Annotated in this window: 56 protein-coding genes and 2 pseudogenes (1 of these 58 only partly in view); 21 read left to right on the top strand and 37 right to left on the bottom strand. The window is 64.3% G+C overall.

Annotation, left to right across the window (positions count from 1 at the left end):
* The 4 genes in view from FJ548_RS20695 to FJ548_RS20680 are tightly spaced (at most 48 nt apart) and all read right to left on the bottom strand, a layout consistent with a single transcriptional unit that may run on beyond the window.
* Window positions 1-474, bottom strand: partial view of an ABC transporter permease gene (locus tag FJ548_RS20695; RefSeq protein WP_140697207.1) — the 5' end (the start) only. 474 nt of this gene lie to the left of the window's left edge; the window shows 474 of its 948 coding nt (coding positions 1-474); the start codon lies at window positions 472-474; the stop codon falls past the left edge of the window.
* Window positions 475-477: 3 nt separating this feature from the next.
* Entirely contained in the window at window positions 478-1,458 is a 981-nt protein-coding gene (locus FJ548_RS20690; protein ID WP_140778823.1) for an ABC transporter permease, read from the bottom strand.
* Window position 1,459: 1 nt separating this feature from the next.
* The gene (locus tag FJ548_RS20685; RefSeq protein ID WP_140778822.1) at window positions 1,460-2,977 is read right to left on the bottom strand and encodes a sugar ABC transporter ATP-binding protein; all 1,518 of its coding nucleotides are present in this window, start codon (window positions 2,975-2,977) and stop codon (window positions 1,460-1,462) included.
* 48 nt (window positions 2,978-3,025) lie between these two features.
* Complete coding sequence (locus FJ548_RS20680; protein ID WP_140612521.1) at window positions 3,026-4,039, bottom strand: ABC transporter substrate-binding protein; 1,014 nt, start codon at window positions 4,037-4,039, stop codon at window positions 3,026-3,028.
* 202 nt (window positions 4,040-4,241) lie between these two features.
* Here FJ548_RS20680 and FJ548_RS20675 point away from each other — a divergent pair, with 202 nt between their 5' ends.
* The 7 genes from FJ548_RS20675 (at window position 4,242) to FJ548_RS20645 (ending at window position 13,232) form a co-directional block, all read left to right on the top strand.
* On the top strand, window positions 4,242-6,647 hold the full coding sequence (locus FJ548_RS20675) for a glucan 1,4-alpha-glucosidase (protein WP_140778821.1): 2,406 nt from the start codon (window positions 4,242-4,244) through the stop codon (window positions 6,645-6,647).
* Between the two features lie 51 nt (window positions 6,648-6,698).
* The gene (gnd, locus tag FJ548_RS20670) at window positions 6,699-7,712 is read left to right on the top strand and encodes a phosphogluconate dehydrogenase (NAD(+)-dependent, decarboxylating) (protein ID WP_140697215.1); all 1,014 of its coding nucleotides are present in this window, start codon (window positions 6,699-6,701) and stop codon (window positions 7,710-7,712) included.
* Between the two features lie 22 nt (window positions 7,713-7,734).
* Complete coding sequence (gene zwf, locus FJ548_RS20665) at window positions 7,735-9,111, top strand: glucose-6-phosphate dehydrogenase (RefSeq protein WP_140612515.1); 1,377 nt, start codon at window positions 7,735-7,737, stop codon at window positions 9,109-9,111.
* Window positions 9,112-9,126: 15 nt separating this feature from the next.
* Window positions 9,127-9,831 carry an ROK family protein gene (locus FJ548_RS20660; RefSeq protein ID WP_140778820.1) on the top strand — a complete coding sequence of 235 codons (705 nt, stop codon included), beginning with the start codon at window positions 9,127-9,129 and terminating at the stop codon, window positions 9,829-9,831.
* Window positions 9,832-10,042: 211 nt separating this feature from the next.
* Window positions 10,043-10,507: a MucR family transcriptional regulator gene (locus FJ548_RS20655; protein ID WP_140697220.1), complete on the top strand. Its 465-nt coding sequence runs from the start codon at window positions 10,043-10,045 to the stop codon at window positions 10,505-10,507.
* Between the two features lie 122 nt (window positions 10,508-10,629).
* A complete protein-coding gene (locus tag FJ548_RS20650) occupies window positions 10,630-11,730 on the top strand; it encodes a pyridoxal phosphate-dependent aminotransferase (protein ID WP_140778819.1) in 1,101 nt (366 codons plus the stop codon).
* Between the two features lie 263 nt (window positions 11,731-11,993).
* A complete protein-coding gene (locus FJ548_RS20645) occupies window positions 11,994-13,232 on the top strand; it encodes an MFS transporter (protein WP_140612509.1) in 1,239 nt (412 codons plus the stop codon).
* 17 nt (window positions 13,233-13,249) lie between these two features.
* Here the strand turns inward: FJ548_RS20645 and FJ548_RS20640 are convergent, their stop codons facing one another.
* From FJ548_RS20640 to hemC, 6 genes are all read right to left on the bottom strand, one after another.
* A complete protein-coding gene (locus FJ548_RS20640) occupies window positions 13,250-13,966 on the bottom strand; it encodes a glutamine amidotransferase (protein WP_140612507.1) in 717 nt (238 codons plus the stop codon).
* An 18-nt stretch (window positions 13,967-13,984) separates the two neighbouring features.
* Window positions 13,985-14,464 (bottom strand): TerB family tellurite resistance protein, encoded by a 480-nt coding sequence (locus FJ548_RS20635; RefSeq protein WP_140612505.1) that lies wholly within the window; start codon window positions 14,462-14,464, stop codon window positions 13,985-13,987.
* Between the two features lie 36 nt (window positions 14,465-14,500).
* Complete coding sequence (locus FJ548_RS20630) at window positions 14,501-16,102, bottom strand: heme biosynthesis protein HemY (protein ID WP_140697228.1); 1,602 nt, start codon at window positions 16,100-16,102, stop codon at window positions 14,501-14,503.
* Window positions 16,103-16,112: 10 nt separating this feature from the next.
* Window positions 16,113-17,579, bottom strand: a complete 1,467-nt coding sequence (locus FJ548_RS20625; RefSeq protein ID WP_140697231.1) for a COG4223 family protein — start codon at window positions 17,577-17,579, stop codon at window positions 16,113-16,115.
* A 109-nt stretch (window positions 17,580-17,688) separates the two neighbouring features.
* Entirely contained in the window at window positions 17,689-18,405 is a 717-nt protein-coding gene (locus FJ548_RS20620; RefSeq protein WP_140612499.1) for a uroporphyrinogen-III synthase, read from the bottom strand.
* A gap of 2 nt (window positions 18,406-18,407) precedes the next feature.
* A complete protein-coding gene (gene hemC / locus FJ548_RS20615; protein WP_140612497.1) occupies window positions 18,408-19,334 on the bottom strand; it encodes a hydroxymethylbilane synthase in 927 nt (308 codons plus the stop codon).
* Between the two features lie 101 nt (window positions 19,335-19,435).
* Between hemC and tsaD the strand changes: the two genes are divergently transcribed.
* The 7 genes from tsaD (at window position 19,436) to FJ548_RS20580 (ending at window position 24,280) form a co-directional block, all read left to right on the top strand.
* Window positions 19,436-20,521, top strand: coding sequence for a tRNA (adenosine(37)-N6)-threonylcarbamoyltransferase complex transferase subunit TsaD (gene tsaD, locus FJ548_RS20610; protein ID WP_181165728.1), 1,086 nt, complete (start codon window positions 19,436-19,438; stop codon window positions 20,519-20,521).
* 26 nt (window positions 20,522-20,547) lie between these two features.
* The gene (locus FJ548_RS20605) at window positions 20,548-21,564 is read left to right on the top strand and encodes an NAD(P)H-dependent glycerol-3-phosphate dehydrogenase (protein WP_140697329.1); all 1,017 of its coding nucleotides are present in this window, start codon (window positions 20,548-20,550) and stop codon (window positions 21,562-21,564) included.
* Window positions 21,565-21,584: 20 nt separating this feature from the next.
* On the top strand, window positions 21,585-21,881 hold the full coding sequence (locus FJ548_RS20600) for a YciI-like protein (protein WP_140697236.1): 297 nt from the start codon (window positions 21,585-21,587) through the stop codon (window positions 21,879-21,881).
* 88 nt (window positions 21,882-21,969) lie between these two features.
* Entirely contained in the window at window positions 21,970-22,395 is a 426-nt protein-coding gene (locus FJ548_RS20595; RefSeq protein WP_140697238.1) for an EVE domain-containing protein, read from the top strand.
* On the top strand, window positions 22,350-23,048 hold the full coding sequence (locus tag FJ548_RS20590) for a methyltransferase (protein WP_181168859.1): 699 nt from the start codon (window positions 22,350-22,352) through the stop codon (window positions 23,046-23,048). Before FJ548_RS20595 ends, FJ548_RS20590 begins: the two co-directional genes overlap by 46 nt.
* A gap of 50 nt (window positions 23,049-23,098) precedes the next feature.
* Entirely contained in the window at window positions 23,099-23,515 is a 417-nt protein-coding gene (locus FJ548_RS20585; protein ID WP_140612487.1) for a DUF1761 domain-containing protein, read from the top strand.
* Window positions 23,516-23,536: 21 nt separating this feature from the next.
* Window positions 23,537-24,280: a glycosyltransferase family 25 protein gene (locus FJ548_RS20580; protein WP_140778817.1), complete on the top strand. Its 744-nt coding sequence runs from the start codon at window positions 23,537-23,539 to the stop codon at window positions 24,278-24,280.
* Window positions 24,281-24,301: 21 nt separating this feature from the next.
* Here the strand turns inward: FJ548_RS20580 and gcvA are convergent, their stop codons facing one another.
* Entirely contained in the window at window positions 24,302-25,234 is a 933-nt protein-coding gene (gene gcvA / locus FJ548_RS20575; RefSeq protein WP_140697246.1) for a transcriptional regulator GcvA, read from the bottom strand.
* Window positions 25,235-25,401: 167 nt separating this feature from the next.
* On the opposite strand from gcvA, the gene FJ548_RS20570 reads away from it, so the two are divergent.
* Window positions 25,402-25,641, top strand: coding sequence for a hypothetical protein (locus FJ548_RS20570; RefSeq protein WP_140697248.1), 240 nt, complete (start codon window positions 25,402-25,404; stop codon window positions 25,639-25,641).
* A 117-nt stretch (window positions 25,642-25,758) separates the two neighbouring features.
* Here FJ548_RS20570 and FJ548_RS20565 read toward each other — a convergent pair whose 3' ends face one another.
* Window positions 25,759-26,295 carry a L,D-transpeptidase gene (locus FJ548_RS20565; protein WP_181168863.1) on the bottom strand — a complete coding sequence of 179 codons (537 nt, stop codon included), beginning with the start codon at window positions 26,293-26,295 and terminating at the stop codon, window positions 25,759-25,761.
* A 143-nt stretch (window positions 26,296-26,438) separates the two neighbouring features.
* On the opposite strand from FJ548_RS20565, the gene FJ548_RS20560 reads away from it, so the two are divergent.
* Window positions 26,439-27,122, top strand: coding sequence for a response regulator transcription factor (locus tag FJ548_RS20560; protein ID WP_140612477.1), 684 nt, complete (start codon window positions 26,439-26,441; stop codon window positions 27,120-27,122).
* Between the two features lie 121 nt (window positions 27,123-27,243).
* Window positions 27,244-27,705: a cyclic nucleotide-binding domain-containing protein gene (locus FJ548_RS20555; RefSeq protein ID WP_140697253.1), complete on the top strand. Its 462-nt coding sequence runs from the start codon at window positions 27,244-27,246 to the stop codon at window positions 27,703-27,705.
* A gap of 72 nt (window positions 27,706-27,777) precedes the next feature.
* Here FJ548_RS20555 and FJ548_RS20550 read toward each other — a convergent pair whose 3' ends face one another.
* The 7 genes from FJ548_RS20550 to tesB form a co-directional block, all read right to left on the bottom strand.
* Window positions 27,778-28,584, bottom strand: a complete 807-nt coding sequence (locus FJ548_RS20550) for an exodeoxyribonuclease III (RefSeq protein ID WP_140612473.1) — start codon at window positions 28,582-28,584, stop codon at window positions 27,778-27,780.
* Window positions 28,585-28,850: 266 nt separating this feature from the next.
* Entirely contained in the window at window positions 28,851-29,531 is a 681-nt protein-coding gene (locus FJ548_RS20545; protein WP_140697334.1) for an outer membrane lipoprotein carrier protein LolA, read from the bottom strand.
* A 134-nt stretch (window positions 29,532-29,665) separates the two neighbouring features.
* Complete coding sequence (locus tag FJ548_RS20540) at window positions 29,666-32,326, bottom strand: DNA translocase FtsK (protein WP_140778815.1); 2,661 nt, start codon at window positions 32,324-32,326, stop codon at window positions 29,666-29,668.
* Window positions 32,327-32,534: 208 nt separating this feature from the next.
* Window positions 32,535-32,816: a hypothetical protein gene (locus FJ548_RS20535; RefSeq protein WP_140697262.1), complete on the bottom strand. Its 282-nt coding sequence runs from the start codon at window positions 32,814-32,816 to the stop codon at window positions 32,535-32,537.
* A gap of 325 nt (window positions 32,817-33,141) precedes the next feature.
* On the bottom strand, window positions 33,142-34,323 hold the full coding sequence (locus tag FJ548_RS20530) for an ammonium transporter (protein ID WP_246673449.1): 1,182 nt from the start codon (window positions 34,321-34,323) through the stop codon (window positions 33,142-33,144).
* A gap of 205 nt (window positions 34,324-34,528) precedes the next feature.
* The gene (locus FJ548_RS20525; protein ID WP_140612463.1) at window positions 34,529-34,867 is read right to left on the bottom strand and encodes a P-II family nitrogen regulator; all 339 of its coding nucleotides are present in this window, start codon (window positions 34,865-34,867) and stop codon (window positions 34,529-34,531) included.
* Window positions 34,868-35,103: 236 nt separating this feature from the next.
* Window positions 35,104-35,964 (bottom strand): acyl-CoA thioesterase II, encoded by an 861-nt coding sequence (gene tesB / locus FJ548_RS20520; protein WP_140778813.1) that lies wholly within the window; start codon window positions 35,962-35,964, stop codon window positions 35,104-35,106.
* A 99-nt stretch (window positions 35,965-36,063) separates the two neighbouring features.
* On the opposite strand from tesB, the gene FJ548_RS20515 reads away from it, so the two are divergent.
* Window positions 36,064-37,323 carry a ubiquinone biosynthesis hydroxylase gene (locus tag FJ548_RS20515; protein ID WP_140778812.1) on the top strand — a complete coding sequence of 420 codons (1,260 nt, stop codon included), beginning with the start codon at window positions 36,064-36,066 and terminating at the stop codon, window positions 37,321-37,323.
* 226 nt (window positions 37,324-37,549) lie between these two features.
* Here the strand turns inward: FJ548_RS20515 and FJ548_RS20510 are convergent, their stop codons facing one another.
* From FJ548_RS20510 to FJ548_RS20500, 3 genes are all read right to left on the bottom strand, one after another.
* Window positions 37,550-38,080: a hypothetical protein gene (locus tag FJ548_RS20510; protein WP_140778811.1), complete on the bottom strand. Its 531-nt coding sequence runs from the start codon at window positions 38,078-38,080 to the stop codon at window positions 37,550-37,552.
* A gap of 194 nt (window positions 38,081-38,274) precedes the next feature.
* Window positions 38,275-38,631 carry a YciI family protein gene (locus tag FJ548_RS20505; RefSeq protein ID WP_140612455.1) on the bottom strand — a complete coding sequence of 119 codons (357 nt, stop codon included), beginning with the start codon at window positions 38,629-38,631 and terminating at the stop codon, window positions 38,275-38,277.
* Window positions 38,628-38,855, bottom strand: coding sequence for a hypothetical protein (locus tag FJ548_RS20500; RefSeq protein WP_140612453.1), 228 nt, complete (start codon window positions 38,853-38,855; stop codon window positions 38,628-38,630). Before FJ548_RS20500 ends, FJ548_RS20505 begins: the two co-directional genes overlap by 4 nt.
* 221 nt (window positions 38,856-39,076) lie before the next feature.
* On the opposite strand from FJ548_RS20500, the gene FJ548_RS20495 reads away from it, so the two are divergent.
* Window positions 39,077-39,502: an OsmC family protein gene (locus FJ548_RS20495; protein WP_140778810.1), complete on the top strand. Its 426-nt coding sequence runs from the start codon at window positions 39,077-39,079 to the stop codon at window positions 39,500-39,502.
* A gap of 206 nt (window positions 39,503-39,708) precedes the next feature.
* Here FJ548_RS20495 and FJ548_RS20490 read toward each other — a convergent pair.
* The 7 genes and pseudogenes from FJ548_RS20490 to FJ548_RS30850 form a co-directional block, all read right to left on the bottom strand.
* Window positions 39,709-40,331: pseudogene (locus FJ548_RS20490) on the bottom strand (DUF480 domain-containing protein).
* A 236-nt stretch (window positions 40,332-40,567) separates the two neighbouring features.
* On the bottom strand, window positions 40,568-41,347 hold the full coding sequence (locus FJ548_RS20485; protein ID WP_140612875.1) for a succinate dehydrogenase iron-sulfur subunit: 780 nt from the start codon (window positions 41,345-41,347) through the stop codon (window positions 40,568-40,570).
* Window positions 41,348-41,785: a DUF3052 family protein gene (locus FJ548_RS20480; RefSeq protein WP_140697337.1), complete on the bottom strand. Its 438-nt coding sequence runs from the start codon at window positions 41,783-41,785 to the stop codon at window positions 41,348-41,350.
* A gap of 2 nt (window positions 41,786-41,787) precedes the next feature.
* Entirely contained in the window at window positions 41,788-43,623 is a 1,836-nt protein-coding gene (gene sdhA / locus FJ548_RS20475; RefSeq protein WP_140612876.1) for a succinate dehydrogenase flavoprotein subunit, read from the bottom strand.
* A gap of 1 nt (window position 43,624) precedes the next feature.
* Window positions 43,625-44,020, bottom strand: a complete 396-nt coding sequence (gene sdhD, locus FJ548_RS20470) for a succinate dehydrogenase, hydrophobic membrane anchor protein (RefSeq protein WP_140612877.1) — start codon at window positions 44,018-44,020, stop codon at window positions 43,625-43,627.
* A 2-nt stretch (window positions 44,021-44,022) separates the two neighbouring features.
* Entirely contained in the window at window positions 44,023-44,442 is a 420-nt protein-coding gene (sdhC, locus tag FJ548_RS20465) for a succinate dehydrogenase, cytochrome b556 subunit (protein WP_140612878.1), read from the bottom strand.
* Window positions 44,443-44,681: 239 nt separating this feature from the next.
* Window positions 44,682-44,873, bottom strand: coding sequence for a hypothetical protein (locus tag FJ548_RS30850; protein ID WP_348640945.1), 192 nt, complete (start codon window positions 44,871-44,873; stop codon window positions 44,682-44,684).
* 593 nt (window positions 44,874-45,466) lie between these two features.
* Between FJ548_RS30850 and FJ548_RS20455 the strand changes: the two genes are divergently transcribed.
* Entirely contained in the window at window positions 45,467-45,820 is a 354-nt protein-coding gene (locus tag FJ548_RS20455; RefSeq protein ID WP_140612879.1) for a hypothetical protein, read from the top strand.
* A gap of 50 nt (window positions 45,821-45,870) precedes the next feature.
* Here FJ548_RS20455 and FJ548_RS20450 read toward each other — a convergent pair whose 3' ends face one another.
* Both FJ548_RS20450 and FJ548_RS20445 read right to left on the bottom strand, forming a co-directional pair.
* Window positions 45,871-47,076: a GGDEF domain-containing protein gene (locus FJ548_RS20450; RefSeq protein ID WP_140612880.1), complete on the bottom strand. Its 1,206-nt coding sequence runs from the start codon at window positions 47,074-47,076 to the stop codon at window positions 45,871-45,873.
* Between the two features lie 76 nt (window positions 47,077-47,152).
* Entirely contained in the window at window positions 47,153-48,349 is a 1,197-nt protein-coding gene (locus FJ548_RS20445; protein WP_140612881.1) for a GGDEF domain-containing protein, read from the bottom strand.
* A 149-nt stretch (window positions 48,350-48,498) separates the two neighbouring features.
* Here FJ548_RS20445 and FJ548_RS20440 point away from each other — a divergent pair, with 149 nt between their 5' ends.
* Window positions 48,499-48,816, top strand: a complete 318-nt coding sequence (locus tag FJ548_RS20440; RefSeq protein ID WP_140612882.1) for a hypothetical protein — start codon at window positions 48,499-48,501, stop codon at window positions 48,814-48,816.
* 36 nt (window positions 48,817-48,852) lie between these two features.
* Here FJ548_RS20440 and leuC read toward each other — a convergent pair whose 3' ends face one another.
* The 6 genes and pseudogenes from leuC to FJ548_RS20395 form a co-directional block, all read right to left on the bottom strand.
* Window positions 48,853-50,262: a 3-isopropylmalate dehydratase large subunit gene (gene leuC / locus FJ548_RS20435; RefSeq protein ID WP_140697305.1), complete on the bottom strand. Its 1,410-nt coding sequence runs from the start codon at window positions 50,260-50,262 to the stop codon at window positions 48,853-48,855.
* A 492-nt stretch (window positions 50,263-50,754) separates the two neighbouring features.
* Window positions 50,755-51,389: pseudogene (locus FJ548_RS20420) on the bottom strand (class I SAM-dependent methyltransferase).
* A 100-nt stretch (window positions 51,390-51,489) separates the two neighbouring features.
* On the bottom strand, window positions 51,490-52,296 hold the full coding sequence (locus FJ548_RS20415; RefSeq protein WP_140697311.1) for an amino acid ABC transporter permease: 807 nt from the start codon (window positions 52,294-52,296) through the stop codon (window positions 51,490-51,492).
* 201 nt (window positions 52,297-52,497) lie between these two features.
* Window positions 52,498-53,295, bottom strand: a complete 798-nt coding sequence (locus tag FJ548_RS20405) for a transporter substrate-binding domain-containing protein (protein ID WP_140697314.1) — start codon at window positions 53,293-53,295, stop codon at window positions 52,498-52,500.
* A gap of 203 nt (window positions 53,296-53,498) precedes the next feature.
* The gene (locus FJ548_RS20400; RefSeq protein WP_140697317.1) at window positions 53,499-54,041 is read right to left on the bottom strand and encodes a MarR family winged helix-turn-helix transcriptional regulator; all 543 of its coding nucleotides are present in this window, start codon (window positions 54,039-54,041) and stop codon (window positions 53,499-53,501) included.
* Window positions 54,038-54,451, bottom strand: a complete 414-nt coding sequence (locus FJ548_RS20395) for an organic hydroperoxide resistance protein (RefSeq protein ID WP_140697320.1) — start codon at window positions 54,449-54,451, stop codon at window positions 54,038-54,040. The genes FJ548_RS20400 and FJ548_RS20395 overlap by 4 nt, the downstream gene beginning before the upstream one ends.
* Window positions 54,452-54,660: the final 209 nt, after the last annotated feature.

Below are 54,660 nucleotides of genomic sequence, written 5' to 3'. Positions count from 1 at the left end.
CCAATTGGTGAAATCGGCGAAGCCTGGCGGCGGCTTGATCTGCAGCCCGCGCCCATAGCTGATGTCGACCGACTGGATGATGAAGCTGGCCGACAGCGTGGCGATGATCGGCGGGATGCGCAACGCCCAGATCAACAGGTAGTTCACCGCGCCGATTGCGGCACCGCAAGCCAGCGCGGCAATCAGCCCGACCACGATCATGGAATCGCTGCCGCCCATCACCTTCATGGCGACGGCACTGGCAAGGCCGATATTGGCCGGCAGCGACAGGTCGACATTGCCCGGCCCGAGCGTGATGACGAACATCTGGCCAATGCCGACGATGACCGTGAACACGGCAAGCGACAGGGCAGCCGTGACCATGCCGCCGGCGCCATAGCCGCCGGTGAAGGCGATCGTCGCCAGCCACACCAGCAGCGCGCCGAGAAAGGACCAGATCCACGGCTTGGCGGCCAGCGACTTCACCAATGTCATCGCTCACCTCTCCCTGCGGCTGATCAGCACCCGCGCCGCCAGCACGATGATGAGGATGGCGCCGTTTGCGGCCACTTGCCAGTCGGGTGGGATGTGCATGAAGGTGAGCAGCGGAGATGCGGCCAACGCCAGCGTCAGCGCACCGATCACGGCACCGATCGGCGAGACCCGGCCGCCGACGAATTCACCGCCGCCGAGGATGACGCCGGCGATCGAAAGCAGCGTGTAGCCATTGCCGATATTGGCGTCGGCCGACGTGGTGATGCCGATCAGCGCCATGCCGGACAGCACACCGAACGCGCCGGCGAGCGCAAACAGCACGACCTTGGTCTTGAGCAGCGACCAGCCGGCGCGCCGAAGGGCTGCCGCATTGCCGCCGGAGCCGCGCAGGATCACACCGTAGGAGGTACGCATCAGGCCGAAATGGACGATGAGCCCAATCAGCAGCGCGGCGATGATCGGGAAAGGAACGAAGGGCGGTTTGAACGACAGGATCGCCAGCAGCCAATCCGGCGCCTTTCCGCCTGGTTTGGGCAGGACCAGGATCGCCAACCCTTGCCAGACGAAGCTCATGCCCAGCGTCACCACGATCGACGGCAGATTGCGTAGATGGATCAACGCGCCGAGCAGCGCATAGATGCCGATCGACCCGAGCAGGATGGCGACACCTATCAGCGGCGCGTCCTTCAGCCATGTCGCGGTGACACAGCCGGCAAATCCGACGAAGGTGCCGATCGACAGGTCGAGTTCGTTGCCGGCGATGACGAACATCTGCGCGATCGTTGCCAGCGCGATCGGGATCGCCAGGTTCAGCATCAGGCTGAAGCCGAAATAGCTGATCGCACGCGGGTTGAGCCAGGCGATGGCGAGCAGCACAAGCACCAGCGACAGCGCTGGCAGTAGCCCGCGCAGCAGTCGGGCACGTGCCGCGCTCCCGCGCGCCGGGGATGGTTTGAGACCGGTTTCCACAGTTGCCGCCGTCATCTCAGGCTGCGTCGCCGAAGGAGGACTGGATGATCTTTTCTTCGCTCAGCTCGTCGCGCGTGAGATTGGCGACGATGCGGCCGTTCTTGAAGACGTAGATGTGGTCGCAATTGTCGAGCTCTTCGGTTTCCGTTGTGTACCAGAGGAAGGTGCGGCCGCGCCGGGCTTCCTCGCGCACCAGATCGTAGACTTCGAGCTTGGTGCCGATATCGACGCCGCGCATCGGATCGTCCATCAGCACGATCCCGGCATCGGAACCCAGTGCGCGCGCAAAAAGAGCCTTCTGCTGGTTACCGCCCGAAAGCGAAAAGATGTTGTTGTTCATATCTGGCGTGCGGATGCCGATCTTCTTCTGCCACGACGCGGCGAGTTCGGCCTCGCGTCGCGGCGAGATCAGCAGCCCGTTGCGCAGGCGGGCCAGCGAGCGGATGCCGATGTTCTGCGCGATCGACCATTGCGGGAAGATGCCGTCCGACTGGCGATCGCCGGCGACCAACGCCACTGGTGCCGTTACCTCGACGCCGGCCCTGGCGCGTGACGCGGCATTGAAGATCGCCAGCAGCAGGTCGGTCTGGCCGTGGCCAGCCAGCCCGGCAAGGCCGATGATCTCGCCGGCGCGGGCGACGAGGTCAACGCCGTCCTTCTGCACGGCGGGACGCGCCCGAACCCGCAGCGGACCGGCCCCTGGCCTGGCCCCTATTTCGGCCGCCATCTTCTGGCGTGCTTCCGCCCCGCCCATCACCGCCACCAGCCGGTCGCGGTCGAAGGCCTCCGCGGCTTCCGACGCCACCACCTTGCCGTCGCGCATCACCACGATGCGGTCGGCATTTCTCAATACCTCGCCCAGCACGTGCGAGATGAGAATGCAGCTTTTGCCGCTGGCGACGAAGCGGCGCACGAAGGCCAGAAGTTGCCCAGCGGTATGGGCGTCGAGAGACGATGTCGGCTCGTCGAGGATGACGAGGTCGAGCCGGTCATGCGTGACCGTGAAGGCGCGCGCCACCTCGACCATCTGGCGCCGGCCGATCGAAAGGTCGCCGACAATGTCGGATGCGGAGATGCCGTGGCCGGGAAAGATCTCGTCGAGCTTGCCGGCGATCAGCTCGGCCGCCCTGCCGCGCCAGCCGAAGCCGGTGAGTGAGGCGTGGTTGATGCGCGTGTTTTCGGCGACGTCGAGATTGGGGCACAGCGACAGTTCCTGGAATACGCAGCGTATGCCGAGCTGCTGTGCCCTCGACACCGAGTAGTTCTCCTCGATGCCGCCATGCACGCCGATCTTGCCGCTGTCGGGCGTCGAGGTGCCGGCCACCATGTGCATCAAGGTCGACTTGCCGGCGCCGTTGTGGCCGACAAGGCCGACGCACTCGCCTGGGCCGACATGGAAATCCACCCCGCTGAGCGCCCTGACGGCGCCGAAATGCTTTTCGACACCGTCAAGTCTTACGATGTCAATATTGGCGGCGCCGAAATATTTTTCGGCGCCGTTCAGCCTGATGATGTCAGCGTTGCCTTCAGCCATGCTCAACGATACCCGCTCGGCGATATGGACGGCAACGCTGCCGCGATTTCACTTGATGTTGGCCTTGATGGCAGCGATGGCGTCTTCCTGGCTGTATTCGTGGGTGGCGACGCCGCCCTCCTTGATCTTCGGCAGGGCTGCCTCGAAATCGTCCTGGGTGAAGGCCAGATACGGCACCAGAAGGTCATGCGGAATGTCCTTGCGGCCGTCGAGCACCTGTTGTGCCACCCAGAAGGCGAGCGACGACACGCCGGGCGCGATGGATGCCGACCAGGTTTTGTAGCCGTCCTTGTCCTTCTGCTCCTTCCACCACTTCAGCTCGTCCTGCCTGTTGCCCATGATGATGGTCGGGCGCGGCTTGCCGGCTGCGGCGAAGGCCTGTGCGGCGCCATAGCCGTCGCCGCCCTGGTCGACGATGCCGACGACGTCGGGCAGCGACGGCAGGACGGTCGCCACCGCCTTCTGGGCAGTGGTCTGGTCCCAGTCGCCGGTGACCGAACCGACGATCTTGAATTCGGGATGGGCGGCGACCCCTTCGAGGATGCCGGCGTGGATGGCATCGTCGATCGAAGTGCCGGCAAGGCCACGGATTTCAAGCAGGTTGCCGCCCTTCGGCTGGAACTTGGCCATGTGCTCGACTTCCTGCTTGCCCATGTCCTTGAAGTCGACGACGACGCGGTAGGCGCAGGGTTCGGTGACGATGCCATCGAAGGAGACGACCACGATGCCGGCATCGCAGGCCTGCTTGATGGCGCCGTTGAGCGCGTCCGGCGAGGCGGCGTTGATGACGATGGCGTCATAGCCTTGCAGGATCAGGTTCTGCACCTGCGCTGCCTGCGTCGGCACTTCCTTGTCGGCGGTGGTGAACACATCGGCGGCGGCGACGATCTTGTCGTCCACCGCTTTCTTGGTGACGATGCCATAGCTGTCGAGCATCGCCTGCCGCCACGAATTGCCGGCATAATTGTTGGAGAATGCGATTTTCTTGCCGCTGGTATCGGCCAAAGCCGTACCGGCTGCGAGCACCGCTGCGAGGGTGCCCAAGACGAACAGTTTCTTCATGTCATACTCCTCCCAAGAGTTGTTGGTCGTGGCTGATTTCGATGAGGTCGTGGCTGCGTTCCTGTTTTTTATCTATTGTCAGACAAATGTAGTTGGGCGCGCTTGTCAACTGCGATCGGTAGCTGTCTGGCGATCAACTTGCGGTGCGGCGGTTGAAAAGGCTTCGGCGGATGGCTAGTCCTGCGTGCATGAGGGTGAAACCATGACGCCGACCGTCCCCCCGGGCGCACCGGGAATCCCGGCGCGCTGGACGTCCAGCGCCAAGAGCGGTGTCGGGTCGGCGCTTTCCCGGGACAGCCAAGTGTGGTTCACCATCAGCCACGGCATCCTGAACGAGATCTACTATCCGCGCCTCGACAGCGCCTGCACGCGCGACCTTGGCCTGATCGTCACTCGCCCCGGCAACTATTTCTGTGAAGAAAAGCGCGACGCCACGCATGCCATCGAACCGTTCGAGGCCGGCGTTCCCGCCTACAGGCTGGTCAACACGGCTGACGACGGCGCCTGCCGGATCGAGAAGCGCATCCTTGCCGATCCGGCCCGCCCGGCCTTGCTGCAGGAGATCACCTTCACCCCGCTCATGGGCGCTGTCGCCGACTACCGGGTCTACGCGCTCCTGGCGCCGCATCTGGTCAATGCCGGCATGGGCAACACCGCTTGGGTCGGCGACCATGAGGGGAAGCCCGTGCTGTTCGCCACGGGACGTGGCACCAGCCTGGCGCTGGCCTCGTCGCTGTCGTGGCGAGACTGTTCGGCCGGCTATGTCGGCTTCTCCGATGGCTGGCAGCAGCTTCACAACACCGGCGCACTCGATCCGGCTTGCCAGCGCGCCGAGGACGGCAATGTCGCGCTGACCGGCGAGATCGGTTTTACCGCTGCCAGGACAAAGGCCGTGCTGGCCTTGGGATTTGGCGCAACACCCGAAGAGGCCGCCGAAAATGCCTTCGGCAGCCTGAAGCGGGGCTTTGAGCCCGCGGCGAAATCCTGCGTCAAGACGTGGCGTAAATGGCAGGCGGGACTGCTGCCGCTGGACCGGCATGGCGAGGTCAACAGCTATCGCGTCTCCACAGCTGTCTTGGCAACGCACCGCTCGATCGCCATTCCGGGTGCGGCGGTCGCCAGCCTGTCCATCCCCTGGGGCTTCAACAAGGGCGATGACGATCTTGGCGGCTACCATCTGGTCTGGCCGCGCGATCTGGTCGAAACGGCGGGCGGCTTCCTTGCCGCCGGCGACGCCGCTTCGGCGTTGCAGATCCTCGGCTATCTCCGCTCCATCCAGCAGCCCGACGGCCACTGGCCGCAAAATGCCTGGCTCGACGGGTCGGCCTATTGGCCCGGCATCCAGATGGATGAATGCGCCTTTCCGCTGCTGCTCGCCGACGCCTTGCATCGCGCCGGCCATTTGCCGCGCGCCAGGCTGAAAACCTTCCTGCCGATGATCGAATGCGCCGCCGCTTACGTCGTGCGCAACGGACCGGTCACTGGCGAGGATCGCTGGGAAGAGGACGCCGGCTACAGCCCGTTCACACTGGCCGTCGAGATCGCCGCCCTGCTTGCCGGTGCCGACCTGGTCGACGCCTGCGGCGAGAAGGCGGCCGCCGCCTATCTGCGCGAGACCGCCGATGGCTGGAACGACCAGGTCGAGCGCTGGACCTATGTCACCGCCACGGGCATCTGCAAGGCGGTCGGCGTCGAAGGCTACTACGTCCGCATCGCACCGCCCGACAGCGCCGATGCCGGTTCGCCGAAGGACGGCTATGTGCCAATCAAGAACCGGCCGCCAGGCGACACCGACAGGCCCGCCCAGGAAATCGTCAGCCCGGACGCGCTGGCGTTGGTGCGCTTTGGCCTGAGGGCCGCCGACGATCCCCGCATCGTCGATACGGTCAAGGTCATCGACGCGCGATTGCGCTGCGAGCTGCCGCAAGGGCCGCTCTGGTACCGCTACACCAGCGACGGCTATGGCGAGCACGACGATGGCGCGCCCTTCGACGGCACCGGACAGGGCCGCCCCTGGCCGCTTCTGGCCGGCGAACGCGCCCATTACGAGCTGGCGGCAGGGCGCAAGGACAAAGCGGCCGAGCTGCTGGCGGCAATGGAACGATCGGCCGGGCCAGGCGGCCTGTTGCCGGAGCAGGTCTGGGACGGCACCGACCTGCCCGAGCGCGAATTGCTGCGTGGTGGCCCCTCGGGCAGCGCCATGCCCCTGGTCTGGGCGCATTCCGAGCACATCAAGCTTCTGCGCTCGCTACGCGACGGGGCGGTCTTCGACATGCCGCCGCAAGGCGTGAAGCGCTACATCGAGGACGAGACCGTATCGCCGTTCCGGACCTGGCGCTTCAACAACAAGATCCGCGCGCTGTCCGCCGGCAAGACGCTGCGCGTCGAATTGCTGGCAGCCGCGACCGTCCGCTGGAGCACCGACAATTGGGCAACCGCCCGTGACAGCCAGACAGCGGAAAATGCTTTCGGCATCCATCTTGTCGATCTGCCCACGGCAAGCCTACCCAACGGCAGCATGCTCATCTTCACTTTTTTCTGGCCCGGGACCGGCGATTGGGAGAATGTCGATTTCTCCGTCATGTCAGGCGCTCAGGGCAGCCAATAGACCCTTCCTCGATAAATCCAGCAAATCCTCCAAGAAACAGGGACGAAGACCATGCAGATCGGAATGATGGGACTGGGCCGGATGGGCGCCAACATGGTCCGGCGCCTGATGCGCGACGGCCATGAATGCATCGTCTACGACATCAACCCGGCCAGCGTCGCCGCCCTGGTGGCCGACGGCGCCTTGGGAGCGGCATCCCTGACGGAATTCGTCGGCAAACTCGCCAAGCCGCGCTGTGTGTGGCTGATGCTGCCGGCAGCGATCACCGGCAAGATCATCGATCAGGTCGCGGCCCTGATGGAGCCCGGAGACATCGTCATCGACGGCGGCAATTCCTACTATCACGACGCCGTCGACCAGGCCGCGAAACTCGCCCCCAAGGGTATCCATCTCGTCGATGTCGGCACCAGCGGCGGCGTCTGGGGCCTGGATCGCGGCTACTGTCTGATGATCGGCGGTCCCGACGTGGCGGTGCAGCACCTCGATTCGGTCTTTGCCACGCTGGCGCCGGGCGCCGATGCCGGTTCCAATCCGCCCAAGGATGCCGGCACCGCGCCCTTCGGGTACCTGCATTGCGGGCCGAGCGGAGCCGGCCACTTCGTCAAGATGGTGCACAACGGCATCGAATATGGCGTCATGGCCGCCTATGCCGAAGGCATGAACATCCTGAAATCGGCCAACGCCGGCAAAAGGCAACGCACCGCGGACGCCGAGACCAGCCCGCTGGAAAACCCGCAATACTACCAGTTCGACATCGACCTTCCCCAAGTGGCCGAGGTCTGGCGGCATGGCAGCGTCATCGGCTCCTGGCTGCTCGACCTCACCGCCGGCGCGCTGAAGAGCGACCCGGCGCTGGCGCAGTTCGGCGGCCGGGTTTCGGATTCCGGCGAAGGCCGCTGGACACTGAAGGCGGCGATCGACACCGGCGTGCCGGCGCCGGTTCTGTCCTCGGCCCTGTTCGACCGCTTCTCCTCGCAGGGCGAATCCGAATTCGCCGACAAGCTGTTGTCGGCCATGCGCTACGCGTTCGGCGGCCACGTCGAAAAGCCGAAGGCAGGCAAGTGACGCCAAAGCGGGAGACGCACGCATGAGTCAGGAACGATCCGATACGCTGGTGCTCTTCGGGGCGACCGGCGACCTCGCCCACAAGAAGATATTTCCAGCCCTTTACCAGATGGTCGCCAAGGGTACGCTCACCGAGCCGGTGATCGGCGTTGCCTTCGACGCCTGGGACTTGAAGCAGTTGCAGGACCGCGCCCGCGACGGCATCGTCAACACGCTGGGCAAGGTCGACGAGAGGGTGTTCGCCAAGCTGGCGTCGCTGCTGCGCTATGTCAGCGGCGATTATCGCGATCCGGCGACGTTCGAGAAGCTGAAGACGGCGCTCGGCAGCGCCCAGCGGCCGCTGCACTACATGGCCGTTCCGCCGACGATGTTCGAGACTGTCGTGCAAGGGCTTGAACAATCCGGCACCGCGCATGGCGCCCGACTGATGGTGGAAAAGCCGTTCGGCCACGATCTGCAGTCGGCGCGCTGGCTGAACCGGGTGCTCCACCTTGTGTTCGACGAACAGTCGATCTTCCGCATCGACCACTATCTCGGCAAGGAAGCGATCCAGAACCTGCTCTATTTTCGCTTCGCCAATTCCCTGCTCGAGCCGATCTGGAACCGAAATTTCGTCGAGAGCGTGCAGATCACCATGGCCGAGGATTTCGGCATCGAGGGGCGGGGCCGGTTCTATGACGATGTCGGTGCCATCCGCGACGTGATCGAGAACCATCTGCTCAACATCCTGCTGCTGTTGGCCATGGAGCCGCCGGTCGGCCGCTCCGCCGACGACCTCATCGACGAGAAAGTGCAGGTGCTGCGGGCGATCCGGACCTTGACCAGGGACGATGTCGTGCGCGGCCAGTTCAAGGGCTATCTTGCCGAGCCAGGCGTCAAGCCGAACTCGCCGGTCGAAACCTTCGCGGCGGTGCGCTTCTTCGTCGACACCTGGCGCTGGCAGGACGTGCCGTTCTTCATCCGCGCCGGCAAGAACATGCCGGTGCATGTCACCGAGGTGGTGGTGCGGCTGAAGCGGCCGCCGCTCGACGTTTTCGATCCGATCAAGCCCGCCGACCAGAATTACGTGCGCTTCCGCATCGACCCGCAGGTGATGATCGCCATCGGCGCCCAGCGCAAGGCTTCCGGCGACGACATGATCGGCGAGCAGGTCGAGTTGACGGCGCTGGACGACAGCAAGGGCGACATGCCTCCCTACGAACGGCTGATCGGCGACGCCATGAACGGCAACGGCCAGCTCTTCACCCGCCAGGACGCGGCCGAGCTTGCCTGGCGCATCGTCGGTCCGGTGCTGGGCGACACCACGCCGCCGCATCTTTACGAGCCGAAGACCTGGGGGCCGGCGGACGCCATGGCCGGCTTCGGGCCGCCCAATGGCTGGATCGACCCGGTGGCGTGAGTGGAGCGGACACGGATGGCCAAGGCGGTGAAGCAACCAGCATCGGGCACGGACAAGGTCGTGCTGGCGATCGACATTGGCGGCTCGCACGTCAAGATCCTGACCAGCGCCGGTGGTGCGGAGCGCCGGGCCGATTCCGGCCCGGGCCTGACGCCACAGCAGATGATCGAAACGGTGAGAAAGCTGGCCGAGGGCCTGTCCTATGACGTGGTATCGATGGGCTATCCCGGTCCGGTCCGTCACGACAAGCCGACGCGTGATCCCATGAATCTCGGCAAGGGCTGGGCCGGCTTCGACTTCGCCGCGCAGTTCGGCAAGCCGGTCAAGGTGGTCAACGACGCGCTGATGCAGGCCATCGGCAGTTATGAGGGCGGCCGGATGCTGTTTCTCGGTCTCGGGACGGGCCTCGGTGCGGCGATGATCCTCGACAACGTCACCCAGCCGATGGAACTCGCTCATCTTCCCTACAGGAAAGGCGGCAGTTTCGAGGACTATATCGGCGAGCGCGGCCTGCAAAAGCGCGGCAAGAAGAAGTGGCGCGGCTACGTCTTCGACATCGTCGACCGGCTCCGCGCAGCCATGCAGCCCGATTATATCGTCATCGGTGGCGGCAATGTCGACAAGCTCGACCAACTGCCCGCCAACAGCAGGCGCGGCGACAACACACGGGCCTTCGAAGGCGGCTTTCGTCTATGGCGAGACAAGGCCTTGATCGTCTGATATTATTACAGTTTAGTATAGTCGTTCAAAATAACGTGTGATGCCGCGCTAAATCATTGCCTTGGGCAGATTTGCCGACTAGGAATTCCGCCGCACTGCCGGCGTGCTCCCACGGATACACCAAAGACGATTCGGCATTTTTGATTTTGTGCCTCGTCCTTTCGAAACCGATCCCGATTTTCGAGGCCGTGCGCCATAGACGGAGGAAAGATTGAACGACGATAGCAACGACGCTCGCAAGGACATCGACCTTCTCGAGCTCACCGCCCATATCGTGTCCGCTTACGTCGAGAAGAATCGCCTGCCCGCCTCCGGCCTGGCCGACCTCATCGCCAGCGTCGCCACCTCGATCGGCGGGCTCGGCAAGCCGGCCGTTCCGGTGGCCGCGCCGCTGGTTCCAGCGGTCAATCCCAAGAAGTCGGTGACGCCGGATTTCATCATCTGCCTTGAAGACGGCAAGAAGTTCAAATCGTTGAAGCGTCATCTGGGCGTGCATTTTGGGCTGACGCCGGATGCCTATCGCGCCAAATGGGGTCTGCCGGCGGACTATCCGATGGTCGCTCCCAACTACGCGGCCTCGCGCTCGCAATTGGCGAAGTCGATCGGCCTCGGTCGCAAGGCAGCCGCGCCGGCACCCGCCAAGGCCAAGGGCCGGAAGGCCAAGGTTTCGGCCTGAGCAATTCAGCGCTGAGCCGATATTTAGGAAGACTGGATCAGAAGCCTGCCGGCGAAACCGCCTTGGCAGGCTTCCTGTTTTTGTGGCTTGGATAGACCAGACAAGATGATCTGGGGGAAGCCATGAACTACACCAGGATGGTGATCGAGAAGGAAGCGCCGGAGGAGTACGGCTATGACCGTATCCGCTACAATCTCTCCGAAAGCTCGATCGCCGACCAGAAGCTCTCCGACATCGGCCTGTCGCTGCCTGACCTTACGCTCTTTTATGGCGAGCATCGCGGCGACAAGGAATTGCGCGCGCTGATCGCGGCGCAGGATGCCGGCATTTCGCCCGATGACGTGCTGGTCACCGCCGGGGCCGCCGGGGCGCTCTTCATCATCTCGACTTCGCTTTTGTCGGCGAGCGACCACCTCGTCGTCATCAGGCCCAACTATGCCACCAACATCGAAACCCCACGGGCGATCGGCTGCGCCATCAGCTTTGTCGATCTGGCCTTCGAGGACGGCTTTGCCATCGATGTCGAGGCCATCAAGGCGGCGATACGGCCGGACACCAGGCTGATCAGCGTCACCTGCCCGCACAACCCGACCGGCACGATGATGTCGCGCGCCGATCTCGACGCACTGGTGGCGCTCGCCGACGCCAGCGCCTGCCATCTGCTGGTCGACGAGACTTATCGCGATTTGTCCTATGGCACGAGGCTGCCTTCGGCGGCCTCGCTCAGCCCGCGTGCCATCAGCGTCTCGTCGCTGTCGAAGGCCTTCGGCATTCCCGGCATCCGCATCGGCTGGCTGGTCACCAGGGATGCGGCACTTCAGGAGACGTTCCTCGCCGCCAAGGAGCAGATCGGCATCTGCGGCAGCGTCATCGACGAAGCCATTGCGCGTGGCATGCTGGAGCGGCGCGATACCTTCCTGGCGACGCTGCTGCCCGAAATGGCGAAGCGGCGCGACATCGTCCAGGTCTGGATCGACCGCGAACCGCTGGTCGACTGGGTGCGGCCAGAGGGCGGCGTCGTCGGCTTCCCGCGCCTCAATGTCGAGCCCGACTTCGACCTCGACCGATTCTATGCGAAGCTGCTGGAAAGCCACGGCACCTATGTCGGATCAGGCCATTGGTTCGAGATGCCGAAGCGCTTCTTCCGCGTCGGCTTCGGCTGGCCCGCGGAGGCGGAGCTGCGAGGCGGGCTCGATGCCATTTCGGCTGCCTTGCGTGGATGAACATGACGTGCGATCCGCCGGACAGGCCGGAAAATCCTTGATCCGGGATTGATTTTAACGCACATCCCGCTGCGAACTTTGCTAAAAGTTCCATTGGTCGGACCAGCGCCCGTCGTGCAAGTGCCCCGCCGGCATCGCATCGGCGCGAAAATCTGTTCCGATTTTCGGAAAAGCACGATGCGGGAACCAACAGTGCTGGAGCGTACTTTGTGCGTTCGATTGGATGCACGTCGCTCCAGTGCCATCGCAATGGGGCTCTATTCATGACTGCCGCACAAACTTCGCCGGACCAGCGCTACGCCGCGTTTCGGCACCGTCCGTTCCTCAGCTACTGGACGGCACGCTTCCTCACCACCTTCGCGACCATGATCGTGTCGGTCGCCGTTGGCTGGCAGATTTATGACCTGACGCGCGATCCATTCGACCTCGGCATCGTCGGCATTGTCCAGTTCCTGCCGTCACTGCTTTTGGTGCTGGTCACCGGCGTCGTTGCCGACCGCTTCGGCCGTCGGCTGATCATGACGCTGTCGACGCTGATCGAGGCTGGCTGCGCATTGGCTCTGCTGTTCCTGACGCTGAACGTCCTTACCAGCCCGTTGCCGATCTTCGCCGTGCTCGTCGTGTTCGGAATTGCCCGCGCCTTCTACGGGCCGGCATCGTCGTCGCTGTTCGCCAATCTCGTGCCGCAGGAGGATTTCGCCAACGCGATCGCTTGGAATTCGTCCGCCTGGCAGACGGCGACCATCATCGGTCCGGTTGCCGGCGGCCTGCTCTATGGCGTCTCGGCCGAAGTGGCTTATGCCACAGCGGCGATCCTGATGCTCGCTGCGGCGTTGCTCATCTTCACCATCCCGAAGCCCGCCCAGCAGACGTCGACCGACAAGCCCACCATGCAGACATTGTTTGCCGGCTTCCGTTATATATGGGGCGAGAAGATCGTGCTCGGCGCCATCTCGCTCGACCTTTTTGCCGTGCTTCTGTCCGGCGCCTCGGCGCTGCTGCCGGTCTATGCCCGCGACATTCTGGAACTTGGCCCCTGGGGGCTCGGCTTGCTGCGTTCCGCGCCAGGCATTGGGGCCATTTGCGTCGCGGTGTGGCTGGCCGGGCACCCGATCCGCAACCATGCCGGCAAGATCATGCTCGGCTTCGTGGCGGCGTTCGGCGCCTTCACCGTGCTGTTTGGTCTGTCGACCCTCACATCGCTGTCGATCGTGGCGCTTGCCTTCCTCGGCGCCACCGACATGTTCAGCGTCTACATCCGGGAGACGCTGATCCAGCTATGGACCCCGGACGCGGTGCGCGGGCGCGTCAACGCCGTCAACCAGGTTTTCGTCGGCGCTTCCAACGAGCTCGGCGAATTCCGCGCCGGCACCATGGCGGCGCTGATCGGCACCGTTCCGGCAGTCGTGATCGGCGGCGTCGGCGCCATCGCGGTAGCCGGCCTGTGGGCTTACCTGTTCCCTCAGCTGCGCAAGGTTCGTCACCTCAACGGCCGCAACTGACGCGCAACGCCGTAATCCTACGGCACCGCCGGCCTGCCGAAGACCATGCGCAGGAACTCATCCAGCCAGCGCTTCAAATGCATGTCCCAGATCAGCCGGCCGCCGAGATGATCGCGGCCGGGCTGCGCGCCTGGCAGCTCGAAGCGGTGCGCGCCGCGCACCACCCAGCGCTGCATCATCACCCTTGTGAGTTCGCCGTGGAACTGGATGCCCCAGGCATTGTCGCCGTAGCGGAAGGCCTGGTTGGGATAGGTTTCCGCCGTCGCCAGCAAGGTCGCGTCCCTGGGCAGCGAAAAACCTTCGCGATGGAACTGGTAGACCATTTCGGGCCAGTGCATCAGCTTCTTGCCAGCCTCGGTGGCCGTGAGCGGATACCAGCCGATCTCGACCAGCCCTTCGCCGTGACCCTCGACCTTGCCGCCGAGATGATTGACCAGCATCTGCGCGCCAAGGCAGATGCCCAGCAGCGGCCGGTTTTCCCGGAGCGGAACTTCGAGCCAACTGGTTTCGCGGCGGACGAACTCGTCCTCGTCATTGGCGCTCATCGGCCCGCCGAACACCACGGTGCCGGCATGATGGTCCAGTGTTTCCGGCAGAACATCGCCCAGCGGCGGGCGGCGGATGTCGAGGTCAAAGCCCTCTTCGAGCAGCATATGGCCGACGCGTCCGGGGCTCGAATTCTCCTGATGCAGCACGATCAGGATTTTTGGATTCGACCTCGTTGTGCGCGGCATCGGCAGGCGAATTCCCGTCTATTCGTCGCTCGATGTCCCACGGGCGCCCGGCGCCTGCGCCGCCGCCTTGCGGCGCGTCTCGATCCGGTCGTGGCGCTCGACGCCGATCAGCTCGGCGACGCGCCAGACCGTATTGTCCTCGAGCTCGTGCAGTTCGCCATCGGCATAGACGATCTCCCACATCAGGCCGATGAACGCCTTGCGTCCCTCGGCGTCGAGATGCCGCTTGAGCACGCTGGTGAAGGCATAGAGGTCGATTGCCTCATTGTCGGCGCGTTCGCCGGCGGCGGCGAGCGCTTCGAGTTCGGCGCCGCTGATCGAATAGGTCTGCGCCAGCACCGCCTTGAAGCGCTCCCATTCGACATCCTGGCGCACGCCGTCGGCATTCATCACATGATAGAGCAGTGCCGATGCGGCGACGCGCGGATCATCCGCGCTCGGGCGGATCCCGGCGCCGGTCGGCAATTCCCTGAGAAACGACAGCACGCGCTCGAACATCAATCCATTCCCAAACGGCCAGACGACTGGCCCAGATCAAAACAGCCGGAAGCGGCGCGGTGACTTTCCCGCCTCGTCGTCCGGATCGACGCCCGGATCGTCCGGCAACCGCGTCAGCTCTTCCGCCGGCTCGACGGCCTCGGCACCGGCCGGCACCGCCGCGAACGCCGCGGCGGTGACAGGGGTGACATGGTCGTCGCGGCTTTCGGTTTCCTTGCTTGTCGCCTCGTTGGCCTGGGCGACATGATCGATGACGTCGATCGGCTTTTCCGGCACCGGTTTGGCTGGCGCCTCGATTGCCGCGACCGCTCCATCCGGCGCGTCGTCGTGGCTGTCGATCAGCTGGCCGAGGCGCTCCATCGGGGCGCGCCACTCGAAGGCGTCGAGCCGGCCGGTGATGGGCGATACCGGCGCCCAACGTTCCGAAACCACGCCATCCGCCACCCAGGCCGGGTCGCGCGGCGCCCGCACTGCCTTGGAGAGCAGCTGCCTGACCTTGCCCTGGTCACCGGTCTCGGCTTCCTCGATATCGGCGAGGAGCAGATACGCGCCCTCGCGCCGGTCCATCCGGATCGCGGCCTCGGCCTCGCGGCGGGCGGTGGCGAAATCCTGCGCATCGAGTGCCGCGCGCGCCACAGTCATCGACGATTCGGCGTGGTTCCTCTTCATCTCCTGCAGTTTCTTGGCCCGGTTGAGCCGGTCGAGCACGGCGTCACCCGGCCGCGCATGGGTGTAGAGCTCGGCGATCTCGGGATGCGGCTCGGTCCGCCAGGCCGTTTCCAGGATCTTCGATCCCTTGCGCACGTCGTTCTGCTTGAACAGCGCGGCGGCGGCGGCGACGGCGGCAGGCGCGAAATCCGGCCGCAGTCTGTTGGCCTCGATTGCCGCTGTCCTGGCGGCGGCGGGATCGCTGTCGGCAAGCGATTGCGCCTTGGCGGTCAACAGCACGGCGCGGCGGCGGCTGGCCGCGTCGCGTTCGATCTGCCGCGTCGACTTCTGCGCCTCGACCAGCTTCAGGGCGCCGTCCCAGTCGCCGCGCGCGGTCAGCTCCTCCAGCGTCGATTCGGCCGCCCAGGCCAGTTGCGGCGCCATCACCGCGGCACGGCCGGCATAGTGCCGGGCGGCGTTGCGGTCGCCCAGGCGTTCAGCTTCCAGATAAAGCCCACGCAGGCCGAGCAGCCGCATTTCGGGATCGTCGAGCATGCTCTCGAATTTCTGCCGCGCGCCTTCATGGTCGCCTTCGAGCAGCGACGCCTGTGCCTCGAGCAGATGGATCAACGGTTCCTGGTCGGAGCGGATCAGCTTGGCCGCTTCCTTGGTCTTCTTGCGGGCCAGCGCGCCGTCGCCGGCGCCGGCGGCGATCATGCCGGTCGACAGCGCCTGATAGCCACGGTCGCGGCGGCGCACGCGGAAATAGCGCGAGATGGTGTAAGGGCTGTTCCACAGCGACCTGATCAGCCACCACAGGATCATCACCGCGGCGACGACAGCGACGACGGCCACCGCCGCCACCATCAGGCTGACCTGGTACTGATAGCCGTTGAAGGTGACGACCATGTCGCCCGGCCGGTCGGCAAGCCAGGCGAAGCCCAGCCCAAGCGCGAAAACGACGATGAGGAAGGCGAGCAGGCGGATCATCGTGTTGCCCTCATGCCTTCATCGCGCCGGAGATCAGCGTGTCGACCTGGGTTTCGACCTCGATGCGCGCCTTCAGTTTGCCGGCAAAGTCGGCGCCGGCGGCCTTCGCGGCTTCCGGCAGTGCGTCGTATTCGCTGAGCGCCTTGGCATAGTCGCCCTGCTTGACCGCCACTTCCATGCGCGCCACGGTTTCCGGCGCGCCGGGACCTTGGACGGCGCCGATCGGCCGGACCTTGACCAGCGATTCGGCGCTCGACATCAGGCTCTGCAAAAAGCCGGCGTTCTGGTCGACAGGCGTCGCGGCGGCGACCATGGCATTGGCGGCGGCGTCCATCTGCGAGGCGATCTCGGTGCGGGTCGGAACCCCCTTTTCGGCATAGGGCCGCAAGGTCGCCAGTTGCGACGCATTGGGCGAAATCGCGGCCAGCGTATCGAGTTCGGTCGCGAACGGCGCGCCACGGTCGAGCGCTGCCTTCAGCGCCGAGGCGGCGATGGCGAGCGCGATCTTCGGCTGTCCCGCCTGCGCCTCGACCTTGCCGGAAAGCTGCGACACCGACTGCTCCAGCGCGGCGAGCCGGCCTTCCTGCGCCTTCGCCGCCTCGTCGGTCGACTTCACCAGCGCATCGAGACCCGCCAGCTTTTCGTTGAGCGGGCCGAGATCGACCGGCGCCGCATTGCCGGCCTTGCCTAGGGCGGCGACCGCCGTTTCGATCTGCTTGACCTTGTCGCCGAGTGCGGCAAGCCCGGCGCTGTCACCCGAGCCGCCCTGTGCGACCGTCGATTTCAACGTCGCGACATCCTTCTTGACCTGATCGAGTGCGGCCGACAGGCCGTCAACCTTGGCCGAGGCGTCGCCACCGCCCGCTTCCTTCATGCCGGCGATTTCAGACTTCAGCGAGGCGATCTGGCCGTTGACTCCGTCGCGTGAAACACCGGCGCCTGAACCCGGCGCGCCGAGCAGGCCGGCGAACTGCAGGCCGCCGGCGCCGACCAGTGCGATGACACCCCCGATGATGCCGGCAGCGATGCCGTTGACGCCGCCACGCTTCGGCTGTGCCGCCATCGATTCGCTCCTTGCCTCGGTTTTTCCGGCAGCCGCGTTGGTCTCGCCGGCCTTCGTGCTTGCGTCCTCAAAGCTGTAGTCGAAGGGCTTGGCGGGCGGCGCCTCCGAACCGGGGTAAGGCATCTCCGGTTCCGCGGCCTTGGTCGCCGCATTCGCCGGCGCATCTGCTCCAGCCTGCCCCGTGGCGTCGGCATGCTCCCAAGGTTCGAGATCGGTCTGGTCAGCATGCACCGGCTCTTCCGGAGCTTCCGGCTGCGAGGCGTTCGCGGCTTCCTCGGCCTTCGCCTCGTCGGTCTGGGCCGCGTCCTTGGCGGCATCCTCGTCGACGATGCGGGACACGGCGCCGGGCTCGAGATCGATGGTCACCGGCTCGCGGCGGCTTTTCGAGTGTCGCATCTTCGGCGTCTTGACCATGCCTGGGCTCCGCAAAATTCGCTTCGTCTCAACGCCTGGTGGCGCGTGATGGTTCAGAAGGGTCTAGCACATCACCAAGCGGTGAAAAGGGGCGGTGTGATGACGCGGGTCACGGCCGCTCCGGCAAAAGCGCCAGCATTGCCTCCTCGTCGGGTCGTGCGGCAATGCGAATTGACTTGCCGGCGCTGTCGGCGAAGGCAGCGGCGATGCGCGCGGAAAGCGCGAAAACCCTTGTTTTTTCAAAGAGCCCTTTCAATGCGGATCTTGCGGCCAGCACCTGCAACGCGACAGCCGCCTTGGCCGAATAAAGCAGCACCGCGTCGACCGGCTCGCCGGACAGCCGCGCCAGAATGGTCGCGTCCGAATACGGCACCGGGAACGTGTCGTACGTTTCGACCGCGCGAACCCGCACTCCAGCCGCCTCCAGCCGCTGTTCGAACATTGGAAACCGCACGCGTCCGCAGAGATAGACGACGGTTTTGCCGGGAAATGCCGCCACAATGCCGTCGGCAAGCGACTCGGCATCGCCGGAACCCTCAAAGACCGACAGGAGCCCCGCCTTGCGTGCGGCTTCCGCCGTCCTCGTTCCGACGGCATGGCACGGCAGAGCGGCAAGCGCAGCCATCATCTCCTTTGGGGCATGGCGCACGGCATTGGCGCTGGTCACGGCAACGGCGACAGCGTCATCTGCAACCAGCCGGGCATCGCCAGGCAAAGCCACCGTTTCGGTCAGGGGCAGGAGAACCGGCTGAAAACCTTTATCCTGAAGCCGCCGCGCCGTGCGCGATGCGCCCGGTTCCGGTCTGGTCACCAGGACGCGAAGCATTTTCAGAGCCAGCCGTCGAAGAACTTTTCGCCGGCCTTGGCCCGCACCGTCCGCGCCGCCTCTTCGCCGATGCGGACGGCATCCTGCGCTGCCCCCTGCAGCTCGACCGCGTGCGACTGGGTACCGTCGGGCGAAATGATCAGACCGGAAAAGGAGAGTTTTCCGGCCGTGATAGCCGCGTAGCCGGCGATCGGCGTGCGGCAGGAGCCGTCGAGCGCCGCCAGGAAAGAGCGTTCGCAGGCCAGCGCCTGACCGGTCGGCACGTCATGGATGGCCAGCAGCATCTTCTCGACCTCGCGGTCGCCGATGCGCGTCTCGACGCCGATCGCGCCCTGGCCGGGCGCCGGCGGAAAGATGTCGAGCGGCATCAGGTCGGTGATCACATGGTCGAGGCCGAGCCGCTTCAGCCCGGCATAGGCAAGGATGGTGCCTGCGGCGACGCCTTCATCGAGCTTGCGCAGCCGCGTCTGCACATTGCCGCGGAACATCACCACGTCTAAATCCGGCCGCATGCGGCGGATCAGCGCCTGCCGCCTGAGCGACGACGAGCCGACCGTCGCGCCGCGCGGCAGCTCTGCGATACTCCTCGCCGCCTTGCCGACAAAGGCGTCGCGCGCATCCTCGCGCGGCAGGAAGGCGGAGAGTTCCAGACCTTCGGGCAGTTGCGTCGGCATGTCCTTCGACGAATGCACGGCGATGTCGATCGCGCCGGCGAGCAGCGCCTCCTCGATCTCCTTGGTGAACAGGCCCTTGCCGCCGGCTTCCGACAGTGGCCGGTCCTGGATGCGGTCGCCGCTGGTCGAGATGACGACGACCTCGAAGGCTTCCGCCGGCAGGCCATGCGCTGCCATCAGCCGCGCCTGTGTCTCATGCGCCTGCGCCAGGGCCAGCGGGCTGCCGCGTGTTCCGATTTTCAAGATTGTTTGCATGGCGCGCGGTCCGTGATAACCCCCGGCTGGCTTTGCGTTTCCGGGCACTCTCCTAACGAGGAACGCCCGGACATACAATCTCTGGAGACAGCGACGAATTGATCCGCGTTCTGGGCATTGAGACGAGTTGCGACGAGACCGCCGCCAGCGTCGTGGCGCTGGAAGGCGACGCCGCGCCGAAAATCCTCTCCAACGTGGTGCTCAGCCAGATCGAGGAACATGCCGCCTTTGGCGGTGTCGTGCCCGAGATCGCCGCCCGCGCCCATGTCGAGGCGCTGGACGGCATCATCGAGGCAGCCCTTGCCGATTCGGCCACGGCGCTTGCCGATATCGATGCGGTCGCCGCCACCGCTGGCCCCGGCCTGGTCGGCGGCCTCATCGTCGGGCTGATGACGGCCAAGGCGATCGCCGCAGCGGCAGGCAAGCCGCTGATCGCCGTCAATCACCTCGAAGGCCATGCCTTGACGGCCCGGCTGACCGACGGGCTCGAGTTTCCCTACCTGCTGCTGCTGGTCTCCGGCGGCCACACGCAGATCCTGGCCGTGCGCGGTGTCGGCGACTACCAGCGCTGGGCCACCACCATCGACGATGCGCTCGGCGAAGCCTTCGACAAGACGGCCAAGATGCTCGGCCTGCCCTATCCCGGTGGGCCGAATGTCGAGAAGGCGGCGGTATCGGGCGACGCGACACGCTTTGCCTTCCCCCGTCCGATGAAGGGCTCGGCGCAGCCCGACTTTTCCTTCTCCGGGCTGAAAACCGCCGTGCGCCAGGCCGCGACGGCGATCGAGCCGCTCAGCGACCAGGATGTCGCCGACATCTGCGCCTCGTTCCAGGCGGCGGTCGCCGATGCGCTGGCCGACCGCGTTTCTCGCGCACTGAAGCGGTTCGGCGAAACATTTCCCGGCACCAAGCAGCCCGCATTAGTTGTTGCCGGCGGCGTCGCGGCCAACCGCACGATCAAGGCGACGCTGCAGCGGCTTTGCGCGGAGGCCGGTTTCGCCTTCGTCGCGCCGCCGCTGCAGCTGTGCACCGACAACGCGGCGATGATCGCCTGGGCCGGCATCGAGCGGCTGCGCGAAGGCCTGGCGCAGGAGAACGGCTTCGATTTCGTGCCGCGCTCGCGCTGGCCGCTGGACAGCATCTCGGCGCCGATGGTCGGCTCCGGCCGGCGCGGAGCCAAGGCATGAGCGGTGAAGCCATGTGCGGCCAGCAGATGGGCAATGAAGGCGCAGGCAATCCGGCCAAAAGTGGCTGGCGTGTCACGGTGCTCGGCGGCGGTGCTTGGGGCACTGCGCTGGCGCTGGCCATGCTGCGCGCCGGCCATTCGGTGCGCCTGTACGCGCGCGACCCGCAAACCGTCGCCGCGATCGGCCGTGGCGAGAACCCGCGCTATTTACCCGGTATAGCCATCGCGCCCGGCATCGAGGCGACGAGCGACATCGAGACGGCACTCGCCGGCGCCGATTGCGTGCTGGCGGTGACGCCGGCGCAGTCGCTGCGAGCGACGCTGGCGGCGGCGAAAGACCATATGCCGGAGGGCATCCCGCTTGTGCTCTGCGCCAAGGGCATCGAGCGCGACACCGGCGCCCTGCTGTCGGCAATTGTCGAAGAAATCCTGCCGCGAAATCCGGTCGCGGCATTGTCCGGCCCGAGCTTCGCAACCGACGTCGCCCGTGGCCTGCCGACAGCGGTGGTTGTCGCCGCCCGTGACGAGATGCTGGCCGCCGACCTTGCCGCCCGCTTTTCCGCCGAGAACCTGCGCTGCTATTCGAGCAGCGACCTGATCGGCGTCGAGATCGGCGGCGCCTTGAAGAATGTCTTCGCCATTGCCGCCGGCGCGGTGACCGGCGCCGGGCTCGGCGCCAGCGCCCAGGCCGCCATGGTGACGCGCGGCTTCGTCGAACTGCGCCGTATCGGTGCCGCCTTCGGCGCCAGGCCCGAGACCTTGATGGGACTTTCCGGCCTTGGCGACCTGCTGCTCACCTGCTCGTCGGCGCAATCGCGCAATTTCGCCTATGGGCTGGCGCTTGGGCAAGGCAAGACGCTTTCCGGATTGCCGCTGGCCGAGGGCGTGCCGACGGCGGCGATCGCCGCCCGCATCGCCGCCGAGCGTGGCATCGACGCGCCGATCATTTCCGCCGTCGCCGCCATACTGGACGGCAAGGTGACCATAGACCAAGCCGTGACGGCGCTGATGACACGGCCGCTGAAAACCGAAACCAATGACTGAACGATCCGGAGTTAGAGACCATGCTGTTTGCGTTGATTTGCAAGGACAAGCCCGACAGCCTGCAGCTGCGCGTCGATACAAGGCCGGCGCACGCGGCGTTTCTGGAAGGCCTGATCAGCGAAGGGAGGCTTGCCTTTGCGGGCCCCTTCCTCGACTTCGACGGCAAGCCGGACGGCAGCTTGGTGATGATCGAAGCGCCTGATATGGCCAGCGCGCAAGCCCTCGCGGCAGCCGACCCCTATGCCAAGGCCGGCCTGTTCGAAAGCGTCGAGATCCGTGCGTGGAACTGGGTCTTCATGAAGCCTGCGAACGAATGATCGTTCGGTCGCGCAACCGTCATCGGGCAGGGCGGGGCAGCACCGACGCTATAGTAATATACTGCGACAACGGTAAGGAACCCCTGAGATGAACTACTGGCTGTTCAAGTCCGAGCCCTCGGTTTTCTCCTTCGAGGCACTGAAGGCCAAGGGCAAGGCCGGCACGCAATGGGACGGCGTGCGCAACTACGCCGCGCGCAACAACATGAAGGCGATGCAGATCGGCGATCTCGGCTTCTTCTACCATTCCAATGAGGGGCTGAACGTGGTCGGCATCGCCGAGGTCTGCGCGCTGGCCCACCCCGACACCACATCGGACGACCCGCGCTGGGAATGCGTCGATATCCGGGCCGTCAGCGACATGCCGAACCCGCCGACGCTGGAAGAGGTCAAGGCCAATCCGAAGCTTGCCGACATGGCGCTGGTGCGGCTCGGGCGGCTTTCCGTGCAGCCGGTGACCCCGGCGGAATGGAAGGAAGTCTGCCGCATGGGCGGCCTGACACCCGCCCCGTGACGGTGCTCACCCCGCACAGCGCCAGGCAGTTCATCCTCGACAACACGGCGCTGATGGCGCCGCCGCACGTACCCGAAATCCTGCTTCATCTTGCCGATGAGGCGCACGATCTGTGGCTGCGGACCGAGGACGAGCTGGTCGAGATCGGCCTGCCGCCGCCCTTCTGGGCCTTCGCCTGGGCTGGCGGCCAAGGCCTCGCCCGCTATGCCATCGACAATCCCGGCGCGGTGCGGGGCAAGCGCGTGCTCGACTTCGCCTCGGGATCAGGCCTCGTCGCCATCGCCGCCGCCAAGGCAGGCGCGGCCGGGGTAACCGCCGCCGACATCGATCCGTTCAGCGGGACCGCGGTCCGCCTCAATGCACAGGCCAATGGCATCGAAATCGAATTCCTCGGCACCGACTGCATCGGCGCCGATATGGGTTGGGACGTCGTGCTGGCCGGCGACGTCTTCTACGACAAGCCTTTCGCCGACCGGCTGATGCCGTGGTTTTCGGCTCTCGGACGGCGCGGCGCCGAGATTCTGATCGGCGATCCTGGGCGGTCCTATCTGCCGCGATCGGGGTTAGAGCCGCTCGGTGTCTACAAAGTTCCGGTGACGCGGGCGCTCGAGGACGCCGAGATCAAGCGCACGACCGTCTGGCGACTTGCTTGACGCCGTCGCCGAACAGGCGTTTCCATAAAATCCGCATCGGAGGGGAATTCATGGATTTTTCCGCAGTGAACTGGCTGGCGGTGATTGCCGCCGCCATCCTCGCATGGCTGTTCGGCGCAGCCTGGTACATGGCTTTGAGCAAGCCCTGGCTGAAGGCCGCCAAACTCGACCCGGCGACGATGAAGAGATCGCCGCTGCCTTTCGTCATCAGCTTCATCGCCGAACTGGTCATGGCCTGCATCATGGCGCTGGTTGTCGGAGCGATGACCGGGGGCGAGCCGACATTGCTGGCCGGGCTTGTCTTCGGCTTCGTACTTTGGCTCGGTTTCGTCGCCACGACGCTTTCGGTCAACCACCGCTACGAGAATTTCGGCTGGGACCTGACCCTTATCGATGGCGGCCACTGGCTGGGCGTGCTGTTGATCATCGGCGCGGTGATCGGTTGGTTCGGCGCCGCGGCAGGCTGAACGGATGACGGTACATTGACGATGGCAGACGAGTCCGGATTTCCGCGCGACTTGGTGTTCACCCGGATCTGCCACGTCAAGCAGGGCTACGACGACCGGCGCCGCCACATCGTCCGCGAGTTCGAGCGGCGCGGCGTGCCCGTCTACTTCTATACGGACTGGGACCGGCCGGATATCACACCGGAGATTCGCGACGAGTTGATCGCCCCAACCTTTACCCACCCGGCGGCCGTCTCGCTGGCGCTGAAACATGTCGGCATCTGGCGCGATTTCCTTGAGACCGACCTGCCCTATTGCCTGGTCTTCGAGGATGACGTCTTCCTCGCTCGCGGCTTCGTCGCCAAATTCCGGCAGGGGCTGGCCGAGCTCGGCGACCCCGCGCGCAAGGCCGTCATCTATCTCGGCAATGGCAGCAACTACTACACGCCGAGCTGGAAATTGCGCAGAGGTCAAAGGCTCTATCCCGCATTGCATGCCAGATGCGCCGATTCCTACCTCATCACCCGCCCAGTCGCCGAAGCCCGTTGCGCCTGGATCGCCCGCAATAAGATATCTACCGGAATCGACCACCAGATCGAACGGATGGACGAAGAACTGGGGGTCGAAATGTTGTGGTTTGAGCGGCCTATCGCCGAACAGGGCAGCGAGAACGGCACCTTCCACACTTCCGTTGCCGGCAAACCACACCCGCTTCTGTATAAGAAATTGCAGTGGAACTGGAAAAAATACACCCGCATGATCTTCGGCCACAACGCCCGGTCGTGAGCGAAGGGTTGGCCGGCCGGCCTACCCCTTGTCCGTGGCGCGCGTCCTGGCCACCTCATCGAGGATCCATTCGCGGAAGGCGACGATGCGGGGATCGTCAGCCGCCGCTTTGGGATAGACAAGGAAGTAGGCGTATTCGGGGGCAACCTTGATGCTGAGCTCGAAGGGCCGCACCAGCCGGCCCTCGGAAAGGTCGTTTGCCACCATGGCGAAATCGGCGAGCGCGACGGCGTTGCCGTCGAGCGCTGCCTGGACCGCGTCCGTGGATGTGCCGAAGACGACGGTGCGGCTGTCGTCGAAATCGTTGATGCCGGCCGCAGCCATCCACATGCGCCAGTTCGGCCATGTCACGCCCTGACGCGTCCATTCGATATGGGCAAGCGTGTGCTGGAAGAGGTCGCGCGGCTCGCGCAGGGGCGGCCCCGACGTCAAAAGGCCCGGGCTGCACACCGGAATGATGATGTTGTCGAATAGGCGGTGCGCGCAAAGCCCGGGATATTTGCCGGCGCCGAAGCGGATGCCGACATCGACATCGTCGAGATCGAAATCGCGCAGCCCGTAGGCGATGTCGAACCTGAGCTCGATGCCTGGCCTTTGCTTGCGGAAATCCTCGACACGCCGCATCAGCCATTTCGCCGCGAACTGCGCGTCCAGCGTCACCTTCAGAAATTCCGTTCCGCGCGCCATCTTGCGCGCCCGCATGGCGGCCCTGCCGAGCAGGTCGAGCGCATCGGTCGCGGCTTCGAACAGCACCGTGCCCGCCGCCGTCAGCCGGATGGTGCGGCTGGTGCGCGTGAAAAGCACGATGCCAAGCTGATCCTCGATTTCCTTGATCTGATGGCTGACGGCGGCCGGCGTCAGGCCGAGTTCGTCGGCGGCGCGGGTGAAATTGAGGTGGCGGGCCGCCGCCTCCAGCGTCCTCAGCGCCCGCGTCCCCGGCAGCAGGGCCGCCATCAGCGCGTGAACTCCGCAAAGCGGCTCATGACGTTCCCTCGATCCTCAAAGAAAACTTGATAATCGGAAAAAAACTACTCGTTTCCTCCCAGGATTTCAATCGGGCATGATGTGAACATCGGAACACCATCAAACCGGATTTGAAGCCCGGAAGAACGGATCACATCATGTCTCACATCGCTCTCCACCCCGCTTATGCCGCCCGGCCGGGCTGGCTATTGGCGATCCGTGACTGGCTGCGTCAGGCCAGGGTGGCGGTCAGCCTTCCGCACCAGAACGTCGAGGACCTGTCCGACCGCCAGCTGCGCGATATCGGCGCTGGCCGCAAGGACATCGCCCGGGCCATGGACCGCGAGATCGGCCGGCTCGGCCTTCTCGACATCGGCTGGCAGCAGCCAAGAAGGTAAGGGAATAGGGCAGTAAGGCAATACGGCAGAAGGGAAAGTCAGGCCAGCAACGAAGACCCTTCTACTGCCCTACTGCCCTACTGCCCTACTGCCCTACTGCCCTACTGCCCTACTGCCCTACCTCACCACCCGCATCACCGTACGGTCCGACAGCAGCGGCAGCAGCCGCGCCATCGTGCGCGCGGTGACGGCGACGCAGCCTTGCGTCGGCGTGAAATCGGGGCGCGCCAGATGGAAGAAGATGGCGCTGCCGCGTCCCCTGCGGCGCGGCGCGATGTTCCAGTCGAGCACGAGGCAGGCGTCATAGAGCCGATCGTCGCGCCGCATGCGTTCATGGCTGGCGCCATAGGGAATCCTGACTGGACGGTTGTAGTTGCGGTCGTCTGGTACCTCGCACCAGCCGAGATCGGGGCCGATCGGCGCCATCGCCAGGCGGGTTTTGCGGCCGGCGGCAAACTGATCCCCCCGGAAATAGCCCGCCAGGATGCGCATCGAGCCAAGCGGCGTGGCGCCATCGCCTTCGCGCTTGTCAGCCGTGATGCCGCCGCGCCCCAATGCGCACGCAAACACCGTTTTTCCGGCCTGCAGCAGGCCCTGAGTTGGATGACCGGGCCTTGGCCGCACGGTCAGCACACGCAGCCCTTTCGGCAAAATTGCGCCAGCTGCATTGCGCGCGCGTTTTTTCTTGTATGATCGTGCCACGGAACAAATCACTGTGATCGGCTGTTGTGCCGATCAGCTTCCGCATAAATAGGCAGCGGTCAACAGAATTTCTTTTCAAAACAACGGATTGATCCATGACTTCACGCACCATCCTGATCGTCGACGACGATGACGACCTGCGCGGCACACTGGTCGAGCAATTGTCCCTCTACGAGGAATTCGACGTGCTGCAGGAATCGACTGCGGCAAAAGGCGTCACCGCGGCGCGCGGCGGCCTCGTCGACCTGCTCATCATGGATGTCGGCCTGCCTGACATGGATGGCCGCGAGGCGGTGAAGATCCTGCGCAAGGGCGGCTACAAGGCGCCGATCATCATGCTGACCGGCCACGACACCGATTCGGACACGATTCTCGGTCTCGAGGCCGGCGCCAACGACTATGTGACCAAGCCGTTCCGCTTCGCGGTGCTTCTGGCGCGCATCCGTGCGCAGCTGCGCCAGCATGAGCAGAGCGAGGATGCCACCTTCTCGGTCGGCCCCTACACATTCAAGCCCAGCCAGAAACTGCTCATCGACCCGCGCGGCGGCAAGGTGCGGCTGACGGAAAAGGAGGCATCGATCATCAAATATCTCTACCGCGCCGACCAGAAGGTGGTGACGCGCGACGTGCTGCTGGAGGAAGTGTGGGGATACAACTCCGGCGTCACCACGCACACGCTGGAAACCCATGTCTACCGCTTGCGCCAGAAGATCGAGCGCGATCCTTCCAATGCCGAAATTCTTGTGACAGAAAGCGGCGGCTACAAGCTGGTTCCTTAAACATTTCACTATCCAATAGGCGGTCTGGGCGGAGCCGCTTTCGGATACGATCCGGTTGGAGGGGGATTCTGGATCGTACCGCAAAGGAGGGACTGGACTGACCGTTCGGGGACACAGCTAGATGGCGCTGGATGACGACATCCGCATCCTGTCCGCCGTGAGGCTTTTCGAAGGCTTCACGCAGGAACAGTTGCGCCTGCTCGCCTTCGGCGCCGAAACCACTTTCTTGCAGGCCGACCACAAGCTCTATCGCGAGGACGACATGGCCGACTCGGCCTACCTCGTCGTCAGCGGTCGTATCGTGCTCTATCGCGAGCAGAACGGTGGCGAGCGCATCCCGCTAGGCACAGTCGGCCCCGGCACGATGCTCAGCGAACTGGCGTTGATCGCCGACACCAACCGGCTGACCAGCGCGTCGGCCGAAATCGACTCGGAAGTGATCCGGCTCAGCCGCAAGATGTTCCGCCGCATCCTGGAGGAATATCCGGAAGTGGCGGTGAAACTTCACCAGCGCATCCTGGAGGATTTTCAGGCCATGATCCGCCGCATCGAGCAACTGGCGCCGCGATTTACCGGCGATTGAAGGCGCGGCAAAGACAAAATCCTATCAAGCCAGCAGGACAGAGGCGCGTGGAGGGTCGCTGTCTTCGGCAAGTCAATCCAGATCGAAGCGCGCGATGACAGGCACATGGTCCGACGGCCGATCCCAGCCGCGTGCCGCCCTCAGGATCTCGTAGCCGGCGAAATCAGGCACCAGGTTTGGCGACGACCAGACATGGTCGAGCCGCCGGCCGCGATTGGAAAGCTCCCAGTCCTGCGCGCGATAACTCCACCAGGTGTAGAGCTTCTGTTCGAGCGGCACGTTGAGCCGCATGAGATCGACCCAGTTGCCGGCCAGCCGCATCGCTTCGAAGTTCTCGGTCTCGACCGGCGTATGGCTGACCACGTTGAGCAGTTGCTTGTGCGACCAGACATCGTGTTCGAGCGGCGCGATGTTGAGATCGCCGACCAGGATCGAGCCCGACACCTCGTTGTGCTCGGCGCGGATGGCGTTCATCTCGGCGACGAAATCAAGCTTGTGCCTGAATTTCTTGTTGATCTCCGGGTCTGGTTCGTCGCCGCCCGCCGGAACGTAGAAATTGTGAAGCAGGATCGCTTTGCCGCCGGCCCGCACCGTCACCGATAGATGCCGGCTGTCCTCGATCTCGCAGAAGCGGCGCTTCTCGACCACCTCGATCGGCCGCCGCGCCACCGTCGCAACACCGTGATAGCCCTTCTGGCCATGGAAGGCGATGTGCTGGTAGCCGAGCCTGCGAAAGGCCTTTTCGGGAAACAGTTCATCGGGGACTTTCGTCTCCTGCAGGCAAAGCACATCGGGCGCGTACTCATCCAGCAGGCGCTCGACGATCGGCATGCGCAGGCGAACGGAGTTGATGTTCCAGGTGGCGATGGAAAAGGGCATGCGGCGGGTCCGACAAAGATCAAACTACTGCCAGCCGCGCGTCACAAAGACAAGTACTGCAATATCAGAGGCCAGCGCGGCCTCCCTGCCGGGCATTTCTCCCCGTGAACGGCGAGCAGGAGGCTGGCCGCGACCTCGGCATCTTTCTGGCAGCGCTGGCAATTAAGCGAGACCGTCGGCGACTTCTCCTCGTTTACGGGAGAAGATGGCGGCAGCCAGATGAAGGGCAGCGCCGACGTCCAAAAGCTTTCCGCAGAGATTGCAGATTACCTGGTCTTGGTGTTGAGCTCGCGGTTCGCGGTATAGTCGATGGCGAAGGTGTCGGGGGCGAAACTGACGCCTTCCTTGGTGTTGAAGATCATCACCGTCGTGTCCTTGCCTTGCGTATCGGTAATCGTCCACTGGCGAAGGTCAAAGGTTTTCGGGTCGAACATCATGGTGATCCGCGCATTGCCGAACACCGACTTGTCGGCGAGCTGGATGGTGGTGAGATCGTCCTCTTCCTTGACGCTCTTGACGCGGTCGCCCGACAGGTCGATCCGGTCGTCGAGCAGCAGTTTCAGCGGTGTCTTCGACAGTGGATAAAGGTCTGACGTGTTCAGCTTCTTGTTGAGGATGACCACCGACTTGCCGTCCGAAATCACCCGGAAATTCGACGCTCCGTCATAGTTGAAGCGAATCTTGCCAGGCCGTTCCAGAAAGAACTTGCCGCCGGTCTGCTCGCCCTTTGGGCCGAACTGGACAAATTCGCCGCTCATCGATTTGACCGCGGAAAAATGGTCGGCGATCTTCTGCGCGGCCGCCGGCACGGCAGCCTGCGCCGAGGCCAGCAACTCGAATCCAGGCACCACATTGAGGACTGCGGCACCCGCGAACACCAGGCCAAGGCCAAGCAGCCGGCGTCGGGTCGTGGCAAGATCGCTGAGCGCTGAAAGATCATTTTTCATATCGGTCACTCTCATCTGATTCCTGATTTAGTCGCTGTCCTGGACCCCCAGTTGGGCTGAAGTTTGGCGGGCCGAACGCTGCCCAGTCGCTTGAACGCGCCAGAGGGTTCAAAGTTGCTGTGGGTTTCCCGCCGTCAGAACTTATCCTCTTCGGTCGGCACCAGGATTTCGCGTTTTCCCGCATGGTTGGCCGGGCCGACAATGCCTTCCTTCTCCATCTTTTCTATGATCGAGGCGGCGCGGTTGTAACCGATGCCGAGACGGCGCTGGATGTAGCTGGTGGACGCCTTGCCGTCGCGCAACACCACCGCGACGGCCTGATCGTAGGGGTCGTCGGAATCCTCGAAATTGCCGCCGCTACCGCCGCCGGAACCGCCCTTGCCGGACGGCTCGTCGTCATCTTCGCCGTCGTCCTCGGTGATGGCGTCGAGATATTCCGGCACGCCCTGCAGCTTCAGGTGCCCGACGATCTTCTCGACCTCGTCGTCGGAGACGAAGGGTCCGTGCACGCGCTGGATGCGGCCGCCGCCGGCCATGTAGAGCATGTCGCCCATGCCGAGCAGCTGTTCGGCGCCCTGCTCGCCAAGGATGGTGCGGCTGTCGATCTTCGACGTCACCTGGAAGGAGATGCGCGTCGGGAAATTGGCCTTGATGGTGCCGGTGATGACGTCGACCGACGGACGCTGCGTCGCCATGATGACGTGGATGCCTGCGGCGCGCGCCATCTGCGCAAGGCGCTGCACCGCGCCCTCGATGTCCTTGCCCGCGACCATCATCAGGTCGGCCATTTCGTCGATGATGACGACGATATAGGGCATCGGCTCGAGATCGAGATCCTCGGTCTCATAGATCGCCTCGCCGGTCTGGCGGTCGAAGCCGGTCTGCACCGTGCGTGAAATCTTCTCGCCTTTTTTCTCCGCCTGTTGGACGCGTGCGTTAAAACCGTCGATGTTGCGCACACCGACCTTGGACATCTTGCGGTAGCGGTCCTCCATCTCGCGCACGGTCCATTTCAGCGCCACCACCGCCTTCTTCGGATCGGTGACGACCGGCGTCAGAAGATGCGGGATGCCGTCATAGACGGAAAGTTCCAGCATTTTCGGATCGATCATGATCAGCCGGCATTCCTGCGGCGTGAGCCGGTAGAGCAGCGACAGGATCATGGTGTTGATGGCGACCGACTTGCCCGAGCCGGTGGTGCCGGCGACCAGCACGTGCGGCATCTTGGCGATATCGACGATAACCGCCTCGCCATTGATGGTCTTGCCCAGCGCCAGAGCCAGCTTGGCCTTGGTCGTCTCGAAATCGCGGCTGGCCATGATCTCCCTGAGATAGACCGTCTCGCGCTTCGCATTCGGCAGTTCGATGCCGATGGCGTTGCGGCCGGGCACGACCGCGACGCGGCAGGCGATCGCGCTCATCGAGCGGGCGATGTCGTCGGAGAGGCCGATGACGCGCGACGATTTGATGCCGGGCGCGGGTTCGAGCTCGTAGAGGGTGACGACCGGGCCGGGGCGAACGGCAATGATCTCGCCCTTGACGCCGAAATCCTCCAGCACGCCTTCGAGCAGCCGCGCATTCTGTTCCAGCGCATCCTTCGATAGGCTGGGGTCGCGCGCCACGTTCTTCGGTTCCGACAGGAAGTGCAGCGACGGCATCTCGAACTTGTCCGAGCCAATCAGCGAGGTCTGCGCCTCGCGCTGGACGCGGGCACCCGGAGCCGGGCGCGGCGCCGGCGCCTCGACGCGGGTGGCGGCGTCGGAACGGAACTGCTGCACCCTGGCCGTGGGGGCCGCACGGCGCTGGGCGACAGGCTCGTCGTCGAAATCCATGTCTTCACCGTCGCGGCCGAAGACGTCGTCATCGTCCGGATCGACGGAAACGCTGCGGTCGTTGACCATGGCGGCGAAGAATTCCGGCTCGACGCGGGCGCGGCCATCCTGGCTCATCCGCTGCTCGGCGAACTCGGCCGATTCGACCCGTTCGGCGGCGCGGCGCCAGGCGCTGGCGCGCGGCTGCATCTCCGGCTCATATTCGTCGCGCTCCTGCCGGCGGCGCACCGCGCGCCGGTGCATCCACGCGCGGAACGAGAGCCACCAATGGGTGATGGCGCCGAGCGCCAATATGCCTTCGTCACCCTCATCCTCGTCATTGTCGAACAGAAGCTCGTCCTCGCGCGGATCGGCGACGGCCGGCTCCTCCATGACGGCGAAGCCGTTCTTGCGTCCGATCAGTGCCGAGCCATAGGCGAACAGCCAGAGCGCCGGTGCTGCCAGCAACACGGCGAGCACGCTGGCGATCAGCCCGGTCGGATAACCGCCGGTGAGGATGCCCGGAATCTTGAGCACCATGTCGCCGAACACGCCGCCGAGGCCGGTGGGCAGCGGCCAGGTCTTGGGTGGAACGATGCAGCCGGCGATCGCGGCGGCGAGCAGCGCGAAGCCGAACCAGAACAGCCCGCGCTTGGGCAGCCTGTCGACGCCGCGCGCCGAAAACAGGAGGTATCCCCAGATCACCGCCGGAACCAGCGCGGCAACCGCGGCGAGGCCGAAGAACTGCATGGCAAGGTCGGAGAACACCGCGCCGGCATAGCCCATGGCGTTGGTGACGGTGTTGTTCGTGGCGTGCGAGAAGCTTGGATCGGCAACGTTCCAGGTGGCGAGGCTGGCGACCCCGAAGGCCACAGCCAGGAACAGGCCGGCGCCGACCAGCCGGCCGACCTGGCGCCGCGCGAAAGCCTGGATGCCGTGCCCCGTATCGGTCAGCGCGAGCGGTGCTGAAGCCCCTGAACGCATGCTCTTCCCCGTCAGTGATTGCCTGGCCCGGGCGCATGACGCACTCCGGCAGATTCGAGGGCCAGACTATGCGTGGGAAGGTTAAGGGCGCATTAACTATAAGGCCGCCGATGGTTACCCCTCTGCTACAGAGAACTTCTGGGCCTGGCACCCGCAGAAAGTGGCGGGCGCCCTGGCCCGCCATCCGTTCGGGTGGATCAGGCGGCGCTTACTTGCTGGCGCCGCCAAGGGCGCGCACATTGGCGCAGAACTCGGCATGCGGCTTGCTCATCGCGGCGTCGTTGCACTCCTTCATCATGGCGTCTTGCTTTTCCTTCGGCATGGCCATGAAGGCCGCCTTGAATTCTTCCGTGGGCTTCATGGTTTTCATGCTGGAATCGGTAAAGAAAGGCGACATGTCGACTGGACTGTCGAGAGCGCCGCCAGCCAAAGCCATGCCGCTGATCATGGAAAGTGCCAGTGCCCCGAGGCAGATATTCTTGAGGTTCATGAAAAATTCCTTCCCTGTGTTGTACAGACGAAACGCCAGGACGACGATCGCCTCCACAGTTCGGGCCAAGGCAGTGGATGTTTCTTTCAAAAATCCTTTTCACGCCAACGTGATTGCGCGAATCCAGGCGCGGCCGGGACGAATTTCTCAAAAAAAGAGGCCCGGATGCGATCCGGGCCTCAAGGCGTGAGCTCCTTGCGGAGCGTCACGACGGGATTCTTTTTCAGGCAATTCCGGGAAAAGCATGCAGCGCTTCATCGCCCGGAAATGCGCTGAGATATGGCCGGCGGGAGGAGGATCCGCCGGTCCATTGGCGAGGCGGGCCTTACGGCACCACTTCGCCATGCTGGGTGACGTCGAGGCCTTCGACTTCCTCCTGGCCGGACGGACGCAGGCCGACGAGCGCCTTGACGATGTAGAGGATCACGAAGGTGACGATCGCCGTCCACAGAATGGTGAAGACGATGCCATAGAGTTGGGTGGCGACCGATGCGCCCTTGCCGAGCGCGTTGATGGCCGGATCGGCGAGCGCGCCGGTGAGCAGCGCACCCACGATACCGCCGACGCCATGCACGCCGAAGGCGTCGAGCGAGTCGTCATAGCCGAAAATATGCTTCACCTTGACCGCCGAGATGTAGCAGACGACGCCTGCGACGATGCCGACGATGAAGGCGCCCGTCGGGTTGACGAAGCCGGAGGCGGGCGTCACCGCGACCAGGCCGGCGACGGCGCCCGAGACGATGCCGAGCACCGATGGCTTCTTGGCGACGATCCATTCGGCGAACATCCAGGCAAGCGCCGCCGCCGCGGTCGCGACCTGCGTGTTCATCATGGCCGCACCGGCAAGCCCGTCCGCCGCCAGTTCCGAGCCGGCGTTGAAGCCGAACCAGCCGACCCACAGCAGTGAAGCGCCGATCACCGAATAGACCAGATTGTGCGGCGCCATGTTGGTGGTGCCGTAGCCCTGGCGCTTGCCCAGCACCAGTGCGCAGACCAGGCCCGCGACACCGGCGTTGATGTGGACGACCGTGCCGCCGGCAAAGTCGAGCACGCCCGCCGTGCCAAGGAAGCCGCCGCCCCACACCCAATGCGCGATCGGCGCGTAGACGAACACCAGCCACAGCGCCATGAAGATCAGCAGCGCCGAGAACTTCATGCGCTCGGCGAAGGCCCCGGCGATCAGCGCCGGCGTGATAATGGCGAACGTCATCTGGAACATCGAGAAGACGAATTCGGGAATGTTGGCCACACCCGGCGCCCACAGCGTCGCGGTGGTAATGCCGTGATGGAAGAACTTCGAGAAGCCGCCGAGATAGGCATTCATGCCGCCACCGTCGGAGAAGGCCAGCGAGTAGCCGAACATGAACCAAAGCACCGTCACCAGGCAGGTGATGGCGAAGCTTTGCATGATCGTGGCGAGCACGTTCTTCTTGCGCACCATGCCGCCGTAGAACAGCGCCAGGCCCGGAATCGTCATCATCAGCACCAGCGCCGTCGAGGTCAGCATCCAGGCGGTGTTGCCGGTGTCGAGCACCGGGGTCGGAGCGGCGGCCGGCGCGGCCGCCGCGGCGGCGGGAGCGGCCTCCTGGGCGAAGGCGGCGACCGTGCCCAAGGCTGCGAGAGTGAGCGTACCCAAAAGGGCCGCCCGTCCCGTCGTCTTCAAGGTGGAAGAAATATTCATTGAACTCTCCATTGGAATACGTGTCCGGCGCTTAGAGTGCGTCGCTGTCTGTTTCGCCGGTGCGGATGCGCACCGCCTGGTCGATGCCGAAAACGAAGATCTTGCCGTCGCCGATCTGGCCGGTCTTGGCGGCTGCGGTGATGGCCTCGACGGCCTTGTCGGCCATGTCGGCGCTGACCGCGACCTCGATCTTGATCTTCGGCAGGAAGCTGACCGCGTATTCCGCCCCGCGATAGATTTCCGTATGCCCCTTCTGACGCCCGTAGCCTTTCACTTCGGTGACGGTCAGGCCCTGGATGCCGACGGCGGTAAGCGCTTCGCGCACCTCGTCGAGCTTGAACGGCTTGATGATTGCCATCACGATTTTCATAAGGTTTCACCCTTTGCTGTTGCGGTGCCCCGCGTTTGCACGACTGCACCGATCCCGAGGAGCCGGAGAGTGCCCCCAAGGAATCAAGCTCCGTGCCAAGTGCCGAAGCAGCATGTTAACCTATTGTAAACAAAGGAAATGGATGGGCCGCAGCCAGCAGGTGCCGGAGCCTGCGGCATGCCGCATGCTTAAAATTTATGCAATTTTTTGGAAATGCCTATTTCGCCGGCTTCCGATCAACGCTTGAGCCGGATCAAACCTTCCTGGGCCATCGAGGCGATCAGCGTGCCGTCGCGTGCATAGAGCATGCCGCGGCTGAAGCCGCGCGATCCCGAGCTCGACGGGCTGTCCTGCGCATAGAGCAGCCAGCCGTCGAGCGAATGCGGCCGGTGGAACCACATCGAATGGTCGAGGCTCGCCGCCTGGATGTCGGGATCGAACAGGCCGCGCCCATGCGCGAAGGTCGAGGTATCGAGCAGCGTCATGTCCGAGAGATAGGCGAGCAGCACCGATTGCAGCGCGCGGTCGTCGGGAACCGGTCCCGCGAGACGGATCCAGACATTCTGCCGAGGCGGCAGCTTGTCGCGGCTCTCATAGTGTTCGAGGTTGACCGGCCGCAGCTCCAGCGGCCGCTCACGCGCCCAGAACCGTCGAACGGCTTCCGGCACCCGGTCGGCCGTTTCGAGCAGCTGGCGCTGCGTCTTCAGTCCTTCCGGGGGCGGCACGTCATCGGGCAGCGCGAATTGATGCTCCAGTCCCTTCTCGTCGACCTGGAACGAAGCTTCCAGAGAAAAGATCGCCTGTCCGTGCTGGATCGCCAGCACGCGGCGCGTGGTGAAGGAGCCGCCGTCGCGAATGCGGTCGACCTCGTAGATGATCGGCACCCTGATGTCTCCCGGCCGCATGAAATAGCCGTGCAGTGAATGCACGAAGCGATCGGGCTCCACGGTCCGCTGCGCCGCCACCAGGGCCTGGGCGATCGTCTGACCGCCGAAGACGCGCTGCCACTCCACCTGGGGGCTGCGACCACGATACAGATTGTGTTCCAGCCTCTCGAGGTCGAGAATGCCCAGAAGCTCGTCCATGGCCGCCGTCATGTTTTGTGACCTCGCCTCAAAATTGCTATGGCGGTTTCCAACAGGAAGAACGAGCCGTCAAGGGCGCAGGTCCGGGCCGGCGCGCAAGGAGCCAAGACAATGGAACGCAACGCCGACGCCAAGACGAGATCCGGGCTCGATGTTCTCGTCGCTGGTGCCGGCTATGTCGGGCTGGCCAGCGCTGTCTCGCTGAAACAGGCGCGGCCGGGCCTTGCCGTGGCGCTGGTCGATGCCGCACCCGCCGGCGCCTGGCAAAGGGATGGCCGCGCCTCGGCCATTGCCGCGGCTGCCTGCCGCATGCTCGACCAGCTTGGCGTGTGGGCCGAGATCGCACCCCAGGCGCAGGCGATCACCGAGATGATCATCACCGATTCGCGCAGTTCCGATCCGGTGCGCCCGGTGTTCCTGACCTTCGGCGGCGAGGTCGCGCCGGGCGAGCCCTTCGCGCATATGGTGGCCAACAAGGTTTTGAACGGCGCCTTGCGCCGCAGGGCCGAAAAGCTCGGCATCGACATCATCGAAGGCGTCGCGGTGCAAGGCTTCGAAACCAACGGCGCCGGCATATCAGTGCATCTCGCCGACGGCGCCACGCTGGCGGCGCGGCTGCTTGTTGCCGCCGACGGGGTCAATTCGAAGCTGCGCGACATGGCCGGCATCAAGACGGTAAAGTGGGAATACGGCCAGTCCGGCATCGTCTGCACCGTGGCGCATGAACGGCCGCACCATGGCCGCGCCGAAGAGCATTTCCTGCCCGCCGGCCCCTTTGCCACGCTGCCGCTCAAGCCGGACGAGGACGGCACCAACCGTTCGTCGATCGTCTGGGTCGAGCGCACGCCCGATGCCGCGGCGCTGGTGTCCGGCGACGATCTCGTCTTCGAGCAAGAGCTCGAGCGGCGCTTCGGCCTGAAGCTCGGAGAAATCCGCGTTGCCGACAAGCCGCGCGCCTGGCCGCTCGGCCTCACGCTTGCGCGCGCCTTCGTGGCGCCCCGCATCGCGCTCGCCGGCGACGCCGCCCATGGTATCCACCCGATCGCCGGCCAGGGCCTGAACCTCGGCTTCAAGGATGTGGCGGCACTTGCCGAGGTGATCGTCGAGGCGGACCGGCTCGGCCAGGACATCGGCGCGCTCGACGTGCTGGAGCGCTACCAGCAGTGGCGCCGTTTCGATACGGTGCAGATGGGCGTCACGACAGATGTGCTGAACCGGCTGTTTTCCAACGACATCAGCCCGCTGCGCACCGCCCGCGACATCGGCCTCGGCCTGGTCGAGCGCATGCCGCGCCTGAAGGATTTCTTCATCCGCCAGGCATCGGGGCTGTCCGCCAATACGCCTAGGCTGTTGCGAGGCGAGCCGATCTGATCGCCTGGCAATTGGCCGAGGCCTACACGACGTCGTCATCCACGGGCGGAGCGGGAGCGAAGCGGACGTGCAGACCCAAGGATCCATTCCGTGACCCTGGTCGAAGAATGCAGCCGAGCACAATTCTGCACCGCTGCACCGCTTATAGGTAACGGAATGGATTCTATGGTCTGCGCCGCATCGCTTCGCTCCTTGCTCCGCCATAGAATGACGAGAAGGCGGGCCCTCAGTTCACCTCGAACCCAAGCTTCTGCCGCAACCTCAACATCCGCTGGTCGGCGACCTTGACGCTTTGCCCGCCGCCCTGGGCGACGCGGTTCAGCATCCTGAGCAAGTCTTCCCGTTCGTTCGGGTCGAGACGCTCCCGCAGGAACGGCGCCAGCTTGTCGATGACGAGTGTGGTGTCGTCGATCTGTGACGCCGCCCATTTGGCGTAGACAATGGCTTCGTCGGTCTTCTTGGGACTCCCGGCGATCTGCGCGATCACCTCGCGAATGACGGCCTCGCGCTGCGGCAGGACAGGCCCGTTCTCCGAGACGATCGATGTGATCAGCGTCGCGGCGGCCACTACTGGATCGTCGATCGCCGTCAGCGGCGACAGCGCCGCCTGCTTGCGCAGCTTCTTGCGCCGGATGTTGCCTTGCACGCGCCCGACGACATCGGCAACCTCGCGCGCGGCGTCGTTCATGGCCTTCATCCGGTAATACCACAATGCCGCCGCTCCCAGCACGCCAAGGATAGCAATCAGGAAAGGCATGCCGAAATCCCCCAAAATCCCGGCGACGATAGGAGAACTCGAGACTTGCTTCAACACGCAAAAGTTGCGTCAGGTGAAGAAATTTCGTGTCCGCGCTGGCAGTGCCGTCAGGGCTCAAGGCTGCTTCGCCGAGTTCCTTCCCAACTTCCGGACGGCAGGACAGAGGGGATGCTGTCGCCAGCATCCGGCATCTCCTATGATCCCGGTATGTCGTAGATCGCCCGCACCTCGATCGTACCGATCTCCGCCAACGGAATCCCGGCGGCGATGTCCAGCGCTTCATCGAGATTGTCGGCCTCGACCATGACGAAGCCGAGCAATTGTTCCTTGGTTTCAGCGAATGGTCCGTCAGTGACCAGCCTCTTGCCTTTGCGCCGCCGGACCGCCTTCGATGTCTGCACCGATTGCAGCGCCTGCGCGACGATCAGCTTGCCCTCTTGGTCCAGGGACCTGTCATAGGCGAGCGAATCGGCGTTGAGCTTGGCCCCACGCTCCGGGGTTAGCGCATGGAGGTCCTTTTCCTCACCATAGACCAGACAGACATATTTCATTTCCGGCTCCCGTGCTGCGACGAATCATAGGACGCGGTGGCGGGCGTGTCAGCCTTGCCCTCGACCGCCGCTGCTTGGTCGAGAAGGCAGGCTGCGGCCGCGATGATGGCGACGGCCGCAAGCAGCCGGCCGAAACCGGACGCCGGCGGGTCCAGCCAGAAGCCGTCTTGTCGCCAGGGCCTGCGGCGCCGTTCGTGCCAAAGCGCGAAAACCAGATTGTCCATGTGAACCTCCATCCGGCCACAAGCTCCGTGGCCGCCCGCAGGACGGCGGGACCGGATGGAAGCCGACATTTTCGCACGCGCATTTTTCAGAAAAAATTTTGCCACGGGCGCCGATGCGGCGGTTTCCGCCGCGATGGCGCGATGGCCTTCCCATGCGTCCGCGCTATAGTTGGAAGGAACGCTGGCGCCGGGCCGGCGCAAACGAGGCCAAGGAGACCACCATGGACCGCACCGCAACCGCCGTCTGGAAAGGCAATCTGAAAGAGGGAAAGGGCACGCTCGACAGCCAGAGCGGGACGCTCAAGGGCACGCCCTATTCGTTCAAGGCGCGCTTCGAGGATGAAAGCGGCAAATCCGGCACCAATCCGGAAGAGCTGATCGCGGCCGCCCACGCCGGTTGCTACGCCATGCAGCTTTCGCATTTCCTGGCGGAGAACGGCACGCCCGCCGACGAACTCGATGCCAAGGCCGTGGTGACGCTGGTTCCAGGCACCGGCATCACCGGCAGCGCCATCACACTGGTCGGCAAGGTGCCGGGCATCGATGCGGCGAAGTTCAAGGAATTGGCCGAGAAGGCCAAGGCCGAATGCCCGGTCTCCAAGGCGCTCGGCGCCATAGAAGTGTCGCTCGACGCCAGGCTGGAGTGATTTGCGTTCTATTTGCCGAGATCGCGTTCCTTCGCACCCCCCTCTGCCCTGCCGGGCATCTCCCCCACGAGGGGGGAGATTAGCGGCTCGGTCGCTGGCGCTTCTCTTTCAACGTCGGCGATTGGCGAAAGCCGGCGTACATCTGATCTCCCCCCTCGTGGGGAGATGCCCGGCAGGACAGGCGCCTCGCGCCAACCTCCAGTGAACTAGCCGCCCAGCGCCTCTATCTTGGCCCGCAGCGTCGCGACCTCTTCCTCAAGCGCCCGCACGCGGGGTTCGAGATCGGTATCTTGCACCGGCGGTTGCCAGGGCGTGGCGGCGGCCTGCATCTCGACGGCCCGCTCATGAGATGCACGTAGCGATCTTCGCGCTGTCCCGGCCCGCGCGGGATTTCCTGGACCAGCGGCGGCCTGCGGCTGATCAGCATGTCGAGCTCAGCGCGCAAATCCTCGATCGACGAAAACCGCGCCATGCGCTCGGCTCGCGCCAGGAGCTCATGCGCAGTCTGGGGTCCGCGCAGCAAGAGCAGGCCGAGCAACGCGGTCTGCGGCGTGGTCAGCGAGAAGCGCTGCGCCATCTGATGCTCGTAGCGCTCGACGCGCGAGCCGAACATCTGCCGCACCAACCCCTTTTGCTCAAGCAGCTTCAGCGCCCGGTGTACCTCGGTCTGCTCCAATGCCATCACCGGCTCGCGTGCCGTCTTCTGGTTGGCGGCGGCCAATGCCGCGTTCAACGTCAGCGGATAGACATCCGGCGTCAGTTCCTTCTTCTCGATCAGGCAGCCGAGCACGCGGGCTTCGCTGGCTGAGAGGATGGGGAGATCGGTCATTGGGTTGCTATCCTTGCTAAGGTCGGAGGGACAGCGCCCCCCTCTGTCCTGCCGGACATCTCCCCCACAAGGGGGGAGATCGGCAGCTTTTGCGCCGCTCGATCATTTTGCGGCCGTCGAAGATTAGCGAAAGCCGCAATGACGGCAATCTCCCCCTTGCGGGGGAGATGTCCGGCAGGACAGAGGGGGCGCGAAGGAACGCTGCCTTCGAAATTCCCGCTAACAAATCCGCGAGCCTAAACCCGTCTCTCCACCATCATCTTCTTGATTTCGGCAATCGCCTTGGCCGGGTTTAGGCCTTTCGGGCAGGTCTGCGCGCAGTTCATGATGGTGTGGCAGCGATAGAGCCGGAACGGATCCTCCAGATTGTCGAGCCGCTCGCCCTTGGCCTCGTCGCGGCTGTCGATCAGCCAGCGATAGGCCTGCAGCAAGGTCGCGGGGCCCAGATAGCGGTCGCCGTTCCACCAGTAACTCGGGCAGGAGGTCGAGCAGCAGGCGCACAGGATACATTCGTAGAACCCGTCGAGCTTCTCGCGGTCCTCATGGCTCTGCAGCCATTCCTTGGCCGGCGTCGGCGACACCGTCTTCAGCCACGGTTCGATCGAGGCATGCTGGGCGTAGAAATTGGTGAGGTCAGGCACCAAATCCTTCACCACCTGCATATGCGGCAGCGGATAGATTTTCACGGCGCCGGAAATGTCCTCGGTGCCCTTGGTGCACGCCAGCGTGTTGGAGCCGTCGATATTCATGGCGCAGGAGCCGCAAATGCCTTCGCGGCAGGAGCGGCGCAAGGTCAGCGTCGGATCGATCTTGTTCTTGATCCAGAGCAGCGCGTCGAGCACCATCGGCCCGCAATCGTCCATGTCGACGAAATAGGTGTCGATGCGCGGATTCTCGTCATCGTCCGGCGACCAGCGGTAGATGCGGTATTCCCTGAGATTGGTGGCGCCTTCCGGCTTCGGCCAGGTCTTGCCCTGCTGGATCTTCGAATTCTTGGGGAGCGTCAGTTCGACCATTTACCTCAGGTCCTTTCGGATGACGAGCTTCAGCCCGGACCAGATTTCGTTCACGGCGGCGACCTTGACGTCGACAAGGTCGAGTTTCAGCGCCTCGGCGCGGACCACGGCCTCGGTGACGTCGGTCGGCACTTTCGACGCCTTCTTCGGCCAGGAGACCCAGACCATGCCGTCGCGCTTGATCGCCGTTTCGAGTGCGCCGAGGCGATCCTCGATCTCGGCGCGTTGCTTGGTGAAGGCATGGACGGCATCGTATCTCTGGTGAATGCCCGAGATACCGGACCAGTCGGCCAGCCGGTCGACCGAAGCGAAATTCGCCGCCTCGGCGAGTTCGTCGAGTTCGGGCGGCAGCGCGATGAAGGCAGCGATCATGCCGTCCTTCAGGCCGAGCTTGGCCGGAAGAGGCGTGCCGGAATATCCCGTCGCCGCCAACGCCATCATCAATACACCCTGGCCTTCGGCGCGATCTTGGCGAGGCTGATGCCGCCGTCCTTTTCGGCCAGCAGCGGCTCGGTATGCACCGGGCGGTAGCTGAGCGTCACCGTGCCGTCTTCGCTTAGGTGCGCCAGCGTGTGCTTGCGCCAGTTGGCATCGTCGCGCGCGGAAAAGTCCTCACGCGCATGGGCGCCACGGCTCTCCTTGCGCGCCTCGGCGCTGTAGACCGTGGTGATGGCGTTGGCCATCAGGTTCTCCAGTTCCAGCGTCTCGACCAGGTCGGAGTTCCAGATCATCGAGCGGTCGAACACCTTGATGTCCTTGAGCTCGCCCCAGATTTCCGAAATGCGCTTGCAACCATTTTCGAGCGATTCCTGCGTGCGGAACACGGCTGCGTCTTCCTGCATCGCCTTCTGCATCTTCTCGCGCAGCACCGCCGTCGGCGTCGAGCCGTTGGCGTGGCGCAGTTTGTCGAAGCGTTCCATGATCTTTTCGACCGAGGCTTCATTGGGCGAAGGGATGGCCGACTTGCGGTCGATGACCTGGCCGGCGCGGATCGCCGCCGCACGGCCGAACACCACCAGATCGATCAGCGAGTTCGAGCCCAGTCGGTTGGCACCGTGCACGGAGGCGCAGCCGGCCTCGCCGACCGCCATCAGACCGGGCGACACCTGGTCGGGGTTGAAGGCGGTCGGGTTCAGCACCTCGCCCCAGTAATTGGTCGGCACGCCGCCCATATTGTAGTGCACCGTCGGCAGCACCGGGATCGGCTCCTTGGTCAGGTCGACGCCGGCAAAGATCTTGGCCGATTCCGAAATGCCGGGCAGCCGCTCATGCAGCACCGCCGGATCGAGATGGTCGAGATGCAGGAAGATGTGGTCCTTCTTCTTGCCGACGCCCCGGCCCTCGCGGATCTCCAGCGTCATGCAGCGCGAGACAACGTCGCGCGAGGCCAGGTCCTTGGCCGACGGCGCGTAGCGCTCCATGAAGCGCTCGCCCTCGGAATTGACGAGATAGCCGCCCTCGCCGCGCGCGCCTTCGGTGATCAGGCAGCCGGCGCCATAGATGCCGGTCGGGTGGAACTGCACGAATTCCATGTCTTGCAAGGGGAAGCCGGCGCGCGCCGCCATGCCGCCGCCGTCGCCGGTGCAGGTGTGCGCGGAGGTTGCCGAGAAATAGGCGCGGCCATAGCCGCCCGTCGCCAGCACCACCATCTTGGCCGAGAAGCGGTGGATGGTGCCGTCATCGAGGTTCCAGGCGACGACGCCGGTGCAGGTGCCGTCCGGCTCCATGATCAGGTCGAGGGCGAAATACTCGATGAAGAACTGCGCGTTGTGCTTCAGCGACTGGCCGTAGAGCGTATGCAGGATGGCGTGGCCGGTGCGGTCGGCGGCGGCGCAAGTGCGCTGCACCGGCGGTCCTTCGCCGTAATTCATCATGTGGCCGCCGAACGGCCGCTGGTAGATCTTGCCCTCTTCGGTGCGCGAGAACGGCACGCCGTAATGCTCGAGTTCGTAGACCGCGGCCGGTGCTTCGCGCACCAGATATTCCATGGCGTCGACATCGCCCAGCCAGTCCGAGCCCTTGACGGTATCGTACATGTGCCACTGCCAGGAATCGGGCCCCATATTGGAGAGCGAGGCGGCAATGCCGCCTTGCGCGGCCACCGTGTGCGAGCGGGTCGGGAACACCTTGGTGATGCAGGCGGTACGCAGGCCTTGCTCGGCCATGCCGAGCGTGGCGCGCAGGCCCGCCCCGCCGGCGCCGACGACCACCACGTCGAATTTGTGGTCGACAAAGCTATAGCCTGCCGTGTTGGCTGATTTCGCGTCCTTGGCCAACTCAGCCTCCGAATGCCAGTTTGAGCAGGGCGAAGAGCGAGGCGACGCCGACCGCTACGGTGAAAAACGTGTTGAGCGCGATCAGCGCCAGCTTCATGCCTTCGCCATGGACATAATCCTCGATGATCACCTGCATGCCGATCCGCATATGGTAAAGTGGAGAGATCAGCACCAGGGCCAGCAGCAGCGCCACGAATGGATTGGCGAGTGCCGCGCGCACCTCGGCGTAACCGGCGCCGTTGAGCGCGATCAGGAAGCCGACGAAGAACAGGATCAGCGGGATATTGGCGATGGCGGTCAGCCGCTGGCGCCAGAAATGTCCGGTACCTTCGTGGGCGGAACCCAAGCCGCGGACCTTCGCCAGCGGCGTGCGCATGTCGATGTTGTTGCCGCTCATGATCAGGCTCCCCGCACCGTGTAGCCGACGATCCAGATCAGCAGCGTGAGCAGGATCGAGCCGGCGAGCGTCGCCCAGGCGATCCTGGAAGCCGTATGCTTTTCAAGACCGGCGCCGGTGTCCCAGACCAGGTGGCGCACACCGCCCAGCATGTGATGCATCAATGCCCAGGTGTAGCCGAAAAGGATGAGCCGGCCGAGCCACGTGCCGAACGCCCAATTGATCCAGTCGAATGCGCCCTGCGAGGTTGCCGCCGCCATCAGCCAGGCAGCGACCAGCAGGGTGCCGAAATAGAGCGCGCTACCGGTGATGCGATGGATGATCGACATCGTCATGGTGATCGGCGGCCGGTACACGCTCAGGTGCGGCGAAAGCGGCCGTTCACGTCTGATATTCGCGCGGGTGGCTGGTGATCTGCTCATGGCTCCCCCAGTTCGACGTCTCTGGAGCCTCAGGTGGAAATGCGGCAATGCCGCTTCCGGTTGCGACTTCGGACAGCCGGTTTCTAATGCTCTTTTTGCACCGCGTCAAAGCCAGAAAACCGTTTCGAAAACGTAATTTAGTCTGATTAAATGGGCCGATCAGGCTTCAATCGATTAACGCGCTATTTCGAAGCCGGCGCAGCGTCGTTGCACTGCAGCATGTCGCGATTCGGGAGGGCTTATCGCTTGCAGGTTTGCGGTGTCGACCCCTTCTTCATGACCAGCGCCTCGCGTCCGTCGATCACGATTGCGTCATGCGTCGCCGCCTGGTAGCGGCTGGTCTGGTTGGCGGGTGAGGCCGCAAACTCCTCGGTCATGCCATCCGGCCCTACCGCGCGAACCGACGTGCCGAGACTCTGGATCGTGATCATATCACCGTTGCCGCATTTATAGGTGGCCGTGCCGGTGCCGATCGCGGCACGGTAAGGTCAGTGGTGATCTTGGTTGCGGGTGCCGCGGTTGCCGGCGGCGAGGGCACCGTGGGCGCGGTGGACTGCTGAGCCAGAGCGGGCGAGACCGCGTGCGATGCCGCCTGCGGCGCACCATCTTGCGGCACACAACCTGCGGCAGCGAGAAGCAGCGGGATAATGATCACCCGAACTGTGTGGCCAAAGGTCATGCGCTGCCCCTTTCGTGCGCCGCACGCTAGAGCAATTCCAGGAAAAGTGTGAGCGGTTTTCCGCCCGGAATGGCGTCAAAACAAAGAGATATGGCATTTCGCCGTCTCCGTGAAACGGTGAAATGCTCTAGCCACGCGGCGCTGCAAGATCAGCTTCATCTGGAGCCAGCAGGTCGGAGCAGGCAAGCGGATTGATGCCTGCGTCCCATCCCGTGAAAATTAACCATATTCGTCAAGATCTGCCGCCGAAGGCCATCCGCCCCTTAACAAAGATTAAGAAAGAGTTAATTTCTCGGACGAAGTCCGGGCCGAGGCCGAAGGTCGCGCCGGTGAACGGAGGACAAAATGCGTTCGAATTCAGTGCTGGCTTGCCTCGCCGCGATTGCGGCCATGGCCGGCGGCTTCGCTGCGCCGGCATGCGCCGGACAGCATCAGGACCGTGTTTATGCCGATTCCTTCGGCAATCTCGTCATCGACAGCGCCGCCGGCTATAAGCGCATCATCGTCGGCGAGGGCAAGCTGGCCAAGAAACTGTCGGCCTACACCAGCGCCGGCCAGCCGAAGGTGATCTATCAGAACGAAGCCGACGAGATTACGGGCTACGGCGATTGCTACCGGCCGCCGGTGTTCGTGAAGGGCCGCAGCTACATGTACGGGCTTTCCGACGGCGAGATGCCGCAGCTCAGCCGCTGCCGATAGTAATTCCAAGAGACGCTTTTCCGTCTGGGATTGCGTCAGGCCACAAAGAGTTAGAAGTGGCTTGCTTCGGTGCCGGCTGACGAAGGGACGCCGACTGGCCCGGCGGAGACGCGCACGCAGTCCCGCCCGGCATGCTTCGCCTTATAGAGCGCCGCATCCGCACGCCGCATGAGATCGGCGACGTTCTCGTTCGGATGGAGTTCGGCGACCCCGAAACTCGCGGTGCAGCGACTATCCGCCGGCAGGCCGTCGATGGGCAGCGCGCCGAACGCGCTGCGCGTGCCTTCGGCGAACAGCCGGGCGGCGGCGATGTTGGCCCCGCGGAGCATGATGGCGAATTCCTCCCCGCCGATGCGGCCCGCGACATGGTGGCCGGCGGCGGCCTCGCGCAACAAGCCGGCAAAGGTCTCGATAACCCGGTCGCCGGAGGCGTGGCCGAAACCGTCGTTGATGCTCTTGAAATCATCGAGATCGGCGATGACCACGGCCACCGGCATGCCTTGCCGCGTGGCGCCAAGCACCGCAAGTTCGGCCCGACGCGTGAAGGCGCCGCGGTTGAGCAATCCCGAGAGCGTATCGGTCTCCGATTTTGAAGTCACCTCAGCCAGCACGTCGCGAACCAGGATAGCCAGCATCAGCAGCGCCAGCGCAAGGCCGAAGATGGTGCCGAGCGATTGCGACACCAGGGCGTAGTTGCTTTGCAGATAGGCCTGCGGATCAGCACCCCAGCCGCCGAGCGCATGCGCGATGAACGGCTTGGAGGCAAACTGCATGCCGCTGAGCGCCAGCACGGCCATCAGGATGCGGTCGAGCCGGCCGAACCTCTGCCTTGAAGACCAGACTATACCGAGGCCGACGAACTGCATGGCGGCATAGGGAAGCTGGTAAGCCATCATGCGGGCCAGCGACTGGCGCGGTAGGTCCTGCAAGCAGTAGACCGCGATGGTGGTGGCGAACAGGAAGAACAGCATTGGCCGCCACGGCGGCGCCACGCCATATTTGTGGGCCAGCCCGCCGTTGAAACTTATAGTGGCGCCAAGGAACACGGCAAAGGCGACGGCCACCGGAAGCCGCGCATCGGTGAAGGCGGGGATGCTGAATTCGATGGCGAAATAGGCCATGCCCAGGAGATAGCCGTAGGCAAACCACCGCGCGGGGGCGCGGCCGGCATCTTGAAAGGCGATCGTCATGAAGGCGGCCGCCAGCAGGCCGGCAACCGACAAATTGATCAGCAGGATGAAATTGGCGCCGCTCATTTCTTTTTCGAACCCCCGGCCTCAGCTAACATCGACGGGCGAAAAAGACGTTAACGCGAGGTTGGAGGTTGCGGCGTCAGCCGGTCTTGGAGAGCTCCGGCACGAACGCCGTTTCCGGTCGTTGGTAGGAGAGGCGCACGCTGTCGCGGCCATTCTTCTTGGCCTTGTAGAGCGCCTCGTCGGCGCGGCGCATCAACGGCCCCAGGGCCTCGTCACCAGTGCGGGCCGCCACGCCGAAACTTGCGGTGACCTTGGTGCCGGTTGGAAGCCCGTCGACGCCTCCTGCCGAATAGAGCGTGCGCACCGCTTCGGCGAACATTCGCGCCGCGGCAAGGTCGCTCAACGGCAGGAGCACCGCGAACTCTTCGCCGCCGACGCGGCCGGCGGCTCCGCGCTCGCCGGTGGCGGACCGGAGCTTGGCGGCGAAATCGGCAATCACCCGGTCGCCGGCGGCATGCCCGTGCGCGTCGTTGAGCGCCTTGAAATGATCGAGGTCGGCCAGCACCAGCGCCACCGGAAACTTCGCCGCCGCGCAACGCTGCAACAGGAACTCCGCGCGCTCCTCGAAGCCGCGCCGGTTGAGCAGGCCCGACAGGGGGTCGGTGTGCGTCTCGGCCTTCAGCGCCTTCATCACGTCGAGCGCCGCGGCGGTGAACAGGCAAAGCGCGATCAGCAACGACAACAGCGCATGCGACAGCAGCGCCGTCGTCCAATAGGACGAGCCATAGAATCCGTCATAGGTGGTGAACGGCCCGTGCGCGATGACGACGGCAAGGGTGCGCACGAAGAAATTGAGGCTCGACAGCAGCGACAGCACGAACAGGATTTTCTCTGTCGGGCCGTTGTTGCGAACCGGCCGCAATTCGGCGCCGACCAGAAGGCTGATGCCGCCGAAGGCGAAATTCATCGCCAGGATACGCCAGGTGAGATCCGGCTCAACGAACAGGAACCAGCAGAACGATGCCAGGCCGCCCCCTGCCAGCACGCCGAGCCCCGGATAGGGCACCTTGCGGCCGTAGCGGGCGACGATGGCGCCGGACAGGCAACAGCCGGCGATGATGAAGCAGATGTTGGACACCAGCTTGGTCAGCACCATGCCAATGGGCAAGGTGAAATACTGCAACAGAAAGCCGGGTGCCGAAACACAGTAGCTGAACGCCAGCACAGCAAGATAAGGACGGTGGCGCTGATAGGTCCATAGCACGAGGAAGGCCGCGCCGAGGGCCAGCGCGATCGTCGGATTGAGCAGCGCTATCAGCAGGCCGGTGTCCAAAGGACGGTGACTTCCCCTTGCTTGACGTCGGGGAAGAGCTTAGAGGGCAAGCGCAAACAAGCGGTTAAACTCGGAGTGTCGCCACGATATGTTGCGGGGGAACCCAGCGCTGTCGGCGGCGTTCATGCATTCACCATCAGGAGCAGAGCATGGCCGACACGATCACATTGACCGACCACGATGCAATCCGTTCATGGACTGCCGGGCGCGCCGGCTTTCCGGCAATCGTCGACATATCGCCCGAGGCGGGAACGCAGCCGATGTTGAGGCTGGTCTTCGGCCAGCACGCCTATCAGGATCAGGACCAGCCGGAACGGCCGGTCAATGCCGGTGGCTATGAGCTCGTCGAATGGGACGAGTGGTTCAAGATCTTTGAGGAGCAGCAACTGGCGCTTGTCGTCGCGGCCGACGAACCTGGGCACCGGGAGGAATTCCACGAACTCATCCGGCGCGACGGGAAGGCTTGACCCGGGCCGCGCGGCCCGGGTTCCGCCCGGGCTGGATTATTTCCAGTCGCGGATATCGACAAAGTGGCCGGCGATCGCCGCAGCCGCCGCCATGGCAGGCGACACCAGATGGGTGCGGCCCTTGAACCCCTGCCGGCCCTCGAAATTGCGGTTCGAGGTCGAGGCGCAGCGTTCATGTGGCTTCAGCCGGTCGTCGTTCATGGCCAGGCACATCGAGCAGCCCGGCTCGCGCCAGTCGAAACCGGCGGCGAGGAAGATCTTGTCGAGACCCTCGGCTTCCGCCTGTTCCTTGACCAGGCCGGAGCCCGGCACGATCATGGCGTTGACACGTGGATTGACTTTTCTGCCCTCGACCACCTTGGCAGCGGCGCGCAGATCCTCGATACGGCCATTGGTGCAGGAGCCGATGAAGACGCGATCGAGCGCGATGTCGGTGATCCTGGTTCCCGGCGTCAGCCCCATATAATCGAGCGCGCGGATCTTCGAGGTGCGCTTATTCTCGTCGGTGATCTCCTCCGGATTTGGCACCACGCCCTGGACCGACACCACGTCTTCCGGCGAGGAGCCCCAGGAGACGATCGGCGGCAGTTTCGCCGCGTCGAGCACGATCACCTTGTCGAAATGCGCGCCTTCGTCCGACTGCAGTGTCTTCCAGTATTCGAGCGCCGCGTCCCAGGCCGCGCCCTTCGGCGCGCGCGGCTTGTCCTTGACATAGGCGAAGGTCGTCTCGTCGGGCGCGATCAGGCCGGCGCGGGCACCGCCCTCGATTGACATGTTGCAGATGGTCATGCGGCCTTCCATCGACAGCGAGCGGATCGCCTCGCCGGCATATTCGATGACGTAGCCGGTGCCGCCGGCGGTGCCGATCTCGCCGATGATGGCCAGGATGATGTCCTTGGCGGTCACGCCTTCCGGCAACTGGCCGTCGACGCGCACCAGCATGTTCTTGGCCTTGCGCTGGATCAGCGTCTGCGTCGCCAGCACATGCTCGACCTCCGACGTGCCGATACCGTGCGCCAGCGCGCCGAAGGCACCGTGCGTCGAAGTGTGGCTGTCACCGCAGACGATGGTCATACCGGGCAAGGTAAAACCCTGCTCCGGGCCGATGATGTGGACGATGCCCTGGCGGATGTCGTTCTCGGAATAATACTCGACACCGAAATCCTTGGCGTTCTTGGCCAGCGCCTCGACCTGGATACGGCTTTCCTCGTTCTTGATGCCGAACTTGCGCTCGGGCGAGGTCGAGACGTTGTGGTCGACCACGGCCAGCGTCTTTTCTGGATGCCGGACTTTCCTGCCGCTCAGGCGCAGGCCTTCGAAGGCCTGTGGGCTGGTCACTTCGTGGACGAGGTGGCGGTCGATGTAGAGCAGGCAGGTGCCGTCGTCCTGGCGGTCGACGACATGGTCGTCGAAAATCTTGTCGTAGAGGGTGCGCGGTGCGCTCATGTGCGTAAATCCGTCGATTTGGAATGAGGAAAGGAGCAGATGCCGCAAGCCTGCGGCCGACCGTCGGGGATCAGCGAAGTCGGCTGGTCAGGGCGCCGGACACGCGCGCGGAGAATCGCGACGGCAGGCGTTTCCTGTCCTGCAGCACGAAACCCTTATAGGCCGGATTGCCAAAAAGCTCTTCCATGGCGGCGTAGATAGCAACGTTTTACCTTTTCGGCAATTGGTTGATCCGATGACTCAGGCAACCGCTCAGGCTTTGAATTATCCCTCAACCCATCCAGACGTTGGCGCTGCCCCTCACCTGCCTGCCGGCATCCTCTCCCCGTATAGTGACGGGGAGAGGGAAGCTCTCATCGCTGACTTCGCCAATCGTCTACGTCGCCAGAGAAAGGCGTCGAGGCTGCGGCCAGCCCCTTCTCCCCGTCACTATACGGGGAGAAGTGCCCGGCAGGGCGATGAGGGGCAGCGCGACTCCGCGAATTTGAGACCCTACAGAACCTCGAACACAAACGTCTTCACCAGCGCATCGGGCTCGGCGATGGCATAGCAGCGGAACCACGGGCTTTGCTCGACCAGGCGCCATTTCCTTGCCTGTGTGAGGTCGTCGAACACGGCCTGGAAACCGCCGCTTTCGAAAACCTGGTCGCGCACGGTGAAGATGGCGTGGCCGCCTTTGCGCGTTATGCGCACCAGTTCGTGCAGGCCCGACGCCGGCGCGTGGCTGATGGTGAACACGCCAGTCGAGAAGAAGGCCGGAAATGGCCATCCGGCCATGGCAGCGGTCCGCCCAGCATCGCCTTTTTCAGCTCGCCATACGCATTGCGGCTGCCGGCGATCTTGAGCATGTCGTCCGACAGGTCGAGCCCGGCAATATCGCAGTAACCCAGCGCCTTCAGCGATGGCCCTGACAGGCCCGTGCCGCAGCCGGCGTCGAGCAGCGGCCCTTCACCCGCCGGCACATGGCGCGCTACCCAGGCGGTGATGAGGAACGGCAGGAGATAGCCAAGCGAAGCGGTCTCGCTGTCATAGGTCGCGGCCCATGCGGCATAGGCTTGCGCCAGCGTTTCCGGCGTGTCGGCTCCATAGACGGAATCCAGCGCCGCATTGGCCTTGTCGACGATCATCGGTCTTGCTTCTCCCGCTTATGCATGTCGCCCAAAAGGGCGTCGCGGTTTTGGGCCAATGACATGCATAAGGCAAGATAGCCCTGTCTTTGCCCAAAAACTATTCCTCGTGCTGGCGGCGCAAGCGCCGCTCCAGTGCCCTGAGTGCCAGCGACAGGCCGACGGTCAGGATGAGATAGATGTAGGCGACGATCGAATAGGTCTCGAAGAAGCGGAACGAGCCAGCGGCATAGACCTTGCCCATCTGGGTGATGTCGGCGACGCCGAGCACCGAGACCAGCGAGGAATCCTTGACCAGGGCGACGAAGTCGTTACCCAGCGGCGGCAGGATGGTGCGGATCGCCTGCGGAAATACGACCAGCCGGAAGCGCTGGGAGCGGCTCAGGCCAAGCGCCTTGGCCGCTTCGATCTGGCCCTTTTCGACCGCCTGGATGCCGGCCCGGAAAACCTCGGAGATGAAGGCCGAATAACCGATGGTCAGCGCCATGATGGCGCGCCACAACAGCGAGACGTCCCGCACCAGAAGCTCGCCGAGTAGGCCGGCGCTCTGCAGCGGCGCGATCAGCGTGTTCCAGGCCACGACAAAGGCCGGCGCGCCGGCGAACGCGATCCAGAACAGGAGCACCAGGATCGGCACGCCACGGATGATCTCGACATAGAAGCGGGCGATCTGCCGCAACCAGGGCGAACCCGACAGGCCCATCAGCGCAATGCCGAGGCCGATGATCGAGGCCAGCGCAAAGGCGACCACGGTGACGAAGACGGTGATGCCGATGCCCTTGGCGACGGTAGCGAAGACCTGGGCATAAAGATCGCTGGTGGCGATGAACAATGCCGCCGCCAGTGCGAGGACGGCGGCAACGGCGAGCCACCAGGGGAATTCGGGTTTGGAGGAAGAGGGCTGCATCAAAAGGATCGCGCCAAGGCACCCCCCTCTGGCCTGTCGGCCATCTCCCCCTCAAGGGGGGAGATCGAATGTCGCGTTGGCTTTCGCCGATACCCAGCGTCATAAAATGAGTGACGAGGCCGAAGCTGCCAATATCCCCCCTTGAGGGGGAGATGCCCGGCAGGGGAGAGGGGGGCGTTCAAGCGCAAAGTCAGCAGGAAATCACTGACCCATCTTGTAATCAAGGAACCACTTCTTGTTCAGCGCATCGAAAGTGCCGTCGGCCTTCAACGCCGCGATCGCGGCATTGACCGGCTTAACCAGGTCGGAGCCCTTAGGGAAGATGAAACCGAAATCCTCGGTGCCGAGCGGTCCGCCGATCAGCTTCAGCTTGCCCTCCGAGGCATCGACATAACCCTTGCCCGCCGTGCCGTCGGTGAGCACCACATCGACGTCGCCCGACTTCAATGCCTGCACCGTGGCGCCGAAGGTCTCGAACAGTTTGATGCGCGGGTTCTGCTCATTGCCGTCGAGCACGCTGTAGACGGCGGTGTAGAAGGGCGTGGTGCCCGCCTGCGCGCCGATCAGCCCGTCCTTGACGGCGCCGAACGTCTTGGCGTCGGTGAAGCGGCTTTCATCGCCGCGCACCAGCATGAACTGCTCTGAGCGCATATAGGGGTCGGAGAAATCGACCTTCTCCTTGCGGTCGTCCTTGATGGTGATGCCGGTCATGCCGATGTTGTACTGGTTGTCGGAAACCGCCTGGATCATCGCGTCCCAGGAGGTGTTCTGGTATTCGACTTTGAAATTCAGCCGCTTGGCGATCTCGTTCATCGCGTCGTACTCCCAGCCGATCTGCTTTCCCGTCTTGGCGTCGATGAACTGCAGCGGCGGATAGGCGTTTTCGGTCACCACCACCACCTTCTTGCCGCCAAGATCGGGCAGTGCCTGGGCAAAAGCGGCGACGGGCGCCAGAACGAGGGCCAACAGGCCGGCCAGCAGCAGTTTCGACTTGATCATGACATACCCCCCGGAAATTAAAGCGCCCGGACGTCGGCCGGGCCTGCAGGAAATCTGGCGCCGACTTTAGCTTCCCGCAAGCGCCATGCAAGACGGTCCGCTGCATCAGGACAGGCGAAAACGGATTTGGCTGCCTTCAACCCCAGCTTTCCGCAACGATCCGTGCCCCGGCGGGCGGGTGCGGTGGGCGGCTGCATTGGCGGCTACAATTTTCCCATGTCCGAGATCGAAACTTCCGCATCCGTCGACCCGTCATCAGCCGTTGCCTTGCGCAAGTTAGCGACAAGACGCGTGAGCGTTGCGTGCAGGGTTTTCAACTCGTCTGGCCCCAGCGGCACGGCGCAGGCAAGTGCCGACAACACGTCCTTCATGCGCGCGCGAAGGGCCTGGCCCTTGGCGGTCGGCTCGACTAGCACCCGGCGCTCGTCGGCGGCATCGCGCCGGCGGGTGACGAGGCCGCCCGCCTCCATCCGCTTGAGCAGGGGCGTCAGCGTTGCGGAGTCCAGGCCAAGCGCTTCGCCAAGCTCGCCGATCGTGCTCGGCGCGCGCTCCCACAGCGCCAGCATCGCCAGATATTGCGGATAGGTCAGGCCAAGCGGCTCGAGCAGCGGGCGATAAACCTTGGTCATCAACCCGCTCGCCGAATAGAGCGCGAAGCAGAGCTGCTGGTCGAGACGCGGAACCGGGATCGCCCCGGCGGCATCCGCCGGGACATGCTTGGCTCTCGTTTCGACTTTTGTCGTCATGCCGCCTTTACCGAAAGCGCCACATCGACATTTCCCCTGATGGCGTTCGAATAGGGGCAGATCTTGTGCGCCTCCGATACAAGCGCTTCCGCCGCCGCCTGATCAAGGCCTTTCGTTTCGGCCGCGAGCGCGACGCCGAGCTTGAAGCCCTCGCCATTGGGGAGCAGGCTGACGGTGGCGGTCATCGCGGCGTCCTGAAGCGGCAGCTTCTGTTTGCGCGCGACGAAGCGGATGGCGCTTTCGAAGCAGGCGGCGTAGCCGATGGCGAAGAGCTGCTCGGGATTGGTAGCGCCGCCCGGCCCGCCGAGTTCCTTGGGCATGGCCAGATCGACTTTCAGGAGGCCGTCGCTGGTCTCGCCGTGGCCGGCGCGACCGCCGGTGACGTGAGCCTGTGCCGTGTAGAGTACCATATTATGTTTCTCCCTTTATCTTGTGCGCTATTATTTAGTACACAAGATAATATGCCGTCAACACCCGGATCCAGCTTCCGAGAATGGAGGCGTTCACAGCTTGGTGAAACGAAAAAAGGCGGCCGAAGCCGCCTCAGACTGCTGACGAACCCCGTCGATTTTCGGCGGGGTTTTGTTTTGCGCGTTGATTGAGCTTTGTAAATTGGTGT

Origin of the sequence: Mesorhizobium sp. B2-4-17 (genome assembly GCF_006441275.1) — a bacterium.
Taxonomy (GTDB): Bacteria; Pseudomonadota; Alphaproteobacteria; order Rhizobiales; family Rhizobiaceae; genus Mesorhizobium.
The sequence above is the reverse complement of the archived record's forward strand: the minus strand, read 5'-3'. Positions and strand labels throughout refer to the sequence as shown.

Excerpts from the sequence above, each read along its gene's own strand:
- tesB (WP_140778813.1), bottom strand. The coding sequence starts at position 35,964 with ATGACGGCGGCCATGGACGAGCTTCTGGGCATTCTCGACCTCGAGAGG.
- FJ548_RS20455 (WP_140612879.1), top strand. The coding sequence starts at position 45,467 with ATGCGTTCGAATTCAGTGCTGGCTTGCCTCGCCGCGATTGCGGCCATG.
- FJ548_RS20540 (WP_140778815.1), bottom strand. The coding sequence starts at position 32,326 with ATGCGTTCAGGGGCTTCAGCACCGCTCGCGCTGACCGATACGGGGCAC.
- FJ548_RS20555 (WP_140697253.1), top strand. The coding sequence starts at position 27,244 with ATGGCGCTGGATGACGACATCCGCATCCTGTCCGCCGTGAGGCTTTTC.
- FJ548_RS20640 (WP_140612507.1), bottom strand. The coding sequence starts at position 13,966 with ATGCCGCGCACAACGAGGTCGAATCCAAAAATCCTGATCGTGCTGCAT.
- FJ548_RS20505 (WP_140612455.1), bottom strand. The coding sequence starts at position 38,631 with ATGAAATATGTCTGTCTGGTCTATGGTGAGGAAAAGGACCTCCATGCG.
- sdhD (WP_140612877.1), bottom strand. The coding sequence starts at position 44,020 with ATGAGCGGCAACAACATCGACATGCGCACGCCGCTGGCGAAGGTCCGC.
- FJ548_RS20550 (WP_140612473.1), bottom strand. The coding sequence starts at position 28,584 with ATGCCCTTTTCCATCGCCACCTGGAACATCAACTCCGTTCGCCTGCGC.
- hemC (WP_140612497.1), bottom strand. The coding sequence starts at position 19,334 with ATGCAAACAATCTTGAAAATCGGAACACGCGGCAGCCCGCTGGCCCTG.
- FJ548_RS20690 (WP_140778823.1), bottom strand. The coding sequence starts at position 1,458 with ATGACGGCGGCAACTGTGGAAACCGGTCTCAAACCATCCCCGGCGCGC.
- FJ548_RS20645 (WP_140612509.1), top strand. The coding sequence starts at position 11,994 with ATGACTGCCGCACAAACTTCGCCGGACCAGCGCTACGCCGCGTTTCGG.
- FJ548_RS20630 (WP_140697228.1), bottom strand. The coding sequence starts at position 16,102 with ATGATCCGCCTGCTCGCCTTCCTCATCGTCGTTTTCGCGCTTGGGCTG.
- FJ548_RS20580 (WP_140778817.1), top strand. The coding sequence starts at position 23,537 with ATGGCAGACGAGTCCGGATTTCCGCGCGACTTGGTGTTCACCCGGATC.
- FJ548_RS20530 (WP_246673449.1), bottom strand. The coding sequence starts at position 34,323 with ATGCTGACCTCGACGGCGCTGGTGCTGATGATGACGATTCCGGGCCTG.
- FJ548_RS20525 (WP_140612463.1), bottom strand. The coding sequence starts at position 34,867 with ATGAAAATCGTGATGGCAATCATCAAGCCGTTCAAGCTCGACGAGGTG.
- FJ548_RS20480 (WP_140697337.1), bottom strand. The coding sequence starts at position 41,785 with ATGGCGTTGGCGGCGACGGGATATTCCGGCACGCCTCTTCCGGCCAAG.
- FJ548_RS20600 (WP_140697236.1), top strand. The coding sequence starts at position 21,585 with ATGCTGTTTGCGTTGATTTGCAAGGACAAGCCCGACAGCCTGCAGCTG.
- FJ548_RS20395 (WP_140697320.1), bottom strand. The coding sequence starts at position 54,451 with ATGGTACTCTACACGGCACAGGCTCACGTCACCGGCGGTCGCGCCGGC.
- FJ548_RS20620 (WP_140612499.1), bottom strand. The coding sequence starts at position 18,405 with ATGCTTCGCGTCCTGGTGACCAGACCGGAACCGGGCGCATCGCGCACG.
- FJ548_RS20440 (WP_140612882.1), top strand. The coding sequence starts at position 48,499 with ATGGCCGACACGATCACATTGACCGACCACGATGCAATCCGTTCATGG.
- FJ548_RS20510 (WP_140778811.1), bottom strand. The coding sequence starts at position 38,080 with ATGCCTTTCCTGATTGCTATCCTTGGCGTGCTGGGAGCGGCGGCATTG.
- FJ548_RS20405 (WP_140697314.1), bottom strand. The coding sequence starts at position 53,295 with ATGATCAAGTCGAAACTGCTGCTGGCCGGCCTGTTGGCCCTCGTTCTG.
- FJ548_RS20535 (WP_140697262.1), bottom strand. The coding sequence starts at position 32,816 with ATGAACCTCAAGAATATCTGCCTCGGGGCACTGGCACTTTCCATGATC.
- FJ548_RS20485 (WP_140612875.1), bottom strand. The coding sequence starts at position 41,347 with ATGGTCGAACTGACGCTCCCCAAGAATTCGAAGATCCAGCAGGGCAAG.
- FJ548_RS20500 (WP_140612453.1), bottom strand. The coding sequence starts at position 38,855 with ATGGACAATCTGGTTTTCGCGCTTTGGCACGAACGGCGCCGCAGGCCC.
- FJ548_RS20635 (WP_140612505.1), bottom strand. The coding sequence starts at position 14,464 with ATGTTCGAGCGCGTGCTGTCGTTTCTCAGGGAATTGCCGACCGGCGCC.
- FJ548_RS20515 (WP_140778812.1), top strand. The coding sequence starts at position 36,064 with ATGGAACGCAACGCCGACGCCAAGACGAGATCCGGGCTCGATGTTCTC.
- FJ548_RS20675 (WP_140778821.1), top strand. The coding sequence starts at position 4,242 with ATGACGCCGACCGTCCCCCCGGGCGCACCGGGAATCCCGGCGCGCTGG.
- FJ548_RS20560 (WP_140612477.1), top strand. The coding sequence starts at position 26,439 with ATGACTTCACGCACCATCCTGATCGTCGACGACGATGACGACCTGCGC.
- FJ548_RS20415 (WP_140697311.1), bottom strand. The coding sequence starts at position 52,296 with ATGCAGCCCTCTTCCTCCAAACCCGAATTCCCCTGGTGGCTCGCCGTT.
- FJ548_RS20680 (WP_140612521.1), bottom strand. The coding sequence starts at position 4,039 with ATGAAGAAACTGTTCGTCTTGGGCACCCTCGCAGCGGTGCTCGCAGCC.
- FJ548_RS20660 (WP_140778820.1), top strand. The coding sequence starts at position 9,127 with ATGGCCAAGGCGGTGAAGCAACCAGCATCGGGCACGGACAAGGTCGTG.
- FJ548_RS20495 (WP_140778810.1), top strand. The coding sequence starts at position 39,077 with ATGGACCGCACCGCAACCGCCGTCTGGAAAGGCAATCTGAAAGAGGGA.
- FJ548_RS20605 (WP_140697329.1), top strand. The coding sequence starts at position 20,548 with ATGGGCAATGAAGGCGCAGGCAATCCGGCCAAAAGTGGCTGGCGTGTC.
- FJ548_RS20685 (WP_140778822.1), bottom strand. The coding sequence starts at position 2,977 with ATGGCTGAAGGCAACGCTGACATCATCAGGCTGAACGGCGCCGAAAAA.
- sdhC (WP_140612878.1), bottom strand. The coding sequence starts at position 44,442 with ATGAGCAGATCACCAGCCACCCGCGCGAATATCAGACGTGAACGGCCG.
- FJ548_RS20650 (WP_140778819.1), top strand. The coding sequence starts at position 10,630 with ATGAACTACACCAGGATGGTGATCGAGAAGGAAGCGCCGGAGGAGTAC.
- FJ548_RS20450 (WP_140612880.1), bottom strand. The coding sequence starts at position 47,076 with ATGAGCGGCGCCAATTTCATCCTGCTGATCAATTTGTCGGTTGCCGGC.
- leuC (WP_140697305.1), bottom strand. The coding sequence starts at position 50,262 with ATGAGCGCACCGCGCACCCTCTACGACAAGATTTTCGACGACCATGTC.
- FJ548_RS20545 (WP_140697334.1), bottom strand. The coding sequence starts at position 29,531 with ATGAAAAATGATCTTTCAGCGCTCAGCGATCTTGCCACGACCCGACGC.
- FJ548_RS30850 (WP_348640945.1), bottom strand. The coding sequence starts at position 44,873 with ATGATCACGATCCAGAGTCTCGGCACGTCGGTTCGCGCGGTAGGGCCG.
- gcvA (WP_140697246.1), bottom strand. The coding sequence starts at position 25,234 with ATGGCGGCCCTGCTGCCGGGGACGCGGGCGCTGAGGACGCTGGAGGCG.
- FJ548_RS20590 (WP_181168859.1), top strand. The coding sequence starts at position 22,350 with ATGGAAGGAAGTCTGCCGCATGGGCGGCCTGACACCCGCCCCGTGACG.
- FJ548_RS20400 (WP_140697317.1), bottom strand. The coding sequence starts at position 54,041 with ATGACGACAAAAGTCGAAACGAGAGCCAAGCATGTCCCGGCGGATGCC.
- FJ548_RS20625 (WP_140697231.1), bottom strand. The coding sequence starts at position 17,579 with ATGGTCAAGACGCCGAAGATGCGACACTCGAAAAGCCGCCGCGAGCCG.
- zwf (WP_140612515.1), top strand. The coding sequence starts at position 7,735 with ATGAGTCAGGAACGATCCGATACGCTGGTGCTCTTCGGGGCGACCGGC.
- gnd (WP_140697215.1), top strand. The coding sequence starts at position 6,699 with ATGCAGATCGGAATGATGGGACTGGGCCGGATGGGCGCCAACATGGTC.
- FJ548_RS20570 (WP_140697248.1), top strand. The coding sequence starts at position 25,402 with ATGTCTCACATCGCTCTCCACCCCGCTTATGCCGCCCGGCCGGGCTGG.
- FJ548_RS20595 (WP_140697238.1), top strand. The coding sequence starts at position 21,970 with ATGAACTACTGGCTGTTCAAGTCCGAGCCCTCGGTTTTCTCCTTCGAG.
- FJ548_RS20585 (WP_140612487.1), top strand. The coding sequence starts at position 23,099 with ATGGATTTTTCCGCAGTGAACTGGCTGGCGGTGATTGCCGCCGCCATC.